This window comes from Dyella sp., from assembly GCF_035508675.1.
Lineage (GTDB): Bacteria > Pseudomonadota > Gammaproteobacteria > Xanthomonadales > Rhodanobacteraceae > Dyella_B.
The window spans coordinates 1-47,603 of sequence record NZ_DATJMN010000019.1 but is presented as its reverse complement, the minus strand read 5'-3'; the positions used below and the strand labels follow the sequence as shown (position 1 = coordinate 47,603).

General features: G+C 61.9%; 37 protein-coding genes. 12 read left to right on the top strand and 25 right to left on the bottom strand.

The features are described 5' to 3' along the window. Nucleotides 1-244: 244 nt before the first annotated feature. The 8 genes from VMA74_RS01250 to VMA74_RS01215 form a co-directional block, all read right to left on the bottom strand. Nucleotides 245-952 (bottom strand): glycosyltransferase family A protein, encoded by a 708-nt coding sequence (locus tag VMA74_RS01250; protein ID WP_325364015.1) that lies wholly within the window; start codon nucleotides 950-952, stop codon nucleotides 245-247. After that, the gene (locus tag VMA74_RS01245) at nucleotides 952-3,384 is read right to left on the bottom strand and encodes a glycosyltransferase family 4 protein (protein WP_325364013.1); all 2,433 of its coding nucleotides are present in this window, start codon (nucleotides 3,382-3,384) and stop codon (nucleotides 952-954) included. Before VMA74_RS01245 ends, VMA74_RS01250 begins: the two co-directional genes overlap by 1 nt. A gap of 128 nt (nucleotides 3,385-3,512) precedes the next feature. Next, nucleotides 3,513-4,463 (bottom strand): electron transfer flavoprotein subunit alpha/FixB family protein, encoded by a 951-nt coding sequence (locus VMA74_RS01240; protein ID WP_325364011.1) that lies wholly within the window; start codon nucleotides 4,461-4,463, stop codon nucleotides 3,513-3,515. A 28-nt stretch (nucleotides 4,464-4,491) separates the two neighbouring features. Continuing rightward, the gene (locus VMA74_RS01235; protein ID WP_325364009.1) at nucleotides 4,492-5,238 is read right to left on the bottom strand and encodes an electron transfer flavoprotein subunit beta/FixA family protein; all 747 of its coding nucleotides are present in this window, start codon (nucleotides 5,236-5,238) and stop codon (nucleotides 4,492-4,494) included. A 123-nt stretch (nucleotides 5,239-5,361) separates the two neighbouring features. Beyond that, nucleotides 5,362-7,440 (bottom strand): glycoside hydrolase family 99-like domain-containing protein, encoded by a 2,079-nt coding sequence (locus tag VMA74_RS01230; protein WP_325364007.1) that lies wholly within the window; start codon nucleotides 7,438-7,440, stop codon nucleotides 5,362-5,364. A 30-nt stretch (nucleotides 7,441-7,470) separates the two neighbouring features. Next, nucleotides 7,471-9,558 (bottom strand): glycosyltransferase, encoded by a 2,088-nt coding sequence (locus VMA74_RS01225; protein ID WP_325364005.1) that lies wholly within the window; start codon nucleotides 9,556-9,558, stop codon nucleotides 7,471-7,473. A gap of 79 nt (nucleotides 9,559-9,637) precedes the next feature. Beyond that, nucleotides 9,638-10,501 (bottom strand): phytanoyl-CoA dioxygenase family protein, encoded by an 864-nt coding sequence (locus VMA74_RS01220; RefSeq protein WP_325364003.1) that lies wholly within the window; start codon nucleotides 10,499-10,501, stop codon nucleotides 9,638-9,640. Nucleotides 10,502-10,525: 24 nt separating this feature from the next. Continuing rightward, on the bottom strand, nucleotides 10,526-12,127 hold the full coding sequence (locus VMA74_RS01215; RefSeq protein WP_325364001.1) for an electron transfer flavoprotein-ubiquinone oxidoreductase: 1,602 nt from the start codon (nucleotides 12,125-12,127) through the stop codon (nucleotides 10,526-10,528). 153 nt (nucleotides 12,128-12,280) lie between these two features. On the opposite strand from VMA74_RS01215, the gene VMA74_RS01210 reads away from it, so the two are divergent. The 6 genes from VMA74_RS01210 to VMA74_RS01185 all read left to right on the top strand — a co-directional run bounded on the left by VMA74_RS01210 (nucleotide 12,281) and on the right by VMA74_RS01185 (nucleotide 18,547). Then, nucleotides 12,281-13,687, top strand: a complete 1,407-nt coding sequence (locus VMA74_RS01210) for an amidase (RefSeq protein WP_325363999.1) — start codon at nucleotides 12,281-12,283, stop codon at nucleotides 13,685-13,687. Next, nucleotides 13,677-14,315, top strand: a complete 639-nt coding sequence (locus VMA74_RS01205) for an alpha-ketoglutarate-dependent dioxygenase AlkB (protein ID WP_325364021.1) — start codon at nucleotides 13,677-13,679, stop codon at nucleotides 14,313-14,315. Before VMA74_RS01210 ends, VMA74_RS01205 begins: the two co-directional genes overlap by 11 nt. A 69-nt stretch (nucleotides 14,316-14,384) precedes the next feature. Beyond that, nucleotides 14,385-15,485 carry a glycine cleavage system aminomethyltransferase GcvT gene (gene gcvT / locus VMA74_RS01200; RefSeq protein WP_325363997.1) on the top strand — a complete coding sequence of 367 codons (1,101 nt, stop codon included), beginning with the start codon at nucleotides 14,385-14,387 and terminating at the stop codon, nucleotides 15,483-15,485. Nucleotides 15,486-15,631: 146 nt separating this feature from the next. Beyond that, entirely contained in the window at nucleotides 15,632-16,033 is a 402-nt protein-coding gene (gene gcvH, locus VMA74_RS01195) for a glycine cleavage system protein GcvH (protein WP_325363995.1), read from the top strand. 573 nt (nucleotides 16,034-16,606) lie between these two features. After that, nucleotides 16,607-17,146, top strand: a complete 540-nt coding sequence (gene metJ, locus VMA74_RS01190; RefSeq protein WP_325363993.1) for a met regulon transcriptional regulator MetJ — start codon at nucleotides 16,607-16,609, stop codon at nucleotides 17,144-17,146. Nucleotides 17,147-17,494: 348 nt separating this feature from the next. Further along, a complete protein-coding gene (locus VMA74_RS01185) occupies nucleotides 17,495-18,547 on the top strand; it encodes an energy transducer TonB (protein WP_325363991.1) in 1,053 nt (350 codons plus the stop codon). Between the two features lie 119 nt (nucleotides 18,548-18,666). Here VMA74_RS01185 and VMA74_RS01180 read toward each other — a convergent pair whose 3' ends face one another. Together VMA74_RS01180 and VMA74_RS01175 are read right to left on the bottom strand one after the other, a co-directional pair. Then, nucleotides 18,667-19,986, bottom strand: a complete 1,320-nt coding sequence (locus VMA74_RS01180; RefSeq protein ID WP_325363989.1) for a serine hydrolase domain-containing protein — start codon at nucleotides 19,984-19,986, stop codon at nucleotides 18,667-18,669. A gap of 192 nt (nucleotides 19,987-20,178) precedes the next feature. Further along, nucleotides 20,179-21,756 (bottom strand): choline dehydrogenase, encoded by a 1,578-nt coding sequence (locus VMA74_RS01175; protein ID WP_325363987.1) that lies wholly within the window; start codon nucleotides 21,754-21,756, stop codon nucleotides 20,179-20,181. A 112-nt stretch (nucleotides 21,757-21,868) separates the two neighbouring features. Between VMA74_RS01175 and VMA74_RS01170 the strand changes: the two genes are divergently transcribed. Continuing rightward, on the top strand, nucleotides 21,869-23,134 hold the full coding sequence (locus VMA74_RS01170; protein WP_325364019.1) for an NTP/NDP exchange transporter: 1,266 nt from the start codon (nucleotides 21,869-21,871) through the stop codon (nucleotides 23,132-23,134). A gap of 24 nt (nucleotides 23,135-23,158) precedes the next feature. Here VMA74_RS01170 and VMA74_RS01165 read toward each other — a convergent pair whose 3' ends face one another. The 3 genes from VMA74_RS01165 to mtgA form a co-directional block, all read right to left on the bottom strand. After that, nucleotides 23,159-23,587, bottom strand: coding sequence for a CBS domain-containing protein (locus VMA74_RS01165; protein WP_325363985.1), 429 nt, complete (start codon nucleotides 23,585-23,587; stop codon nucleotides 23,159-23,161). Nucleotides 23,588-23,630: 43 nt separating this feature from the next. Beyond that, nucleotides 23,631-24,599, bottom strand: coding sequence for a glycosyltransferase family 2 protein (locus VMA74_RS01160; RefSeq protein WP_325363983.1), 969 nt, complete (start codon nucleotides 24,597-24,599; stop codon nucleotides 23,631-23,633). 64 nt (nucleotides 24,600-24,663) lie between these two features. Beyond that, nucleotides 24,664-25,410, bottom strand: coding sequence for a monofunctional biosynthetic peptidoglycan transglycosylase (mtgA, locus tag VMA74_RS01155; RefSeq protein ID WP_325364017.1), 747 nt, complete (start codon nucleotides 25,408-25,410; stop codon nucleotides 24,664-24,666). 113 nt (nucleotides 25,411-25,523) lie between these two features. Between mtgA and VMA74_RS01150 the strand changes: the two genes are divergently transcribed. Continuing rightward, nucleotides 25,524-26,417: an Hsp33 family molecular chaperone HslO gene (locus tag VMA74_RS01150; RefSeq protein WP_325363981.1), complete on the top strand. Its 894-nt coding sequence runs from the start codon at nucleotides 25,524-25,526 to the stop codon at nucleotides 26,415-26,417. 73 nt (nucleotides 26,418-26,490) lie between these two features. Here VMA74_RS01150 and VMA74_RS01145 read toward each other — a convergent pair whose 3' ends face one another. Continuing rightward, nucleotides 26,491-29,361, bottom strand: coding sequence for a bifunctional diguanylate cyclase/phosphodiesterase (locus VMA74_RS01145; RefSeq protein ID WP_325363979.1), 2,871 nt, complete (start codon nucleotides 29,359-29,361; stop codon nucleotides 26,491-26,493). Between the two features lie 283 nt (nucleotides 29,362-29,644). Here VMA74_RS01145 and VMA74_RS01140 point away from each other — a divergent pair, with 283 nt between their 5' ends. Then, nucleotides 29,645-30,538: a hypothetical protein gene (locus VMA74_RS01140; protein ID WP_325363977.1), complete on the top strand. Its 894-nt coding sequence runs from the start codon at nucleotides 29,645-29,647 to the stop codon at nucleotides 30,536-30,538. Between the two features lie 59 nt (nucleotides 30,539-30,597). Here VMA74_RS01140 and VMA74_RS01135 read toward each other — a convergent pair whose 3' ends face one another. From VMA74_RS01135 to VMA74_RS01115, 5 genes are all read right to left on the bottom strand, one after another. Beyond that, on the bottom strand, nucleotides 30,598-31,503 hold the full coding sequence (locus tag VMA74_RS01135; RefSeq protein WP_325363975.1) for a DUF4097 family beta strand repeat-containing protein: 906 nt from the start codon (nucleotides 31,501-31,503) through the stop codon (nucleotides 30,598-30,600). 21 nt (nucleotides 31,504-31,524) lie between these two features. Beyond that, nucleotides 31,525-31,983, bottom strand: coding sequence for an anti-sigma factor (locus VMA74_RS01130; protein WP_325363973.1), 459 nt, complete (start codon nucleotides 31,981-31,983; stop codon nucleotides 31,525-31,527). Continuing rightward, nucleotides 31,980-32,528, bottom strand: coding sequence for an RNA polymerase sigma factor (locus VMA74_RS01125; RefSeq protein ID WP_325363971.1), 549 nt, complete (start codon nucleotides 32,526-32,528; stop codon nucleotides 31,980-31,982). Before VMA74_RS01125 ends, VMA74_RS01130 begins: the two co-directional genes overlap by 4 nt. A gap of 121 nt (nucleotides 32,529-32,649) precedes the next feature. Continuing rightward, nucleotides 32,650-34,419 carry a phosphoenolpyruvate carboxykinase (GTP) gene (locus VMA74_RS01120; RefSeq protein WP_325363969.1) on the bottom strand — a complete coding sequence of 590 codons (1,770 nt, stop codon included), beginning with the start codon at nucleotides 34,417-34,419 and terminating at the stop codon, nucleotides 32,650-32,652. A 179-nt stretch (nucleotides 34,420-34,598) separates the two neighbouring features. Further along, entirely contained in the window at nucleotides 34,599-35,177 is a 579-nt protein-coding gene (locus tag VMA74_RS01115) for a helix-turn-helix domain-containing protein (RefSeq protein ID WP_325363967.1), read from the bottom strand. A gap of 113 nt (nucleotides 35,178-35,290) precedes the next feature. On the opposite strand from VMA74_RS01115, the gene VMA74_RS01110 reads away from it, so the two are divergent. The 3 genes from VMA74_RS01110 (at nucleotide 35,291) to VMA74_RS01100 (ending at nucleotide 39,223) form a co-directional block, all read left to right on the top strand. Next, nucleotides 35,291-36,169, top strand: a complete 879-nt coding sequence (locus tag VMA74_RS01110; RefSeq protein ID WP_325363965.1) for an alpha/beta hydrolase — start codon at nucleotides 35,291-35,293, stop codon at nucleotides 36,167-36,169. Between the two features lie 22 nt (nucleotides 36,170-36,191). Further along, nucleotides 36,192-38,660, top strand: coding sequence for an acyl-CoA dehydrogenase (locus tag VMA74_RS01105; protein ID WP_325363963.1), 2,469 nt, complete (start codon nucleotides 36,192-36,194; stop codon nucleotides 38,658-38,660). A gap of 89 nt (nucleotides 38,661-38,749) precedes the next feature. Continuing rightward, nucleotides 38,750-39,223 carry a hotdog fold domain-containing protein gene (locus VMA74_RS01100; RefSeq protein ID WP_325363961.1) on the top strand — a complete coding sequence of 158 codons (474 nt, stop codon included), beginning with the start codon at nucleotides 38,750-38,752 and terminating at the stop codon, nucleotides 39,221-39,223. Here VMA74_RS01100 and VMA74_RS01095 read toward each other — a convergent pair. From VMA74_RS01095 to VMA74_RS01070, 6 genes are all read right to left on the bottom strand, one after another. Beyond that, nucleotides 39,189-40,127, bottom strand: a complete 939-nt coding sequence (locus VMA74_RS01095; RefSeq protein ID WP_325363959.1) for a type II CAAX endopeptidase family protein — start codon at nucleotides 40,125-40,127, stop codon at nucleotides 39,189-39,191. The genes VMA74_RS01100 and VMA74_RS01095 overlap by 35 nt on opposite strands. A gap of 65 nt (nucleotides 40,128-40,192) precedes the next feature. Further along, nucleotides 40,193-41,191: a two-component system response regulator gene (locus VMA74_RS01090; protein ID WP_325363957.1), complete on the bottom strand. Its 999-nt coding sequence runs from the start codon at nucleotides 41,189-41,191 to the stop codon at nucleotides 40,193-40,195. Next, a complete protein-coding gene (locus tag VMA74_RS01085) occupies nucleotides 41,188-41,754 on the bottom strand; it encodes a chemotaxis protein CheB (RefSeq protein ID WP_325363955.1) in 567 nt (188 codons plus the stop codon). Before VMA74_RS01085 ends, VMA74_RS01090 begins: the two co-directional genes overlap by 4 nt. Next, nucleotides 41,751-42,596: a CheR family methyltransferase gene (locus VMA74_RS01080; RefSeq protein ID WP_325363953.1), complete on the bottom strand. Its 846-nt coding sequence runs from the start codon at nucleotides 42,594-42,596 to the stop codon at nucleotides 41,751-41,753. Before VMA74_RS01080 ends, VMA74_RS01085 begins: the two co-directional genes overlap by 4 nt. A gap of 15 nt (nucleotides 42,597-42,611) precedes the next feature. Next, nucleotides 42,612-46,265 (bottom strand): response regulator, encoded by a 3,654-nt coding sequence (locus VMA74_RS01075; RefSeq protein WP_325363951.1) that lies wholly within the window; start codon nucleotides 46,263-46,265, stop codon nucleotides 42,612-42,614. A 137-nt stretch (nucleotides 46,266-46,402) separates the two neighbouring features. Then, the coding region (locus VMA74_RS01070) for a peptide chain release factor 3 (RefSeq protein ID WP_325363949.1) at nucleotides 46,403-47,603 on the bottom strand (1,201 nt) is incomplete at its 5' end.

The window sequence follows — 47,603 nt, the reverse complement described above, 5'->3', positions numbered from 1 at the left end:
TCCCAAAAACCTTTGTCGTTGTCGCCAGCTACGGGCGGAACAAGCGTATCTCCTAAGTCCACGCCCAGGGCCTTAAGCGAACGGGTAATCGCACTCGTGCCGCTGCGATGCATGCCGAGGACGACGATAAGTTTCTTTTTAGGCACTTCTTGCATACGTTGTTTTTCCGATTGCGAAAAGCTGCACCAGACGACTGGTGGCGGCTGATATACAGACCATGCGCAATCTAGCTGCCGGCGGCAGATCACACTGTGAACAACACCACGTCCGTTGGCCATGGAACGACGTCATTACTATTTGCCCTCGCGCTTTGCGAGCCGAGACGCCTACGCTTCATGTGAACAGTGTCTGTCACGGGCTTATGTGGATAACCCATGGATAACGTTAGACAATTCCAGTGCCAATCCTCATGCCCATAACCAGCCGAGAGTTCGTTCTTATGAAATGGTATCTCTGCAAAGATACGGCGTGGTGCGAAAGAGAGCGCATCCCAATAGTTACCGATTTGCAAATAAGCTGGGTCGAAGCTCGGATGCTCGGAATCGATATGCAGCCAATACAGTCGTTCACGACCAAAGCTCATGTTTAGCTGTGAATGAGCGATGACATCACGATTTTCCCTCATACAAAGCTCATGGGCCGCAGTGAGCCAATTGAAGCTCCACAGATCGTCTGCGTCGAGAAATGTCACAAAGTGACCTGTTGACTGGGACACGCCGTGATTGCGCGCAAGGCCCGGATCACCATAATCGGTAGTGAACAAAGTTGCCCCCCAGGACGCCGCATCTGTAAACATGTCCTTAGTCAACGCACTCGGGCGATCTAGGATGACAATGGGTTCGACGGACAATCCCCTGCCTCGAGCAAAATCAATAGCCTCCCGGAAACTCGCGATAGAGGGGCCGCTAAGCAAGCCTTCCGAGTGGCCAGTCAAGATGGCAGAGATATCCATTAGACATTACCCTCTTTACTTAAGACGTCGGAGATCTGCCGTACATAAGACACCATGGTATGACGAGTACGCGCTCGCTCGCGGAGTTTAGTGGCACGTATCACCCGTTCGCCGGGCGAACGCAATGCTTCTCGGATGGCAGATACGTAGGCGTCGATACTGCGCACGTTATTCACAGGCCAGCCGGTCTGCTCATCGATAAGCTCAGGCACGCCTCCCACGGAGCTCGCTACAACGCAGACGCCCCGGTGAGCTAGTTCGATAAGTATTGTGGGCATTCCCTCCCATTCGGAAGTGAACAGCCACAGTTCAGCATCGCGTAGAGGCAGGTCGTTGTAGGAGGAGAATCCGTCGTGTAATACGAGGTTGGACGGCGTCTTTTTGAGATCTGGGGGCGCATCAAGTATGGCCGATCCCCAACAAACAAAATCGACATCCGGCATGGCTCTGGCAATCTCTTGCACAAGATCGAAACGCTTCTGTCGGTCGAGTCTGCCTGCCCACAGGACTTTCCAGCGTCGCCGACTGCCCGCTCGCTTGATACTCTCTTCTGTCATTGTAGGCCCTGAAATTTCAGTTTTGGCCGGAGAAAAGAGGGGTACAATACGATCTCGCACGTGTGCGGGAGGGTGATAGATCTTCGTAAGCTCGTTCTTGAGGTAGACGGTGTCCGTAAAGACCGCGTGGAGATTGTGTGCTGTCTCCGGAAAAAACTCGCTTGGATAACCAACTCGATAATTACGAGGTGTTTGGTCCCAGCAAAACAAATAGGAATACAGATACGTACTGTTTGCTAAACGCGAGCCGAAGCGCGCGAGCGTATCCCAGCACAGACGGCTGTTAACGTTAATTACACGCTTAGGCGACAGTCCCTTTATCAAGCCGTAGAGCAGTATTTGCGCATCGATGGGTAGAATGCTCTTGAAGATATCGGACGCATCAACGACATCAGCGCCTTCAGGCACCCATTCTGGGCGATCGAAATTGGGTTGGTCCGTTCGCAAAATGAGAATGGACTCATCTTTCCGTGCAAGTTGGATTGCTGTGCTTATCTGGCAGGCGACAAGATCCGCTCCTCCGGTGCGAATCCAAGGGACGCAAACGATTGTGTCGTAGTGATGTCTTGGCAAGCGCGCACGTAAGGAACGGCGAGCGATATTTCGTGCGTCATGAAATGGCGGTACAAGCACCTCGCTGATGTCTGACGGATCGCCGATGGCCGGGTCGATCTGGACAGCTCGTTGCATTGCCTCTGCAAAAATGGAGGCGTGGAAAATGTCGTCAATGATCTTGGTGTAGGAAGCTACGTCACGGTAGATCCCATCAAGCTTCTGTGGGCTCCCGCAGGTGGCTAGAAAATACTTCCAATTGTTGATGCGTGTTTCAAGAGGGCCCACATGCGCCGTAAGCTGGGTTAGGACTAGACGTGGCGCGCGGGACATACGGCGGCCCTCGAATACACCCCACCGAATGAAATGCTCAAAGCCCCAGCAAGTGTCCGGAGTGATGTCGAGGTTTAATTGATAGTAGGCCGCTTCATCGAAGCATTCGGTGGGAATAATCCGTAGATCGACTCCCTCGCGTAAAAAATGCTGGAGCAAGGTTTCATCAGGCTGCGGCTCCATTCCACGACTCCGCAGTATTCGCTCGTAGTATGCCGCCTGAAAAAATGGTCCGGGGTCCACACTCTGCGCCCATGCTTGTTCAAGGAAACCGATGAGCTTCTCCACGGCGTCATCGCACACGCCGTTCATGGCGGTTGAATCTTGATAAGGGCTGAACAACGCTAGCAGGATGGAAGTTTTGCCGCGACCGAATCTTTCCCACCATGGACGCATCGCAGTGATTAGCCGCTTATATTCATCGTAGGCGTTCTCTGATACCTTGCCTCTGAGCCCGAATATGGTCTGCAACTCGGGAAGAGGGGGGTGTCCCTCGGCCAATCCACGCCTGAGATAGATCGTGTATGGTGTCAGTTTTCTCTCGTCAGGTGAACGTTTGATCGTGCTTTCGTACCATTTAGCATCGAAGAATGGATTCGGCACCCGCCCTTCGAATTGACCATAAATAAGGTAGTGTCTAAGCGGATCGATTGATGCCTCAGCTACGTCGTTGTATTGACTTAGATACCATCGCGTATCGAAAAAAGCACTAGGCGATCGGCCTTCTCGCCAACCATGACTGAGGTAGTGGTCAAGCGGATCCACGCCACGAAGCGCAACGTCTTCGTATGTGGCCAAGTACCACCCCCGATCGAATAGGCCGGAATTCTCCAACGATACGCTAGTGAGGATGTTGTCTACCTTTCCCCCAGAGGTGTGTGATTTTATATCCAATGCTTCCATGGCAGCGCCGGAAGGAGTGCCTTCAGACGTGGAGCCCATACTACGCATCATCTGCTTCACCATTTTGCCGAGCTTCGGAAATTGCATGACCCACCTTGTATTACGGCACGTTTGCAATATTGCCGACTGTGATAAAGATAAAAAAACAGGTCAACTTAATATGGTAAGACACTTTCTTAATGTCTTGCTAGACAGGCTTTAAGCATTGTCTCTGTTCAGCCAAAGCCCATGGCTTGTTCCAGCTCTGGAATCAACTTGAACAAATCGCCCACCAAGCCGATATCAGCCACTTCGAAAATCGGTGCCTCGACATCCTTGTTGATCGCCACGATGGTGCCTGCGTCCTTGATGCCAGTAAGATGCTGGATAGCACCGGAAATGCCGATGGCCATGTACAGTTCCGGCGCGATGATCTTGCCGGTCTGACCGACCTGTAGTTCGTTTGGCACGTAACCGGCATCGACGGCTGCGCGGGATGCACCCACGGCGGCGCCGATCTTGTCGGCGAATTTGTAGATGATCTCGAAGTTTTCCTTCGAACCCACGCCGCGACCGCCGGATACGACTTTGCTGGCGCTCTGCAGGTCAGGGCGATCGCTTTTGCCCTGCTTGAGCTCGACGAAGCGCGTGTGCGAAGGCAGCGTCGCGTCCAGGCTGAGCGCTTCGATAGGCGCGGCGTGCGCGCCGGTGGCAGCAGCCGGCCACGAGGCCGTGCGGATGGTGGCAACAACGGCGTGCGCCGCATCGGCTTCCACTGTGATGATGGCGTTGCCGGCGTAGATCGGCCGTTTGAAGGTGTGGCTGCCTTCCACGCTCATTACGTCACTGACTTGGGCCACGCCGAGCAGCGCGGCTACGCGTGGCGCGACGTCCTTGCCGAAGGTGGTGGAGGGAGCGAATACATGACTGTAGCCGGCCGCCGCTTTGGCAATCTGAGGGGCAAGCACGGCAGCCAGTGGGTGGGCATTCTCGGCGTGTGTGACAGTCAGCACGCGGCTTACTCCTTCGATCTTCGCAGCGGCCGCGGCAATGGCTTCAACGTTGTCGCTGAGTACCAATACGTCGATGGTTTCAGGTTTCATCGCGGCGGCGGCGCTCACGGCGCGCGCGGTGGAGGGGTTCAGTTTGCCGTCCAGATGTTCGGCGATAACCAGGATCTTGCTCATGGATGTCTCCTTGATTCCGGCCGGCTGCTCAGAGCAGCCCCTTCTGTTTCAACGTCGCAACCAACTCGGCGGCATCTTTGACCATCACCCCCTTGCTGCGCTTGGCCGGCGCAGCGTAGTGCGTGGTCTTGAGCTGATCGTGGGTATCCACGCCCAGTGAAGCGAAATCGATGGTGTCGATTGGCTTGGATTTGGCTTTCATGATGTCTGGCAATTTGATGAAGCGCGGTTCGTTCAAGCGCAGGTCGGTGGTGATCACGGCGGGCAGCTCGGCTTCGATCACTTCCAGCCCGGCGTCTACTTCGCGTGTCACTGTGGCATTGCCATTGAGAATCTCGACTTTGCTGGCGAACGTTGCCTGGGGGCGATCCCACAGGGCTCCCAGCATCTGACCGGTCTGATTGGCATCGTCGTCAATGGCTTGCTTGCCAAGGATGACCAAGCCGGGCTGTTCCTTTTCCACCAATTTCAGGAATACGCGCGCAGCGGTGAGTGGTTGCACAGGGTCCGGCGTCACCACATGAATGGCACGGTTGGCGCCCATCGCCAGGCCGTTGCGCAAATGCGCGGTCAGATCGGCCGGGCCGATTCCCACTACCACCACTTCCTCGGCTACGCCCTTTTCACGCAAGCGAAGCGCTTCTTCCAGGGCGATGTCGTCAAAGGGATTGGCGGAGAGCTTCACGCCGTCGGTCACCACGCCGGTGCCGTCGGGCTTGACCTGGATGCGGACGTTGTAGTCCACCACACGCTTGTAGCCGACCAGAATCTTCATTTGCGTTTCCTTGTACCGGACGCCTTGTGGGCGCATGGGATGTCATGCAAACGCTTATTCTAACCGGATTGGAGGGACCATGCGCTGGCGAATGGTGGGGCGCGTGCGGGGTCAGGAGTCGGGCTAGCTGCTTCGCCGTGCGTACGGATAGGGCTTAACGGTGCCGGTAGCCGAAAGCAATCCCCCAAGCGTGGCTGTATCGTCGATGGCATACCCAGCAGCCTTGGCTGACAAAGCAACGACGCGCTCTATGGCATGTGCCAATGTGCCATCCAGTTGACCGGCTTCGTCTTCGAATTCCCACAGGCCAAGATGTGCGTCCAGGATGGGGCGCAAAGCGTCCAGCCTTGCCCAGAACATGCTGCCGGCTATGAAGCGGTCAACTTCCAACGATGGTGCCGCGATGCCCAATCGCGAAATCAAATAGCGCACATTTGCTTCGTTTGCGCCCCAATAGTAGTCAAGAGGTTGCAAGTGACCTTCGGCGGCGACCAGGCCCAGACGTGGGTTGGACTGAAATGCTGTGAGGATGCGTTTTGCGCTATGTGGCGAAGCCAGCTTGTCAATGAGTTCTCTTCGCCATTGGTCGCCGTCCCTTCTATGTGTAGATCGCTTTGTGTGTAGCTTAAGTACAACATCCACGCCTTCTTCCAGAAGCTGATCAGCGACTTGCAAAAAGGGCAGCATGTCGCGCCCCCGATTTTCGAACACATAAACTTCTTCCGGCACTCCAAGATGTCGCAAACAGTTGCGTAGCGCCTGCTCGTGTGTAGGGGGAGTCGTAAAGATGATGCGCCAATCAATGCCGCTGTCTCGAAGCGCCAAAACCATTTCTTCGAGGACCTCCAGGTACCATGCGTGGATGATTGCGCAAGGCCGCGTGGGTGGGGTTGGCAATGCTTCTGCAGATTTCCGCAACGCTGTGCGCGTGGCTTCCAGCCATGCAAAGCCTAAGCGGCTGTCTGGTTCAAGAATCGCTCCCTCTGCCCACTCGTTCCATGCATTGATAAATACCAAGGGAAAGTGCGGTGTCCGCCTTCGGGCGGCGGCAATGGCGCGCCAAAGCCAGTTGCCATATGCATGCGGCGAGGCGTGTGCAAAAACGCGACCGTTTCCGCTGCGGCGCGGCTCGTTGTCCCAGCCTGGATTGACGCATGGGAAGAGCGGGTAATCCGGATCGGGCTGTTCGCTTATGGCGCGCACGAGTTCGCGCCAGTCGTAAACGTCTCCACGAAATTCCGGATTCAAGAGCCGCTGGCGGCCCGTGATGGGTTTGAGCGTCGTGTTGTTGGGAGGAAACGCTACGGCGGCATCGAAGCCGATCTCACGAGGATCGACGCGGTCGAAGCTTTGCACGTAGGCGAGATGGATTTCTCCAAGCCCGTGCTGACGACACCAATCACGCCAGCGCTCAGTGGTTGCCTTGGGATCGGGCAGCAAGCCAGGCCGATAGACCAATAGCATGGGTTTGCCGTCGACACGTAGGTAGCGCGGATCGGCCAGGTATCGCGCCACGTGGGCGATGAAGGCGATGTCGTCCTCGGCGCTGTGCTGTTGCCCGATAAGGATTTCGTCTGCGCGGCCGTCCCAGCGCCTGGACCAGTTTTCGTTGGCCCAGCAAAGGCAAATGGGAAGATCCATGGTTGGATCGTTCAGCCATTGCTGTAAGGGCAGTTCGAGCAGGGTTTTGCCGCCAAACCAATAAAAGTAGCTGCAGAAGGCGCCAATGCCATATTCGCGCGCCAGCTGCATCTGCTGGCGCATGACATCCGCAACGCGTAGGTCGTAGAACCCAAGCTCGCCGGGGATACGCGGCTGGGCATGTCCCTCGAATTGCGGCAAGGCGCGTGCCACGTTTTTCCATTCCGTAAAGCCCGCCCCCCACCACGTGTCGTTTTCAGCAATGGGATGGAATTGGGGCAGATAGAAAGCGACCAAAGTCGCAGGCATAGGGTTTGGCAGATCGCCTGGCTGTCTATGGCGATAGCCAATCGCGGGACCGCCGGCGATGACCCTCGGTCGTTGCTCCGGTTGTATTGCGAGGGCTACATGACCTCGGGGGCCGGCCGGAACCAATTCAGAGTGCCGATCCAGAAAGCGCTGGCGCATGCGATCGCGTACCGCCGTAGGTAAGGGCAGCAAGCGAAAGCCTGTGCGCAACAGGTGGAAGAGTGTGGTCTTGGCAAACGCGGGCAAGGGCATGGGCGGAATCGTAACGGGTCCCGGCGGAAATTAGCCAAGAACCTTCCGAAGCGTGTCTCGCGCCGCGGCTGGTGAAAAATGCTGTCGTACGTTCTCCAGGCCAGCGTCGGAAAGACGAATCCAAAGGCTTTCATCTGTTGCCAGCAGGCGGATCGCTTCGACCATATCGGCGGGTTGATTGGCGACGAGGACATCCGTTCCATGGTGTAGCTGCATGCCCTCGATGGCGATGTCGGTAGCAATGACAGGCAAGCCGAAGCTCATGGCCATGTTGATCTTGCCCTTGACGCCGGCCCCGAATCGCAGGGGCGCCAATGAAGCGAGGCAATGGTGCAGCCAAGGTGAGAGGTCCTTGATACGACCGTGAATTTCCATGCCTGGGCGTCGCAATGAGGCGCGGGCGGCATCTGGAATATCACCCAGAATATGTATGTGCATATCAGGGAAGGCAGCATGCAGTGGCGGCATGAGTTCGTCGGCAATCCAATGGATGGCGTCGGCGTTTGGCGGATGCCCATAGCCACCGATGAACACCAGGTCTTGCCGTCCCGCGTAGGGATGCTGGCGGCCATGGACGTGGTGGATGTTGCTCAGCAGCTCCACCTGGGCATGAGGGGCGAGACGTTGGAGTAGCACTTGCTCTTCGGCGCTGACCACAAAGCTGACATCGCATTGTTCAATAAGGGCCAGCTCACTACGGCGTGAGGCCTCCGCCTGGCGCCGCAGTGATGGATTGCCATCCAGCTCGGCGGCGCGTTGCTCCCGCAGGAAATGCAGGTCCACGGTGTCGAGAATCAGCCTGGCTTGGGGTGCAGCGCGCCGCACGATATCTGCGTATTGTCCGGCGACGGTATGCCTGCAAAGCATGACAGCATGCAGTGATGCGCCATGCTGCTTCAGCCACTTGGGCAACTGGGTTACTTCCGGGCGGCAGAGGACTTGTACGCCAAGACGTCCGAGCGCTGCGACGGATGCTTCATCGGCAAAGCCATCGTCCGGCACAAAGCTCAGGCGCCAGCCTTCGTGATGCAGAATGTGCAGGATCTCGAACAGGCGCAGAGAGCCCGAGTCGCGGGATGGATCCGGCGTCGTGACGTCGACTACGAGAATATGGCCACGGGTATAACGCTGCCATAGCTGTGTGATGGGCGTGCCTGGTGAGGGTTGCTCCTGCAAACGGCGTTGCCACTTCTCGACGAACTTCGTGCGATTGGTGACCTGGTATTGCTTCATGCCTGCGGAGAGGTCTGTTCCTGCACTGATGCCTTCGCAATGCACTACCACGCTAGTGGGTTCGTAGAACACTGACAATCCAGTGTCGCGTACGGCAAAAGCAAGATCGGTGTCTTCGTAGTAGGCCGGTGCATAGCGTTCATCGAAGCCGCCTAGTTTCAGGAACAATTCGCGCCGAATCATGATTGTCGCCCCCGAGAGGTAATCGGTGCGACGGCGATAGCCATAGGTTGCGGCAGTGCGTGAGTCGAAACGCCCGACGTTCCATGCGGTGCCGTCACTGAAAATCCAGCCGCCGGCCTCCTGCAGGCGTCCATCGGGATAAACGAGACGGCTTCCTGCCAAGCCGCAATCGGACTCTTCCGCAAAGCAGCTCAGCAGCGCATCCAGCCAGCCTGGAGTGACCTGGGTATCGTTGTTCAAGAAAACGAGATATTCGCCGCGCGCTGCGTTTGCGCCTGCATTGCAGCTTCCGACAAAGCCTAGGTTTTTCGGATTTTCGATAAGCCGGAGTCCTTCAATCGCTTGCAATGCGGTTGCGCTCTGATCAGGAGATGCGTCGTCCACCACGATCACTTCAATGGCGATGTTGTTCGTGTGCTGCGATAGCGAACGCAGGCAAGTGACTGTGTAATCAAGCTTGCCGTAGACGGGGATGACGATCGACACCAGCGGTAATGGTGAGGCGGGAAAGACGAGCCCATCGGTATGACTGTCGAGCGGCAGCAGGCGCAGTGCACTTGATTCCCTCGGCTGGCGCTGAAGCTCCTGCGCAATACGCGCTATCGTGCCCCGCAGGCCACGCAGGGCAAGACTGCCAATGGTACGGTTCCAGAGATAATGCAGGCGCTTGTACCGCCATTGCAGGGACGTGCTCAGTGACATTTTCTCGTCTTCGGAGCGGGGGAATTGTCCGCCATCCACCGCACCCAGGTGTAACGACTTTTGCTAGGTTTTATTGAATTCAGGGCCATCGCAGGCGTCGCACTGGCATCACATATTGATGCCCGAAATCGATTTGGTCGAACTTTGCGATCTTGCGATCCCGATGACGGTAATAACGCCAGCTGGCGCGATCTGGTACCGGCTTGGACGGCTGAAAGAAAACGTCAAGCTGGTAAACCGGAACGCCCATGGGTGTTATATGCATCACCAGGCTGCGACGCGGGCGGTTCTTCGTCAGATGAGGCATCCCCCCATGAAACATGGAGGGGTGCCAGAGGATGACATCCCCGCGTCGTACATGCACCTCTCGCGCGGAGAGTCCATGCGCATCGCTAAGTCGCTGCACTTCCGCCTGATATCCCGCAAAGCCTTTATCAGAAATCTTGGGGATGCTCTCCTGGTTGGGAAACAGTTCGCGAGCAAGTGCTTCAACATCGATAGGGGGCAACTGATGGCTTCCAGGTACGACCCGCAAGGGGCCGTTACCTTCATCAACGTCATCAAGCGCGAGCCACATGCCCAGATAGTGGTCCGATGGCTTGGTGCAGAAGTAGGGTGTATCACGATGAAGCGACTGTTCCGAGCCGCGTTCGTAGTATAGGGTTGTGTAAAGTGCTGCCGACCGACCGAAATAACGATCGGCTACTGCCAGCGCAGCATGGCTCTCGACAAAGGCGTCCGCCAGGCTGTCGAGCGCAAGGTGCAGGTTCACTACTCTGTAGAGATGTCCAAACTCATCAGCATTCGGCGCGACCATGGCTTGGTGCTTACGTTTGAATGCTTCAATCGATGCAAGCGCGCGTTGGCAACAGGCGATGTCCAAAGCGTTGGGGATGACGGCATAACCATGCTCCATCAATTGGTCGTAGGCGTCGACGAACACGGCCTTATCCATACAATTGCCTGATCACAAATTCTGATAATTCGGACCAGACCCACCCTCAGGCGGAACCCAGTTGATGATTTCGTACGGATCTTTGATGTCGCAGGTCTTGCAATGCACGCAGTTGGCGGCGTTGATCTGCAGGCGCTTGCCCGCCTCGTCGTTGACGATTTCGTAAACGTTGGCGGGGCAGAAGCGGGTGCAGGGGTTGCCGTACTCCTCGGCGCATTTCGTCACGCAGACCGATGTATCGGAGACGTGCAGGTGGACGGGCTGGTCTTCGTCGTGTTCGGTCGCGGCGAAGTAGACCCCGGCCAAGCGGTCGCGCGGGGGCAGTTCGCGTTGTACATAGTCGCGCTTGGGTTCTTCGTACTGCCCAAGCTTGTGCAGCGAGTTCCAGTCGGCCTTGTTCTTCAACGTCCACGGCGACTTGCCGCCGATCGCGGTTTCCCAGGCGGCGTTGAACATGCCGAACCACAGGCCTTTCTTGAAGCCGGGCTTGATGTTGCGGACTTGCTTGAGTTCGGCCATCACCTCCGAGCTGCGCAGCTTGGCGTCGAAGCCGGCGGGTTTCAGGTCGGTTGCGGCGAGATGTTCGGCGGCGAGCATGCCGCTCTTGATCGCCTGGTGGGTGCCTTTGATCTTGGGCACGTTGAGCAGGCCGGCGGTGTCGCCGATCAGCAGGGCGCCGGGCATCTCCACGTTTGGCAGTGATTGGTAGCCGCCGGTGACGATGGCGCGTGCGCCGGCCGAAAGAATGCTGCCGCCTTCGAGCAGCGATTTGATCATGGGGTGGTTCTTCCATTGCTGGAAGGCTTCCCATGGCTGGTAGTTGGGGTCTTTGTAATCGAGTCCGCTGACGTAGCCGAGCGCGATGCGGTCTTTGTCCAGGTGATAGAGGAAGGCGCCGCCGTAGATGCGGTTGTCGGCCGGCCAGCCGAAGCTATGGAAGATTTTGCCGGGCGTGACCCGTCCCGCCGGCACCTGCCACAGTTCCTTGATGCCGATGGAATAACCTTGCGGGTCGCTGTGCTGGTCCAGCTTGAAACGTTTGATCAGCTGCTTGGTGAGGCTGCCGCGTGCGCCTTCGGCCAGTACGGTGACTTTGGCCTTGATGTCGATGCCTTGTGTGTAACCGGGTTTGTGCGAGCCGTCCTTCGCCACGCCCATGTCGCCGATGCGCACGCCAGCCACCGAGCCGTCGTCGCTATAGATGGTGTCGGCGGCGGCGAAGCCGGGGAATACGTCCACCCCCAGCGCTTCGGCTTGCGGCGCGAGCCATGCGCACATGGCGCCCAGCGAAACGATGAAGTTGCCGTGATTGTTCATCGTCGCCGGCACCGGCAGCTTGCGGCCGCCGCTCTTGGTGAGCAGCCAGAACTCGTCTTCGGTGGCGGTTACGCAGATCGGCGGCGGGTTGTCGCGCCAACCGGGCAGCAGGGCATCCAGTGGCTGCGGCTCGATCACCGCGCCGGAAAGGATGTGCGCGCCGATGGTGGATGCCTTTTCGATCACGCACACCGTCACGTCCGGCTTGAGCTGCTTGAGGCGGATGGCGAACGACAGCCCCGCCGGCCCCGCGCCGACGACGATCACGTCGTATTCCATCGTCTCGCGTTCGGTCATGAGGCTGGCTCCGTCGGTGGCATGGGCTGCTGAGGATGTCCGCACGTATGGTTACCGTGACGGCTGGGACGCTATTCTCCGGTTTCGTCTGCTGCGCGGCAAACCGGTAGCGGGGCGAGCTTGATGGGATGTCCCCCTGCCACCGGAGTGTGCATGAATGCTTTTCCGCCAATCGGCGATACCGATCTGCGCCGCGCCACGCTATGCCAGACCTTGCACTGGCTGGCTTCGGGCCAGGTGCAGCCAGTCCGGCTGGCCGAGGTTTATCTCGATGCGATCGAGCACGGCAACCCGCGGCTCAACGCCTATGTCGGCCTGAGTCCGGGGTTGATGATGGAGCAGGCGCAGGGTGCCGAGCGCCGCCGGCGCGCCGGGGTCATCGGGCGGTTGGATGGCGTACCCATTGCGCTCAAGGACAATTTCGACATTGCCGGTTGGGTGACGCGTTCCGGCTTGCCGGGGCCAGGGCGGCCGGCGGAGCATGACGCGCACGTGGTGGCGCGGTTGCGCGCATCGGGTGCGGTGCTGATCGGCAAGACCCATATGGATGAAGGCGCGCTGGGCGCCGTCACCAACAACCCGCATTTCGGGCCTACGCATAACCCGCATCGTCACGGCTATACGGCCGGCGGTTCGTCCGGCGGCGCCGCAGCGGCCGTCGCGGCAGGCCTGGCGGTGGCGGCCATCGGTTCGGATAGCCTTGGGTCGATCCGCATCCCCGCCAGTTATTGCGGCGTGTTTGCGCTGAAGCCGACGCAGGGCGAAGTTTCCACGCGCGGCATGACGCCGGCCGCGCGTCGCCTCGATAGCGTGGGTTTGCTTGCACGCGGTGTCGACGATCTCACCGTGCTGTTGCAAGTGCTTGCGGGTTACGACGCGGAAGACCCGCGGTCGCGCCATCGTCGCGTCGCGCTGTCGTTGCCGGACTGGGAGCCTGGCAAGTTACGCTGCGGCGTGCTTCCCAACCTGTCTGCGCTGGGTGTGCAGCAGGAGGTGCTGGATGTCTTCGAGGCGGCGCTTGCCAAGCTCAACGGCGAACTGGGCGAACGCCGCACCGTGGATTTCGAAGACTGGCATTTCCCGCGCTCGCGCCGCGCCGGCTTGCTGCTGATGGAGGCGGAAATGCGCGGCACGTTTGCCAGGCAACTTGCCGACACCGAGCATCCCGTTTCCGCGCCGTTTCGCGAGCTGCTCGACTATGCGGCGCGCAAGACGGCGGCCGACTATGCCGACGCCGATCGCGTGCTCGATGCCGCCGCGCTCAAGATGCGCCGGCTGTTCGCGCAGATCGATGTGCTGGTGACGCCGACCACGCCACAGGGCGCTTTCCCGCTGGACGGGCCGGTGCCGGATACGCAAGCCGATCTCACCAGCTTCGCCAATCTTGCCGGTTGCCCGGCGGTGAGTATTCCCATGGGGATGCTGCCGAACGGTTTGCCGATCGGCATGCAATTGATCGGTGCCCGTGGTTCGGACCTGCGTTTGCTTGAGCTGGCCGCGGTATGGTCGGCCACCTTGGATGCAGCGCCTGAGTATCCTGTCGGGCGTGATGATCGCTGAGCTTGCCTGCGCCGGTTGGGAACGCTTGCCATTGGCGGATGCGGAGGTGCGCTATGCGCCATGCTGGCTCTCCCGCGAAGATGCCGACGAACTGCTCGGGCGTCTATTGGCCGAGATTCCATGGGAGCGCCATCGCCTGCGCATGATGGGGCGCGATGTCGACGCACCGCGGCTGAGTTGCTGGATCGGCGATCCCGGCGCCACCTATGTGTATTCGCGCAGCCGTTTTGAACCGAAGCCATGGACGCCCGCGCTGCGCCTGCTGCGCGAACGCGCCGAGCAGGCTTGCCAGGCGCATTTCAACAGCGTGCTCGCCAATCTGTACCGTGACGGTCAGGATTCCATGGGTTGGCACAGCGACGATGAGCCGGAGCTGGGCGCGCAACCCGTCATCGCGTCGCTGAGCCTGGGGGCGGAGCGACGCTTCCGTTTCCGCCGCCGTGTGCCACGCGGAACGCGTACCGCGCAGGCCAGTGGTATCACGTTGTCGCACGGCAGCCTGCTGTGCATGGCGGGTGATACCCAGCGCCACTATCAGCATGATTTGCCGAAAAGCGTCGGCGTGTCGCAGCCACGCATCAACCTCACGTTCCGCCTGATCGACACTGCGCACCACCGTCACCCATGACGCCCTGCAACTTGGATTGGCACGGAGCGCTGGGGATAATGCGCGGTCTCCCCACCCCGCAGGCTTGTCATGACCAAGAAGACCGTACTCAATGCCCTCCATCGCGAACTCGGCGCGCGCATGGTCGATTTCGGCGGGTGGGACATGCCGATCAGTTACGGCTCGCAGATTGAAGAACACCACGCCGTGCGCCGCGACGCCGGCATGTTCGATGTGTCGCACATGACCGTGGTCGACCTGCATGGCGCCCGCACGCGCGAATTCCTGCGCCACCTGCTGGCCAACAGCGTCGACAAACTCAAGATGCAGGGCAAGGCGCTGTACAGCTGCATGCTCAACGAGCAGGGCGGGGTGATCGACGACCTGATCGTGTACCTGCTGGGCGACGAACATTTTCGCTTGGTCGTCAACGCAGCCACGCGCGACAAGGATCTGCCCTGGATCGAACAACAGGCCAAGGCGTTCGGCGTCACGGTCAAGGAGCGTCCCGATTTCGCCATGATCGCCGTGCAAGGGCCCAACGCGCGCGCCAAGGTGCTTGGCCTGCTGCACGAGGTGGATCGCCCGCGCATCGAAAAGCTCGGCCGCTTCGCCGCCGCCGCGGCGCAAGGTCCGCATGGCATGCCGCTGTTCATCGCGCGCACCGGTTACACCGGCGAGGACGGTTTCGAGATCCTGTTGCCGGAAGAACACGCCGTGGCCTTCTGGAAAGCATTGGCCGCAGCCGGCGTCGCCGCGTGCGGCCTCGGTGCGCGCGATACCCTGCGCCTGGAAGCGGGCATGAATCTCTACGGCCAGGACATGGACGAAAACGTCACGCCATGGGAAGCCAGCCTGGCATGGACGATCTCGCTCGACGAAGGCCGCGACTTCATCGGCCGCAAGGCGCTGGAAGCACAAAAGGCCGTTGGCGTGCCGCGCACGATGGTCGGCCTGGTGCTGGATGAAAAAGGCGTGCTGCGCCACGGCCAGAAAGTGCTCACGCCGCAAGGCGAAGGGGAAATCCTTTCCGGCAGCTTCGCACCCACCTTGAACAAGTCGGTGGCGTTCGCACGCATTCCGGCAGGTGTCGCCGACAACGTGCGGGTCGACATCCGCGGCCGCGAGGTGCCGGTACGCGTGGTGAAGTTTCCGTTCGTGCGCGATGGCAAAGCCTGCGAAGGCATCTGAGCGCCAATGGCCTGTCGGGCTTGAATGATCGGCGCACTTGCAACCCGGCCAACTCAAGTCCGAGAGGCTCCGGGATGTCCCATCCCGCAACGTCAGCAGTTAGAATCCGCACTTTCACCCCTTCATCGAAATCACTGGACCCGACCATGAGCGCGAGCGAAATTCCCGGCGATCTGAAATTCCTCAAGTCCCACGAGTGGGCCCGTGTCGAAGACAACGGGTTGGTTCGCGTGGGCATTTCCGACCATGCACAAGAGCAGCTTGGTGACCTGGTCTACGTCGAACTGCCGGAGGTGGGCGCCACGGTGCAGGCCGGAAGCGGCGCCGCCACGGTGGAGTCGGTCAAGGCCGCTTCCGACATCTATTCCCCCGTTTCCGGCGAGATCGTCGAGGTGAACGAAGCCCTTGCCGACAAGCCCGAAACCATCAATGAAGACGCCTACGGCGAAGGCTGGCTGTTCGTGGTGAAGGCCAGCGATCGCGGCGAACTGGACGAACTGCTCGACGCCGATGCCTACGCCGAACTGGTCGAGAACGAAGATCATTGACGTGCGATCGGCGTGACATGAGAACGGCCGCCTAGGCGGCCGTTCTCATGTCGGCGGTATGTGTAGAAGTTTCCGCAACAACGCAACGCAGCCTCTACAGACGTTGCATGGCGACCGCCGAAGGACGGCGTCGATCACGCATCGCATGCATGCGACGGCCGGTGGTCGCGGCGCGCATCGAGGGCGATCGGGATGTTCCGGACACCCGTCGGCACCGGTTGCGACGTCTCCCGGTCTAAATTCGTTCATGCTTCCGGATCGCCCGTTCGGGCGGTCGGAACGGCACGCCGCCTCGCACCATTGCACGCTTTGCATTGGCGGCATGCATGTATCAACGCGAATGAGAAAAATCACATTTTTAGCTTGTTTTTGGCCTTTTTCTAGAAACGTGCGAAGCAAATCATCAGGATGTCTGGACGGCTGATCGCATTGCATCGAGTCATCGAAATACCATCCTCCGTGCCGTGTCGACGACCGATCGTTCGGGCGAAGGGATTGATTTCATGGCAAAAATCAATTGACAGTTGAAATGTTCAGGAATAGCTTTCGCACCATAAACGGGGAACGTTTCCAATGGTGGCATCGAAATACATCCAACCTTACGTAGAACATGGAGAGAAAGCGGAGGCGGTAAGAAAGATCACTGTCTCCATTCCCATGCATGTATTGCGACTGCTGTCGGATCTGCGTACTTACCGACAGGTGAACAATTTGAGGCACGCCACGAACAGCGATCTGCTGGTTGAGGCGTTCCTCCACGCTTTTACTGGGCAACCACTGCCAACTGATGAGGAGCTAAGACGAACTATGGCCACTGCCAAGAAAACTGCACGTAAGTCGGCGAAGAAAGCCGCCAAGAAAACCACTCGTAAAACTGCCGCCAAGAAGCGGCCGGTCGCCAAGAAGGCCACCGCCAAGAAGCGCACCGCGCGCAAGACCGCCAAGAAGGCAGGTGCCAAGCGCGTAGGTGCGAAGAAAGCCACCGCCAAGCGCGTTGGCGCCAAGAAGGCCGCCAAGAAGGCAACGCGCAAGCGCACTGCCAAGAAGGCAGCCGCTGCCAAAGTCGTAAAGGCCACCAAGGCCGCCAAGGCCCCCCGGGCCAGCAAGAAGTAAGCACAACAACTAGACGTTTCACTCGATTTGTCTCCCTGCGGTGCCCAGCGCAGGGAGGTGGTTCGAAAGCATTTCGTCCCGGCCTCGTGCCGGGACGCTTCATTTCTGGGGAACGTAAATCGGGAATCGTAAATAGTTAAGAACCGTGACGCGCGCTTCGCCGGGATGCGCTCCAACGATTCCCGATGGACGATTTACGATTTCCGGCAGTCCGCCAGCCCCCACATTTGCTGTGTCGACTCAATCGCGATACCTTTGCCCCATCCGCGCCGCGGCAAAGCTGGGGGCCGCACCTGGATAACAGGGGGGAAGCGCGGGTATCTGATGCCACTGCAGTAGTGAAAAATCATGGATACCCGAAACAATCGTCATGCGCACTCGCTTGCGCGCGGGGCCATCAAGCCCGTCATCATCGCGGTTCTTGCCGTCGTTGCCGGTCTTGCCATCGTGTCCTGGTTCCTGATCATCAAGCCTCACGAGGACTTGATGAGCACGGACTCGGGCGGACACCCCTCCACGCCGGTCAATGTCGGCCAGCAGCAGGCGGCGGCGCCGCCGGTGAACGTGGATGCGCTAAGCATCAACGAGCTCTTGTCCGAAGCGCGCAAGGCGATGAACGAGCAGCGCGTGCTGGCGCCGGCGGGCAATAACGCTTTCGAGTTCTACCTTAAGGTGTTGCAGAAGCAGCCCGGCAACCAGGTCGCGGCAGACGCCCTGCGTGAAACGTTCCCGTTTGCCGCCAGCAATGTCGAGCAGGTCATCAACCAGCGCGAGTTCGACGAAGCCGATCGCGAGATCAACCTGCTGGCCAAGGTCGACCCCACCAACTACACGCTGACCATTCTGCGTTCCAAGCTGGATGCCCAGCGCAAGACACTCGACGAGGAGCAGCAGAAGCAGCTCGATCAGCAGCACCAGGCCGAATTGGCGGCGCAGAAAGCGGCGGCCGACAAGGCTGCGGCAGAAAAGGCGCTGGCCGACAAGGCGGCAGCGGACAAGGCAGCGCAGCAGCAGGCGGTGGCTGCGCAGCAAAAGGCCCAGGCACCACAAACCAGGCAGGCATCGCCAGCCGCGGCGACCAACCAGGTGGCGAGTTCGAATGCCTCGGCCGGCGGCGGCGAAACGCGCGACGCCATTCCGATCTCCACCATCAGTCCGCGCTACCCCGCCACGGCGCTGCGCAATAACCAGGAAGGCTGGGTGGATGTGCAATACACGGTCAACGCGGATGGCAGCGTCAGCAACATTTCGGTGACCAGCGCCGAACCACGCCACGTGTTTGACAACGCGGCTATCGATGCGCTGCGCCGCGCCAAGTTCTCGCCAGCGATGCGCAATGGCACGGCGATCGCTTCACAGCAGCAGAAGCGGATCGAGTTCAGGCTCAGCGCATCGCAGTGATGTTTCGCTGCGCGCTTCGCGGCGGGCACGAAAAACATGCTTCGTTTCCCTCGCCCCGGCAAAAGCCGGGGCGACGCGTTTCAGCGCTGCTGGTGCGGAGAACGCGGGTGGGGCGCGTGTTACCCGCGACGATGCGGCGTGCGCCGCGCCTTCGTCGGTGCCGTCCGAGTCTTCGGCGGATCGCTTTCCACCCCGGCCCAGTCCACGTGCGGCAAGCCGAGCATCGCGTCGAACACCATCGGCATCAAGTCGGTACCCACCGAGCCTGGCGAATTCCACATCGACACCATGCCCACGTGGTATTTCGGGAAGAACGCGATCATCGTGCGATAGCCCTCGACCGCGCCGGCGTGGAAGATCATCGTTTCGCCTGCGTAGGTGAACACGCGCCAGCCCAAGGCATAACTGGCTGCGGTGAGGCGGGCTCGGCGCCATGGGGAACCGTGCATCTCGGTCGGCGTCGGCACGCCGGGTGCATGCAGTTCATCCAGCAATGATGGCGGCAGCACGTCGGGGCGGCCGCCCATCTGCGCGATCAGCCATTGCTCCATATCGCGCAGGCTGGCGTTGACGCCGGCGGCCGGCGCCACGCGGTAATAGGCTTCCTTGGGCTCGAACGACTCCCACTCGTGTGCGCCATGCGGGCGGTTTGGGTGCGCCCAGCTCTTGCTGTTTTCCAGTGCCTCGCGGCCATAACTGGCGGTGGTCATGCCCAGCGGAAAGAACAGGCGCTTGTCGACCTGGTGATAGAAGAAGTCGTCGGTTTCGGCGTAGATCAGATCGCCGATCAGGCTGAAGGCGACGTTCTGGTAGCCGTAGCACTCACCCACGTTGCAGGTCAGCGTTACTTCGTCGAGCTTGCGCACCAGTTCTTCGTAGGGAATGTTGTCTTCCAGCAATTGGTCGTAGGTGTTGTGCGGCAGCCCGATGCGCTGTCCCAGGATGTCCCGCACCGTGGCGGCGCTCGACGCCTGCGCATCTTTCAGCTGGAAAAACGGCAGCACATCGGCCAGCTTGGTATTCCAGCTGAATCGGCCATCGTCGATCAGCAAGCCGGCGACTGCCGTGGCAAACGCTTTGGAAAGCGAGGCCAGGCGGAACACGGTGGTGGGCGTGATCGGTTCCTGGGTGGCGACGTCCGCGTAGCCGATGGTGCGCTCGAAGGCCACTTTGTTATCCACCACCACCGCTGTGGCGAGCCCGGCCACTTCGTTGCGCTGCGCCACCACATCCAGCCAATGCGAATACGCGTCCAGCGCTGCCTTGATGCGTTCGGGCGGGATCGCGGCGCCGAGATCGGGGCTGTTGTCTTGATGTACCGGGCGAATGTCGGGGGTGGACGGCGTATCCGTCGATGCGCGCGCAGCAGAAGCGGGGAGCCCGGTGGCGGCGATGCCGAGCAAACCGGCGATCAGCAGGGGAAGCTTACGAAACTGCATGCTACTCACTTCTTGCGGGCGTGCTGCCACGCTTCGGGTCATGGGCTGATGGGGTCATCCATGGGTGAGCACCGGATTGTCCTGTACTTCAGGCACGGTCACAACGCCGTGATGCCGCACGTTCGTTTCTGCTGCACCGCGTCGGAATCGCCTGGACCGGTGGCGCCCGGTAAATCGTCCACCGATCCTGCATCACGCCAGCAGCAGGGCCGCGGCGCGTTCAGCGATCATGATCACCGGCGCATTGGTATTTCCGCTCGGTAGCGCCGGCATCACCGAGGCATCCACCACGCGCAGGCCGCTCACGCCGCGTACGCGCAACTCGCTATCGACCACGGCTTGTTCGTCGTGCCCCATGCGGCAGGTGCCCACCGGGTGGTAGATGGTTTCGGCCTTGCGCCGGATGAAGGTTTCCCAGTCAGCGTCGCTGACCAGCGCGGATTCGGGAAACACATTCGGGCCGCGATAGGGATCAAAAGCCGATTGCGCAAGGATCTCGCGCGAAAGCTTGGCGGCTTCGATCATCCGCGCCAGATCGTGACCTTCTGGATCGCTGAGATAGTCCGCATGAATCGCGATCGGTGCCGATGGATCGGCAGAGCGCAGACGCAGCCGGCCGCGGCTGCGCGGATGCAGATAGCACGCATGCAGGGTGTAGCCATGCCCCGGCAGGCGATGGCGGCCGTGATCGTCCAGCAAGGCCGGCACGAAATGGAACTGGATATCGCAGCGTGCATCCGTCGCCAGCCGACTGAGTACGAAGCCGCCCGATTCGGCAATGTTGGAACTGCCGGGGCCGTCGTGGTGGCGCAGATAGCGCCAGCCCACAGCGAGTTGGTTGAGTTTGTCGTAGGTGATCTTGCGTGTGCAGCGCACCAGCGTGCAGATATCCAAATGGTCTTGCAGCCCTTCGCCGACACCTGGCAGATCGACGATCGGCGCGATGCCGTGTTCGCGCAAATGCGCGGCCGGACCGATTCCCGACAACATCAACAATGGCGGTGAGTTGATGGCACCGGCAGCCAGAATGATCTCGCCGGCACGTACGGTCTGCGTACCGCGGGCGTGTCGTAGCTGCACGCCGGTTGCCCGTCCATGTTCGATCAGGATGCGCTCCACCAGCGCGTGCGTACGCACCTGCAGATTGCGGCGGGTACGCGCTGGGCGCAGATACGCCACCGCGGTGGAGCAACGTGCCCCTGCACGCTGCGTGACCTGGTACAAGCCGAACCCAGCCTGTTCCGGACCGTTGAAATCGTCGTTGCGCTGGAAGCCTGCGCTGACCCCGGCATCGACCAATGCGGCAGAGAGTTCATTGTGGTGGCGCAGATCCGAGACGCACAACGGCCCATCCGCCGCATGCAGTGCGCTGGCGCCGCGCGTGTTGTTTTCGCTATGCAGAAACCACGGCAGCACTTGCGGCCATGACCAGCGCATGTCGCCCGTCGCGTGCGCCCAGGCGTCGTAATCGGCCGGCACGCCGCGCACGTAGCACATCGCGTTGATCGAACTGGAGCCGCCCAGCGTCTTGCCGCGCGGCCACCATAGGCGTCGCCCGAGCAGGCCTGGCTCGGGCTCGGTGGTGTAGTTCCAGTCGAGCCGGTGGTTGTTAGCCAGGTGTGCAATGCCGGCTGGCATGCGGATGAAAGGGTGCCAGTCAGCGCCGCCGGCCTCCAGCAACAGAACGCGTTTGCCCGCGTGCGCGCTCAAACGATGGGCCAACACGCAACCGGCCGAGCCTGCTCCGACGATCACATAGTCGTATTCCATATCGCCCCCTGAACTGGTATCGCATGAGCATGCTAGTCTTGCGCCGCCTCCCGCTGGAAGCCGACCAGTGCGTTTGCCGCTCCCCGATTCCGTACGTCGCGACGCCACGCCGATGGTGTCGGCGCTTGCGTTTTTTTTCCTGCTGACCTCGTACTACATCATCCGCCCGGTGCGCGACCAGCTTGGCGGGGCCGTAGGCTCCACGCAATTGCCGCTGTTCTACCTCGCCACGTTCGTGGCCATGCTGCTGCTGACGCCAGTGTTCGGCATGCTGGTGGCGCGTTTTCCGCGGCGGCGACTGCTGGGCTGGAGTTACAGCTTCTTTATCGTTTGCTTGCTGGGTTTCATTCCGGCGTTCCTCGCGCAGGACCGCATCGGCGCGCGGACATTGGGAGTGGTGTTCTTCATCTGGGTCAGCGTCTTCAACCTGTTCGTGGTATCGCTGTTTTGGAGTTTCATGGCGGATGTCTTCGATAGCCGGCGCGCGCGCGAGGTGTTCTCGCTGATTGCATTGGGGGGCATGGCCGGCGCCATATCCGGTCCGTCGATCACCGGTGTCTTGGTTGGCCTGGTCGGTGTTGCGCCCTTGTTGCTGGTGTCCGCGGCGATGCTTGGCGTGTCGCTGGCATTGCTGTTGCGCATTTCCGTGCAGCGGGCCGAAGGAGACAGCGGGGAGCAACCGGTCGGCGGTTCGCTTTGGGCGGGTATACGAGAGCTGTGGTCGCGTCCGTTCCTGCGTTGGATGGCGATCCTGATGTTGCTCGGCGATGGGGTCGGCACACTGGCCTATGCATTGGTGGCCGACTATGCCAAGGCGCACCTGGTGTCTGCCGCGACGCGCACGGCGTTCTATGCGCACATCGATCTGGCCGTGAATCTGCTTGGTGCTTTGCTGCAGCTCACGCTGTCACCGTGGTTGCTCATGCGCCGTGGCGCCATCTGGGCGCTGGTGCTGCCGCAGCTGGTGAACCTTGGGCTGTTGATCATGGTGATGGCCGGCGGCCATGCGCAGGTAAGCGTGCTGGGTTACGGCGTGCCGCTCTTGGCGCTGATGATGGTCGGCACGCGCGGCTTCATGTACGGCATGACCAAACCCGCCAGCGATGCACTCTACACGCGAGTGCCGCGCGAGACGCGCTACAAAGGCAAGAATTTCGTGGAAACGGCGGTGTGGCGCTTCGGCGACGTGGTGATCACCAGCGGCATCAGTGGCCTGGTGAAGCTCGGTATCGGCGTGGGCAGCATTGCGCTGATCGGCGTAGGGGCCTCGTCACTGGCGGCGTGGATCGCGCGCAAGGCAGCCACTTCACCGGATTTGGCGTCGGAAACGAAAGCCGGGACGGGGCAACAGCAAACGGGGAACGAAAGCCTCGCGTGATGCTTCGCGTTCCCCGCGGCTGGTTCAGCTCGTAATGTACCGCTGCAACTGCTCGATCTGCTCTGCTTGCGCGCTGATCACTTCCTTGACCAGGTCGCCGATCGAGATGACGCCCATCACGCGGCTGCCCTGTACGACCGGCAGATGGCGTATGCGGCTGTCGGTGCACATGCGCATGCAATCGAACACATCGGTATCCGGCGTCACGGTCAGTACCGGGTTGCTCATGATTTCCGACACCGGCGTCTGTGCCGATGACCTACCCTGCAAAATGACTTTGCGCGCGTAGTCGCGTTCGGAAATGATGCCCACCAGCTGCTCGCCACGCATCACCAGCAAGGCGCCGACGCGCCGTTCCGCCATGTGTTTGATCGCTTCCAGCACCGGCGCTTCCGGTGCAATCGCATAGATGTCGCTGCCTTTCCTGTCCAGCAAATGCTTGACCTGACGCATCGGACCTCCCCGGCGGCCGCAGTAATGGCCGCGTGGGGACAGTTTAGCGCTGCGGCGTTGCCTCGGTGTGAACCGGCGTGCGTGCGGTTGGCGGGTGTTCTTCCTCAATGAAATAAAGCGGCCGTTGCTTGGTTTCGTTGTAATTGCGGCCCAGGTATTCGCCGATCACGCCCAGCGCCAGCAACTGGATGCCGCCCAGGAACAGGATTACCACCATCAGGCTCGGATAGCCCGGCACCGGATCGCCATGCAGCAGCGCCTTCAGCATCACCTTCAGGCCGAACAGGAACGCCACCACAGAGGCAGCAAGACCGGTCCAGGTGGCTAGTTTCAGCGGCGCGCTCGAGAAGGACGTGATGCCCTCGATGGCGAGCTGGGTGAGGCGCCAGTAATTCCATTTGGTCTGGCCGGCCACGCGCGGGTCGCGCAGGTACGTCACCGCAGTCTGGCGATAGCCGATCCAGGCGAACAGGCCTTTCATGAAACGCTGCCGTTCGCGCAGTTGCGACAAGGCGTTCAGCGCGCGGCGGGAAAGCAGGCGGAAATCGCCGGTATCGCGTGGCACCGGGACTTCGGAGAGCGATTCCATCGTGCGATAGAACGCGGCGGCGGTGAAACGTTTCAAACCGGTCTCGCCGGCGCGGGCGGAGCGGGTGGCGTACACCACGTCATAGCCGGCCTGCCATTGTTCCACCAGCTGCGGGATGAGCTCGGGCGGATCTTGCAAATCCGCATCGATCACCACCGCGGCGTCCGCGTCGACGTGATCCAGTCCGGCTGTCAGCGCCGCTTCCTTGCCGAAGTTGCGCGACAGTTTCAGCGTACCTACGCGCGGATCGGTAGCCGCCAGCGACTGCATGATCGCCCAGGTATCGTCGCGGCTGCCGTCGTCGACGTACAGCACGTCGGAGGTCAGCGTCAGCTGGCCCAGCACGCCGGCAAGCCGTGCATGGAAGGCGGCGAGCACAGCCGATTCGTTATAGGCGGGAACGACAACCGTGAGTCGCGGCATGCCGGATATCCATGTTCACGTAGGAAGGCATGCAAAGTGTAAACGTTGCCCCGCAGTGGATGTTCTAACGCCGCCGCGCGGGGCGCGCGTCGCGCGGCGGCTGCCGGCTTTCCAGATAGCTGGGGCCGCCCAATTGATGGATCTGCTGCTCGATCCAGCGTGCGCGCTCCAGCACATAGCTGCTTGGGCGATCGACGTGGAAGCGATCCGGATTGGGCAGCACCGCCGCCAGCCGTGCTGCTTGCGCCGGGCCAAGCTGTGCCGGGGACATATGGAAAAACGCCTCGCTGGCCGCGCCTACGCCGTAGATGCCATCCCCAAACTGCGCGATATTCAGATAAACCTCCAGGATGCGCTGCTTCGGCCAGGTCAGTTCCAGCAGCACGGTGAAGTACGCTTCAAGCCCCTTGCGCACGAAGCTGCGCCCGTTCCAAAGGAACAGGTTCTTGGCCGTCTGCTGGCTGATCGTGCTGGCGCCGCGCAGGCGCCTGCCGTCATCGGCGGCATCAATGGCGTTTTCGATGGAATCGAAGTCGAAGCCGTGATGGAACGGAAATTTCTGGTCTTCGCCGGCCACCATCGCGATCGGTGCCCACGGCGATATGCGCGACCACGGCACCCAATGCTGCCGCAACTGGAAATCCTTTTCGCCGTGGATCAGCGCGTCCACGCGGCGCTCCATCATCACCGCCGACGTCCATGGCGGCACAAAGCGCAAGACCAGCACCACCAGCCAGCTCAGGGCAACCCATGACAGGGCCACGATACCGGCGTAACGCAACAGGCGTCGAAAAGGCGGAAAATGCGGCATGGTGTCGATCGGCAAGGAAACGGGTGAAGTATAAAAGCTGTTATCGCCGGCCATTGTTCGTTCCCGCCCGCATCCCCATATTCCCTCCTTTGTGTTGTGTGAGGTAGTCCTGCTTGGAAAACGTGCTTGCCGAGGATGTGCTCCATCGTTTCCTGTTGGAAAGTGCCGGTGTCCGCGGCGTGATCGTGCGGTTGGGTCCCGCATGGCGCGAAGTGGCCGGTCGTGCCGAGTACCCAGTGCCGCTGCTGGATCTGCTGGGCCAGACCCTGGCGGCGAGCGCGCTGCTGACGGGCAACATCAAGTTCGAAGGCGCATTGTCGGTCGAACTGAAGAGCCAGGGCGCCCTGCGCCTGTTGTTTGCCGAATGCACTGACGCCGGCCGCCTGCGTGGATTGGCGCGTTGGAATGCAGAGATTCCCGATGCGCTTGCGTTAAGTGAATTGCCACAGGCCCTTATGGCCATCACCATTGGCCAGGTCGAGCGCGGACAGCGTTATCAAGGACTGGTCGATCTCAAGCATCCCGACTTGGCTGGGGCGCTGGAGAATTATTTCCAGCAGTCCGAGCAGTTGCCGGCCCGGTTCGTGCTGGCGGCCAACGAGCAGCATGCGGTGGGATTGATGCTGCAGAAGTTGCCGGGCGAGGGTGGTCACGATGTGACGCAGGATGAGGACGGCTGGCCGCGCGTCGAACATCTCACGGCCACCTTGGGGCGCGATGAACTACTAAGCGCGCCGCCGGAAGCATTGCTCTATCGCCTGTATCACGAGGAAACCGTGCGTCTGTTCAAGCCGCGTCCGCTGGCGTTCGGCTGCAGCTGCTCGCGCGAGCGGGTGGAAGCCATGTTGCGCTCGCTGGGCCGCGCAGAAATCGAAGCGACGCTGGAATCCCAGCAAGGCACCATCGAAGTCACTTGCGAGTTCTGCGCGCGCACGTATACCTTCGATCGTGTGGATGCCGAGCATCTGTTGAGCGGTGGCACGGCGGCCAGTTCGACGGTGCAGTGAGTCGTGGGGCGTACATCGGGAATCGTAAAAGCGGGATTCACCGCAAGCTGCTTTGCCGAGTCCCGATTCCCGGCTATTCCCCCAGCCATACTTCGGCAGGCCGCGGCTCGGCAAACAGAAAGCCTTGGCCGAAGCGGCAACCGATATGCCGCAGCATTTGCCGTTGCTCGTCATCTTCGATGCCTTCGGCAATCACCTGCATCTGCAGCGAGTCGGCCAGCACCTGGATCGCGCGCACCACCGGCACGCTGTGGCTGTTGGCTTTGGCCAGTTCGATGATGAAGCTGCGGTCGATCTTCAACGTTTCGATCGGATACTGGTGCAGATAACTCAGCGACGAATAACCGGTGCCGAAATCGTCCAGCGCAATGCTCACACCGTGCTGGCGCAGGTTGTCGAGTATGCGCTTCACCTGGGAGGGATTTTCCAGCAGCGTGCGCTCGGTGACTTCGATGCGCAGCGAGCGCGGATTGACGCGATGGGCGCGGAGCAAGTCGAGTAGCCGATCATCCAGGTCGGGCTGGCGGAAGTGCCGGCCCGACACGTTGAGGCTGACGAAGCCTTCGGCGCCGGCCAGCACGCTGGCTTGCGAAGCAATTTGCTCGAAGATCTGCCAGTCGATGCTCTCCGCGCTGCCGTTTTCCTCGGCCACGGCGAGGAAGTCGCCCGGGCAGAGCAGGCCGCGCACAGGGTGACGCCAGCGCAGCAAGGCCTCGTAGCCGACCGTACGGCCGTCTTCCAGCGCCACGATCGGCTGATAGAACGGCACGAACTCGTTGCGGCTCAGCGCGCGGCGCAGGTCGCCTTCCATTTCCAGCAGCGAGACCACTTCGCGACGCAGGCGATCGTCGAACACGGCGGCGCGGTGGCGGCCTTCGTCCTTGGCGCGGTACATGGCGGCATCCGCGTCGCGCAACAGTTCTTCCGGTTGCTGGTAGTGCTGGCCGGGCAGCGCAATGCCGATCGAGGCGGAGGTGAAGATTTCCTTGACGCCCAGGCGGAACGGGATGTGCAACTCGGCGATGATGCGTTCGGCCACCAGCCTGGCCTTGCTGATGTCGCTGATGCCTTCCAGCAGCACGGCGAATTCGTCACCGCCCAGGCGCGCCACCAGGTCGCGCGTTTTCAGGCAGGCGCGGATGCGGCTGCCTGCCTGGAACAGCAGGTCGTCGCCGATCAGGTGGCCGACCGAATCGTTGATCACTTTGAAGCGGTCCAGATCGATGAACAGCACGGCGAACAGCTTGGTCGGATCGGTGTGATACGCCTGCAACGCCTGGCCCAGTCGCTGCAGCAGCAGCGTGCGGTTGGGCAGCCCGGTGAGCGAGTCGTGCAAGGTTTCGTACATCAGCCGGCGCTCGACGCGTTCGCGCTCGGCGATCTGTTCGCGCAGGTCGCGGTTGGCCAGCGCCAGTGCGCGCGTGCGTTCGGTCACGCGGCGCTCCAGGTTGATGTAGGCCTGCTTCAGCGATTCGCTGGTCTGCTTGCGCTGCAACGCGTTGGCGATGTGGTAGCTGACGAAGGTGAGCAGTTCCTGGTCGCGCGCGTCATAAATGTGCTTGGGTGAGTAGCTCTGCACCGCCAGCACCCCTTTCACGCGATCGTCCCAGACCAGCGGCACGCCCAGCCAGCAGACGGACCTCACGCCTATTTCCTGGCACTCGCCCGCCTCGGCCAGCCGGTCGAAAGCCTGGCGATCGGCCAACAGGGGTTTGCCGTGCTTGAGCACGTATTCGGTGGCGCCATGGCTGACGGGACGCGGTACGCGCGTAGGCGCTACCTCGTCGATCGAGTAGGGAAACGTGATCGTTTGCCCGCTTTCGTCCAACAGTGCGATGTAGAAGTTGCGCGCGTACAGCAAACCGCCGACCACGCGATGCACGGCTGCATAGAAGTTCTGCTGGCTTTCCGGCGCGCTGGCCAGCTCCGCGATGCGGAACAGCGCCGATTGCAGGCGTTCGCCGCGCTGGCGCTGCAGTACCTGCTGGCGTAGCACGCGATTGGTGGCGCGCAGTGCCGCTGTGCGATCGGCCACGCGCCGTTCCAGTTCCGCGTGCGCTTCGCGCCGCTCCAGCGCCGTCTGCATGTGTTGCGCGACGTAATTGAGCAGGTCGCGGTCATGATGGGTGTAATGCGTGTCCGGTCGGTAGCTTTGCACCACGATGCCGCCGACGGCCTGGGTGCCGCGCAACAGCGGCACGCCCAGCCAGTATTCGCATGCCGGGCCGACCAGGGTGAAGCGGCCTTCCAGCTGGCGGGCCAGTTCTTCCACCGAGCCCATGATCGGTTGACCGTTTTGCAGCAGGTTCCAGGTCAGGCTGTAGCGGATGTCTTGCAACGGATGGCTTTCATCCGCCGCGGGGGGCTTCTGGTCGACCGTGTCCACATAATAAGGAAAGCGCACGCTGTCGCTGGCCGGGTCGTACAGGAAAATGTAGAAGTTCTCCGCGTACATCAGCATGCCGACGATGGCATGCAGCGATTGCATCATCTCGGTCATGTTGTGCGCGGTGCCTGCCAGCTCGGCGATGGCGTACAGCGCGCGTTGCAGGCGTTCGGCCATGGCCAGGCGCGAGATGGATTCGTAGAGCCGGCCGGTTTCGCTCAGTTGCCGCAGGCGGATGGCTGCAAGGCGGCCAAGCCAGGCCAGTTCGGCGCTTGCTTCCGGGCTGGGGACGAGTTCCGCTTCCCAGATCAGCATTTGCAGGCTTTGCGGGTCCACGGCCAGATTGAGCCGGCCCGGCTCCTGGCTGCTGTTGGCCTCGGGAGGCAGCCAGCGCAAGGTTCCATGCAGACCCAGATGGCTCAGTGCCGTCTCGCAAATCTCCAGGACGCTGGCCGCGTCGGCGGCCCGGAACAGCCGTTCCAGCGTTTCACGCAGCGCTGCCGGCAGGGTTCCACCGGGAGCTGGCGTGAAATTGCGGCTGTCTGGCATTGAACTCATGACCTATGAGCGTGTCCATGCGCGATATGTCGGGTGACTATATAGTGAAGATACCGTCATGTGGCGGTGCTCACAGGTTTCACAAACCTGTACGGCCGCTACCGCTTCCATGCATTCGCCGTGCCAGCCAAAACGTGTTCACGAAGCCGTTTTTGTCGGCTCTGCCGCAGAAAAACCTTCCTCCTCCAGGTGTTAGTAAAAGGTAAAGTAAGGTATACTTAACCCTGGGTGTCCGGGTGCGATCGCAAGAACGGACGGGGTTGTTGGACGGTTTCGAATTTTCATGCGCCGATTGCTGCTCACATTGCCGCTGCTCTGCATGCCGCTCATCGCGGCAGGGCAGACGTTGCCGGGCGATCAGGCAAGCGTTCCGGCGTGGATGCAGTCGCCGCAGGCCCTGCTGAAAACCGGTCAACAGCCGCCGCTGCAGGGATCGCTGCTGGTGCAGTCTCAGAATGGCACCACCGCAGACGTACAAGCCAGCAGCAATACGTCGCTGTCGCTCAATCCCCTTTCCGGCGGTACGGTCAATCGCAGCACGGTGCAATATGGCGTGACGCCCAACGTTTCCGCGCAAGCGGGTGTTACGCAGCGCTCGTGGGCCACGCAGCCGCGCATCATCAGCAGCGAAGTAGGGGCCACCTACAACGATGGCCGCTACAGTCTCGGTCTCAGTGTGGCGCAGGATCAGGTTCCCAATCCCACGCCGCTGCCGCGCGTACTGCCCGGTGCCGTGCCCGGCGTCAACGGGCTACCGGATTTCGATAGCGCCACCCAGTTGAATGCGCAGGGGCGCTTCGCCTTGAACGCCAACAGCGGCGTGCTGCTTGGTGCAAGCATGGGGCGCATCCGCTTGCTGCCCGGCAATCAATTGGGCCTGACCACGCTGGACCAACGCGCGTTGAGCTTCGGCATCCAGCACGGCCCGGTCAGTACCAGCATCGTCGGCCGCTCCATGCAACCCGAACCAGGCACCGGCGTGCCGGGCTTGCTCAATGCCGATCGCCGCTGGAACAGTATCGACCTGGGCGTCACCTGGCATTTGCCGTGGCAGGGTTCGCTGAGCTTCGGTGCACAGAATCTGTGGTCGTCCGGCAATGCGGCAAATACGCCGGCCGGTCCGCCCGAGCCGGATCAGTCACGTACGCCGTACGTGCAGTATCACCAGGATCTTTGATACGAAAACGCCCCGGCACTGGGGCGTTGGCGTTTTGTGGCAGGCCTGCGCGCAACATCTCAATCGTTTTTCCTGATCCTCACGTCGCCGCTGAAGGTTTCGACGTGGATCTTGCCCTGGCCATTGCCGGTCACCGTATCGAGCGTGCTGCCTGGACCATGTTCGGGATGCGTGGGTGTGCCGAAATCACTGCGCAGATCGCCGCTGAAAGTGTTGACGTGAAGGCTGCTGTTGAGCGCAGCGGGAAACTGTAGCTGCACGTCGCCGCTCATGCTGTCGACGCTCATGGTACCGTCCGCTGCCAGGCCACCGTTGAGCTGCACGTCGCCGGACACCGTGCTGAGATTGAGCTGCTGCCAGGGACCGCCGCCGGCCTGGATGCGACCGGAAACCGTCTGCAGATCGACCTTGCTGCCCAGCGACGGTGCGAGGATGTCGCCGCTCACGGTCTGCAATTTCGCCTGTTTTGCGTAGCCGGAGAAGGCGATGCTGCCGCTGACGGAAACGGCGTTGAGCATGGGTGTTTGCGCATGGATGCGCAGGCGGCCACTCACCGAGTTGAGGTCGATGTCGCCGCCGTCGATGCCGTCCACGCTCGCCTGTGCGCTCACCACGTTTACCTTCAATGATGAGCCGCGCGGCACCGTCACCTCCAGATTCGTGGGCTCCATCGCGTTCTCGCCGCTCCAGTTGAACCAGCTGCTATGTCCCTTGGCCTGCACGTTGATGGTGAGGTTGTTCTCGCTGCCCTCGATGGCCAATGGCTCCGCGCCATCGCCGAGCTTGCCACCCACGTGCACTTCGTTGCGGTTCCAGGTGGTGACGGTGACTTCGCCTTTGACGTTGCTGATGGTGATGTGGGCGGTAGGGGCGGCGGGATGGCTGACGTCCAATGGCGTGTCGGCAAAGGCCTGCCCTCCTGGCAGCAGGCAGAGCAGCAACGGCAGATAGCGAGTGGTTTTCATCGTTGTTATGTCCAGAGGGCTTCAGCCGGCTTGTTTCTCGAGTTCGCGCAGATAGTTCTGCTGGGCGTGGGTCTGCTGCAGCAGGCGCTGCAGCGCAGGTGAATCGGGAGCTTGCTGCATGGCCTGTTGCAATTCCATGCGCGCCGCTTCCAGCTCGAGCGCGGCGCCGGCCAGGCGCGGGTCGCTCGGCTTCCAGCGCGGTGCTTCCGCCTGCGTGGCGTGGCTGGCGACCTGCGGCATGCTCTGCGGAATCGCGTGCATGTGCCACACGACACCGCAGGCGAGCACCACGATCGCGGCCAGGCTGGCTGCCATCGTCCATATGCGCCCATGCCGTGCACGCGGCGGCGCAGCTGGCGCGGTGTCAGGGTGCGATGCGGTGTCGTCCAGCGCGGCATCGATGCGCGACCACAAATCGCTCCGTGGCGCGACCGGCTGGTTCAATCCGCGCATCTGGCGCAGCCATTCGAATTCGTTCATCGCGTTTCTCCGAGTACCTTGCGCAACAAACCTCGTGCACGATGCAGTTGCGCCTTGGACGAGCCTACCGCCATCTCCAGTTCGCTGGCGATTTCCTCATGGCGCCAGCCTTCCACGTCGTGCAATACCAACACTGCGCGCGCCCGCGGCGGCAGCTTGCCGATCGCCCGTTCCAGTTCCTCGCGCTCGGCGGCGCAGAACGGCGTTTCGCCATGTTCGGGCACGCTGTCCTCGTCGATATAGCCGACCGGATCGGCGCCACGCGCGCGGATGTCCATCAGTGCCACATTCACCGCCAACCGGTAAAGCCAGGTGCCGAACGCGCTTTGCTCGCGAAAGCTGTCCAGCTTTTGCCAGGCGCGCACGAACGCATCCTGCGTAAGATCCTCGGCGCGTGCGTGATCGTAGCCGGACAGGCGCAACATGGCGCCATGGATGCGGCCCACGTGCTGGCGATACAGGCGCTGGAACGCATGGCGGTCGCCTGCAGCGGCGGCACGCACGTCGTCCTTATCGTTGTTTCCCGCAGCGAGCGCAGGTGGCATGGCGCTTCCGGTGGCGATACAAGCGGCAGTCATCTTGCCAGCTTGGATGCAGATGGGGGCGCGAAGGTTTAGAACGTTGTCCTGAAGCCCCTCTCCCTGATAAAGGAGAGGGGACAGAAGATCAGGCATTCGCCGCCTTGCGCGGTATCTGCAGGGTCTGATGAACGCGTTGCTGCTCCTGCCGCAGGCGTGCGGGCAGGCGGTCGCCGAAGCTGTCCAGATATTCGCCAATGGCGTGCAGTTCCGTTTGCCAACCGGCATGGTCGATATCGATCAGCTCGGCCAAGGTTTCGCGCGGCAGGTCCAGGCCATCCAGTTTGAGCTCGCCCGTGGCCGGCACCGTGCCGATCGGGGTTCCCACACCGCGCGCCTTGCCTTCCACGCGGGCGATCATCCACTCCAGTACACGCAGGTTTTCACTGAAACCGGGCCACAGGAATTTGCCGTCGCGCCCTTTGCGGAACCAGTTCACGTGAAAAATCTTCGGCAGCTTGGCACCGGGTTTGTCGAACGACAGCCAGTGGCTGAAGTAGTCGCCGTAGTGGTAACCGCAGAACGGTTTCATCGCCATCGAATCGCGGCGCAACACGCCAACGGCACCAGTGGCGGCAGCCGTGGTTTCGGAACCCATCGCCGCACCCATCAGCACGCCGTGCGTCCAATCCCGCGCTTCCATCACCAATGGCAGCAGCGACGGACGGCGGCCGCCGAACACGATCGCGCTGATCGGCACGCCTTGCGCATCTTCGGCCTTGGGTGACCAGGTGGGGCATTGCTTGGCGCTGACGGTGAAGCGCGAGTTCGGATGTGCAGCCGGACCGTTGGCCGGATCGTAGGGGCGGCCCTGCCAGTCGACCACCGGCGTGCCCGGCAGGCCTTCCCACCACGGTTGCCGGTCGGCGGTGAGTGCGACGTTGGTAAAGATGGTGTCGTGCGAGATCGAGGTCAGCGCATTGGGGTTGCTGTTTAAGCTGGTGCCCGGCGCCACGCCGAAGAAGCCGGCCTCGGGGTTGATGGCATATAGACGGCCGTCGTCGCCGGGGCGCATCCAGCAGATGTCATCGCCGATGGTCCACACGCGCCAGCCGTTCTTGCGATAGCCCTCCGGCGGAATCAGCATCGCCAGGTTGGTCTTGCCGCAGGCGGAAGGGAAGGCGGCGGCGATGTAGTGGGTCTGTCCCTGCGGGTTCTCGATGCCGACGATCAGCATGTGCTCGGCCAGCCAGCCTTCGCGCCGTGCCTGGAAACTGGCGATGCGCAAGGCATGGCATTTCTTGCCCAGCAGTGCATTGCCGCCGTAGCCGGAACCGTACGACTTGATCGACAGCTCTTCCGGGAAATGCATGATGAAACGACGCTCGGGATCGAGTTCGCCGGTGGAATGCAGGCCCTTGACGAAATGCCCTTCGCGCTCGATGCGCGCCAAGGCCGCCGCGCCCATGCGCGTCATCGTGCGCATGTTGGCTACCACGTAGGGACTGTCGGTGATCTCCACGCCGCAGCGCGACAGCGGCGAATCGATCGGCCCCATGCAATATGGAATCACGTACATGGTGCGGCCTTCCATGCAGCCGTCGAACAGCGCATCGATCTTCGCGTGCGCGTCCGCCGGGGCCATCCAGTGGTTGTTCGGGCCGGCATCTTCTTCGCGTTCGGTGCACACAAAGGTGAGGTGCTCCACGCGCGCCACGTCGGAGGGATGCGAGCGATGCAGGTAGCAGCCCGGATGGGTCTGCTGGTTCAGCTCGATGAGATCTCCCGTCTGCACCATCTGTTGCACCAACGCCTGGTATTCGGCGTCGGAGCCATCGCACCAGTGGATCTTCGCGGGGCGGGTCGTGGCCGCCACGTCATCGACCCACCGGGCGAGCGCCGCGAGCTGGCTCGTCATGTTTTCCTCACTTTTGGTATGCCCATAAAAGATAGGCGCGACGCTAAGTTACGAGTACTGGCATTGCAAGTTGTGGTGCAGCATAAGTACGATTAAAGCGAAAACCAGGCGCGGAAAATCGCAGGTGCGGCAAGGGCCGCTCCAGCGATGGGGAAACCTGTTTGGCTTGACGTGCGCGCTTAGGAGGGAATCAGCGTGGCGATCATGTGTTCGACATAGGTGTCGAACTCATCGTGCGTCAGCCGCGGCAGGCCCAGCGTGAAATTCAGCTGCAGAAAGCCGACATAGGCGGCGTAGGTGAGGCGGGCCCGATTGAGTGCTTCATCGGTCGGCATGCCAGCTTCGGTGTAGGCGGTGTGAAGAAATTCGGTGCGGCGCTGGGAGACGCGCGCCATCACCGGCACCACCAAGGGATGATCCAGCGCCTTGAGCAAGGCGGCGTACACGCGATGTGCGTGCAGTTCGTGGGCGACGCGGCGGAACAATTCCGGCAGCCGTTCGCGCGGGTCGGGGATCGCTTCGATCTGACCGATGATTTCGCGCTCGCCATACTGCTCCCAGCGTTCCAATGCGGCTTGCAGCAAGGCTTCCCGGGTACGGAAATGCCAGTAGAAGCTGCCCTTGGTCACACCCAGCTGACGGGCCAGCGCTTCGACGGCCAGCGCTCCCACGCCTTGTTCGGCGATCAGGTTGAGGGCGGCATCTTCCCAGTCTTCGGCAGAAAGACGCGTACGTTCGGGTTTTTGACGGACATTCATACCCGTATGGTAGCCCATGCCGGCAAGAAACTCTGCGTGCCAGGCGCGTGGTGGCGCGGGATTTGGCCGATTTCTGGGCGGGTTGACGTCGCCCCGTGGCGCCACCCATACTCATGCGTATGGAATCCGCGAAAGCCCACCGAACCGCGTTCAGCACGGCTGATGGCCTGTCCCTCGCCGTGGAAGTGCAGCATGCGCCGGGCCGGCCGACCTTGTTGTTCGCGCATGGCTTCGGCCAGACCCGTGGTGCGTGGAACGCGGCGGCGGCGACGATGGCGGCGCGCGGTTGCCGCTGCGTCACCTTCGATAGTCGCGGACATGGCGAAAGCGGGCGCGTGGCGGGCGGTGACTACCACATGCAGCCGTTCGTCGACGATTTGCTCGCACTCGCCCATGCGCAGCCTGAACCGCCGATCCTGGTCGGTGCCTCGATGGGCGGTTTGCTGGGCTTGGTCGCGGCCGGCGAGGTGCGGCCGTCGCCGTTCCGTGCGCTGATCCTGGTGGACATCACGCCACGCTGGGAAACCGCTGGCGTCGAACGTATTCTCGCTTTCATGCAAGCGCATCCGGACGGTTTCGCCAGCTACGCCGAGGCGGCGGAGCAGATTGCCGCCTACTTGCCGCAGCGTCGCGAACGCAAGAGCGAGCAGCAATTGCGTCCCTTGCTGCGCGAAGGCGCCGACGGCCGCCTGCGCTGGCACTGGGACCCGGCCTTGCTGGCCGGCGACCTGATCAGCGAAAGCGAACGCTACCAGCCGCGCCTGTTCACGGCTGCCGCGCAGGTCGAGGTGCCGGTACTGCTGCTGTCGGGCGAGCGCAGCGACGTCGTCTCGCAGCACACCGTGGAAGAATTTCTCGCGCTGGTACCGCATGCGCGGCACGTACAGGTACCGGGTGCGACGCATATGTTGGCCGGCGATGCCAATGACGCATTCACCGCCGCCATTGCCGGTTTTATCGAAGACCTGGAATCCGCCGTGGATACGGCGTAGCCATCTGCCATGAGGTGTTGAAATGTCCGTCCTACTGACCGTGTTGGCCGCGCTGGTTGCGTCCGGCGCCTGCGCTTACCATCGCAGCAGTCTGCGTACTTGGGCGATCGCCACGATCGTCACCACGCTTGTGGTGGGATTGCTGGTGCACGCGCCGCTCACGATGGTGGTGTTGCTGGTCATCGAGCTGGCAATCGCGGTTCCGCTGCTCAATCTGGGTTTTCGTCGCAAGCAGATCAGTGCGCCGCTGCTGAAGGTCTTCGCGAAGGTCACGCCGAAGCTGTCGGATACCGAGCAGACGGCGCTGGAAGCGGGCACGGTCGGTTTCGAGGGCGAACTGTTCTCCGGCAAGCCTGACTGGCACGAGTTGCTCAAGCAACCCAAGCCCGAACTGAGCGTGGAAGAAAAAGCCTTTCTCGACGGCCCGGTCGAGCAGCTGTGCGGCATGCTCGACGATTGGCAGATCACGCACGAATTAGGCGACCTGCCGCCGGACGTGTGGGACTTCATCAAGAAGCACAAATTCTTCGGCATGATCATTCCCAAGCAGTACGGCGGCCTGGGTTTCTCTGCGCTGGCGCATTCGGCGGTGTTGCAGAAGCTCGCCACCATGTCGGCCACCGCGGCTTCCACCGTCGCGGTGCCCAATTCGTTGGGTCCGGCCGAATTGCTGCTGCATTACGGTAGCGACGAGCAGAAAAACTATTACCTGCCGCGCCTGGCCGTTGGCGAGGAAATTCCATGCTTCGCGCTCACCGGCCCGTACGCCGGCTCGGATGCGACCTCGATTCCCGATTACGGCATCGTCTGCAAGCAGATCGTCGATGGCGTCGAAACGCTTGGCATGCGGCTCAATTTCGACAAGCGCTACATCACGCTGGCGCCGATCGCCACCGTGGTGGGTTTGGCCTTCCGTTTGTACGACCCCGATCATCTGCTTGGCGACAAGGACGATCTCGGCATTACGCTGGCACTGCTGCCGCGTAGCACGCCGGGCCTGGAAATCGGCCGTCGCCATTTCCCGCTCAATATTCCGTTCCAGAACGGACCGGTGCGCGGCAAGGACGTGTTTGCACCCATGTCCACCTTGATCGGTGGCCCGCACATGGCCGGCCATGGCTGGCGCATGCTGGTGGAATGTTTGTCGGTAGGTCGTGCGATCTCGTTACCTTCCAATGCGACCGGCGGCGTACGCATGGCTGTCGCCGGCACCGGTGCGTATGCACGCATGCGCAAGCAGTTCGGCTTGGCGGTAGCGCGTTTCGAAGGCGTGGAAGAAGCATTGGCGCGCATTGGTGGTCTCACCTATGCCACGGCGGCGTTGTCGCGCGCCACAGCGGCAGCGGTCGATCGCGGCGAGAAGCCGGCGGTGCCGTCGGCGATCGCCAAGTACCACGCCACGGAATGGGGCCGCGCGATTGCCGGCGACGCCATGGACGTGCACGGCGGCAAGGCGGTGCAGTTGGGTCCGAAAAACTACGCCGGCCGCGCATGGCAAGGCGTGCCGATTGCGATCACGGTGGAAGGCGCGAACATCATGACGCGCAGTCTGATGATCTTCGGACAAGGCGCGATCCGTTGCCATCCCTATGTGCTGAAGGAGATGCACGCGCTGTCGATCGAGGATTACAGCGAACGGCTGAAGGCGTTCGACCGCGCGTTGTTTGGCCATCTGGGTTTCGGTCTTTCCAATGCCGTGCGCAGCTTCGTGCTCGGTCTCACTGGTGCGCGCATCGGTGATGCGGCCGGCGATGCTTATGTGCGCCGCTACTACCGCAAGCTCAACCGCTACTCCGCCGCCTTGGCGTTGTGCGCCGACACCTTCATGGGCGTGCTTGGCGGCAAGCTGAAGTTCAAGGAAAAGCTTTCCGCACGCCTGGGCGACGTGCTGAGCTATTTGTACATCACCAGCGCCATGTTGAAGCGTTACGAAGATACCGGCCGCCCGGAAGCGGATCGCCCGCTGCTGGCCTGGGCGTTCCACGAATGCATGTGGCGTACGCAGATGGCGCTGGATGGCGCGATCCGCAACTTCCCGGTGCGTCCCGTGTCCTGGTTGCTGCGCGTGCTGGTGTTCCCGTTCGGCCGCCGCGAAGTACCGCCGTCGGATCGCCTGGGCCGCCGCGTGGCCGCCATCATCACAGCGCCGGGCGAAGCGCGCGATCGTTTGCTGGAATGGACCTATCTCACGCCCACGCCGAACAACACGGTGGGCCGCATGAACGAGTTGCTGCCCGACGTGATCGCCGCCGAGCCGGTGGAGCGCAAGTTTCTCAAGGCACAGAAGGCCGGCCAGTTCACGTCGCATGACTACCTCGGGCAACTGGATGAAGCGCTGAAGGCGGGTGTGATCGATGCCTCCGAAGCGGCTTTGCTCAAGCGCGTGCGCGAAGGCGTGTTCGAATTCATTTCAGTGGATGATTTCGATCCCGCAGAGCTGCGCTCGGCCATCGCGCGCAAGGATCCGAAGAAGTTGGCGGATGCAGCTTGATGCAGCACAGATAGGCTGGGACGAACTCCCAGCTCCATGAAAGGATGGAAGGCTGGGGTTGTGTCCCAGCCTACGGGGACGTGTAAGGCATGAGCGCATCGCTATTGTCCTTGTACCAACGCGTCACCCGCTGGCCCTGCGGCCACTGGCTGTTCTCGCGCGCGGTTTGCCTGCGCGCCCCTTATTTCGCCACCATCGCGCCCCTGTTCATCGCCTTGGAGCCAGGCCGCTGCGAAGTACGCATGCGCGACCGCTGGCGCGTACACAACCATATCGGCAGCGTGCATGCCATCGCGCTGTGCAATCTGGCGGAACTGAGCGCCGGCGTGATGGCCGAAGCGACCCTGCCCGCGGGTGCGCGCTGGATTCCCAAGGGCATGAGCGTGGAATACCTGAGCCTGGCGAAAGGCAGCATGCATGCGGTCGCCACGCCGGAAGCACCGCTCGGCACGATCGACGGCGGCAGGGAATGGCCGGTGTGCGTAGCGGTGACGGATCCGTCGGGAGCGCCGGTGTTCCGTGCGCGCGTTACGCTGTGGGTGTCGCCTCGTAAGTCGCGCTGACACGGCGTGACCAGGACGGCCGTACGATGCTTCCGCGCCGCAAGGCGATCAACAGCAATACCACCGACACCGACGTGCATACGGCCAGCGCAACCACCGATGCCTCCGCGCCGAACGCGCCGCCGCTCAACCAGTCCGGCCCGGTGCGGGACGACACCAGCAAGCCGCTGCCGCCGGTGCCCGAGACCGGAATGCCATAGATCGTGCCCTGCGCGATGTTCCAGGCGGCATGCAGGCCGATGCAGGCCCACAGCGTCCGCGTCACGTGGAAAACCAGGGCGAGCAGGATGCCGGCCTCGATCGCGATGGCCGCGGAACTCCACAACGTGGCACTAGGGTTGAAGATGTGCGCGCCGCCAAAGAATACGGCCGAGATCAGCAGCGCCCACCAGGTGCCAAGCCCTTCTTCGACGATGCGGAACAATACCCCGCGCGTGATGATTTCTTCGCCAATGCCGGCCCCGACGCCCGCCACCAGCACGGCAGGCAACCAATTCACCTGGGGATTGGTGCCCAGCACGTGATAACTGCCGCACAGCCACAGCACACCCACCACCGTGCTGAAGAGCAGGAGCCCCGCGACGAACCAAGCCACGCCGTAGGTGGGAAGTGTGCGCAAGGACAGTTCGCGCGGTGATCGCCGTTCAACCATGCAGACCAGCACCAGGTAGGCGATCACCGAGAAGAAAAGCTCGATCGTCAAGCCAGCCAGCGCGTGCTGTAACGGCGTCGCCGTTTTGGCGAGCCAGCCCAGGCTGGCGAAAGTGCCGTGCAGCACATAGCCGACACCGAACGCTATGGCAGCAAAGATGACAATGCGCGCCGGCGGTGAATAAAGCAGCCAGCGCTGCCAGGCAGGGACCCCTGGTGGTGTGCGAAAGGCGATGTTGACGTTGCTGGACACGGCGATTCCCCATGGATGATGCGCTCAGGCTAAGTCGTCGTTTTTGCCCGGCGCAGTGCCACAGGTCACGTCGACGCCAGCACGCAGCCGTTCTTGCCGTTTTCCTTGACCTGATAGAGCGCGCGATCCGCCGCCTGGATCAATGCCTCGTCAGAATCGATCGTCGCGTTCCACAAGGCGATACCGATGCTGGCGCTTACGTGCGCCAGGAAAGCGCCGTGTTCGCGCTGCAAGGGGTAGGGTTGCGCCAGCACTTTGCAAATTTCCTGGCAACGCTGCAGCAAAGGCTCGATCTGCTCGGCGCCCTGAAAGACCAAGGCGAATTCATCGCCGCCCAGGCGCGCAGCCGTATCGTCGGCCCGCACCTGGCCGGTCAACCGTGAGGCAATCGCCTGCAGCAGCGCATCGCCGGCCGGGTGGCCGTAGGTGTCGTTCACCGCCTTGAAGCCGTCGATGTCCACCAGCGCCAGCGCGAACGGGATGCCGTGCAGCACGCTGTATTGCACCGCCGAGCGCAGCCGCTCATGGAACAGCACGCGATTGGGCAGTCCCGTCAGCATGTCGTGCGTGGCTTGATGCCGCACTTGCGCTTCGGCGCGCTGGCGCTCGGCAATTTCATCGCGCAATTGCTGATTGCGGGCCGATAGCTGCTCCAGCGTCTCCTGTAATTGCATGCGCGCGTTATGCAGTTCCAGGAATACGCGCACTTTCGATTTGAGAATGACATCGTTGATCGGTTTGGCAATGTAATCGACCGCGCCGGAGCGATAGCCTTTGAGGCGATTGATGTCATCGGAATAGGCGGCAGTCACGAAGATGACTGGCGTATCGCGCAGCTGCTCGGTTTCGCCGAGCAGGCTTGCCACTTCGAAGCCGTCCATGTCTGGCATGTTCACGTCCAGCAGGATCAGTGCGAAGTGTTGATCCAGGCAGCGCGACAGTGCTTCGTTTCCGCCGCTTGCCTCGACCAGTTCGGCACCACAGTCGGCGAGCAGGTGGCGCATGGCGACGAGATTGGCATGCGTGTCGTCGACAACCAGAATCTTGGGGATATGGGCATTCATACCAGGCAGAGTTGGTTGAGCAGAGGGGCGATATCCGAAAGGGGTAAAGCATAATCCGCACCGGCCTTGTCCAGCGCAGCCTGCGGCATGGCGGCAGCTTGGGCATCCGCGGGGGATTGCACTACCGCGATGCCGCCTAGCTCGCGGATGCGTCGTAATCCGGCGGCACCATCGGCGTTGGCGCCGGTAAGGATCACGCCGATCAACGCCTGGCGCCATACCTCGGCGGCGGAACAGAACAGCACGTCGATCGATGGCCGCGCGTAGTTCACGCGCGGGTCGGCGGACAGGGCGAACTGCCGGTTGCGTTCCACCAGCAAGTGATAACCCGCTGGGGCAAGCTGCACGACGCCCGGTTGCGCCAGCTCGCGTTCGACCGCATCGTGCACCGGCAGCGTCGAGCTTCGTCGCAATACGTCGCTCAGGATGTCCATCGTGTCGGAACGGTGACAGCACACCAGCACGGCTTGCGGCAGCCGGGCATCCAGCGCACCAAGCAGGGTCATCAGCGCATCCACGCCGCCTGCCGAACAGCCGATGACGATGGCGGCGGGCGCGTTCATTCGACGATGTCATCCAGGTGGCTGGCAAGCCGATAGATGCGTTGCGACTCGATGAAGGGCACGAAGGCTTGTGCGACTGGGGAGCGCTCCATGTTTTCGCGCGCGCCCAGGCACAGGAAGCCGGCGCGCACCAGGCTATCGCGAAACAGCGCTAGCGCCCGATTTTGCAAGGAATTGGAAAAATAGATCAGCACGTTGCGGCAGAGAATCAGGTGAGCCTCGCAAAAGACGGCGTCGGTCGCCAGATTGTGCACGGCAAAGGTCACGTTGCGGCGAAGACGCTGATTGAGCTTCAGCAGCTTGTAGCCGGCGCTGCAGTAATCGGCCAGTGAGCGCTTGCCGCCGGCGGCCTGATAGTTGCGCGACCATTGTTGTGCTTCCCGCGCCGGATAGATGCCCTCGCTGGCGCGCTGCAAAGCACGGTCGCTGAGATCGGTGGCGAAGATCTGTGTGCGCTCGTACAGCCCTGCTTCCTCCAAGAGAATCGCCAGCGAGTACACCTCTTGCCCATGCGCGCAGCCGGCCTGCCAGATGTTGATGTGCGGATAGGATGCGAGCAGCGGAAATACCTGGTCGCGCAACGCGCGGAACATGGCCGGATCGCGAAACATGTCCGACATGGGCACGGTGAGCCCTTCCAGCACGCGCGGCAGCAGTTCCGGTTCGTGCAGCATGCGTTCGGTCAAGCCGGTGATGGTTCGGCAGTCGAGCTGGTTGGCCAGCAGATGCGTGCGGCGCTTGAACGAAGCGGGCGCATACTGGCTGAAATCGTAGCCGTGGCGTTTCTGCAGCGCCTGTACGAACAGGTCCATTTCGATCCGCTCCAGCTCCGAGGCGTCCATGGTCGCGATGCCGCCTCAGTTGCGCAGCCACATGCGCATCAGCGACGCGAGCTTGTCCACGTCGATGGGTTTGGACAAGTAATCGTTCGCGCCCGCTTCCAGGCAGCGCTCGCGATCGCCGCGCATGGCCTTGGCAGTCAAGGCGATGATCGGCAGGTTGGCGAGTCCCGCTTGCGCGCGGATCGCGCGGGTGGCTTCGTAGCCGTCCATGCCGGGCATCATGATGTCCATCAGCACCAGTTCGATCTGCGGATTCTCGGCCAGCGCCTGCAAGGCCTTTTTTCCGTCCTGCGCCATGTTCACGCGCATGCCCCAGTCGCGCAGTACCTTCGACATTGCAAACAGGTTGCGCATGTCATCGTCGACCAGTAGCACGTGGTGGTCACGCAAGCCGTCGTGACTGGGTTCGGGGCCGGGGCTGTCGTGTGCATGCGGGGTGTTGCGGATGCTGTGCAGGAACAGGCTCACCTCATCCAGCAGGCGTTCCGGCGAGCGGGCGCCCTTGATCACAATGCTGTCGGTGTACTGCCGGATGCGCAGGTTTTCCTCGCGGCTCAGCTCGCGGCCCGAATACACCACCACGGGTGGAATGGTGCCGCCGGTGGCGAGCTTTTCGAGCAGATCGAGGCCGGACATACCGGGCAGCGTAAGGTCGAGCACGATGCAGTCGTAGCCGGTGCCGGCGATTTTTTCCAGCGCTTCCTCGCCGCTGCCGGCTTCATCGACGACCACGTCGTCATCCAGGCCCAGCAGGTCGCGTACGGCGCTGCGTGCCGAGGCGTCGTCGTCGATCACCAGCACATGCCGCGTACGGCCCTTGGCAAAATGCAGCAGCCGCTCGAATGCCTCATTGATCGCTTCACGCGTGACCGGTTTGGTGAGGAAGCCGACCGCGCCCAGCTCGCGTCCGCGGCTGGCGTCGTCGGTGGCGGTGAGAAAGTGCACGGGAATGTGGCGGGTGGCCGGGTCGGCTTTCAACCGCTCGATCACCATCCAGCCGTCCATGCCCGGCAACATCACATCGAGCAGGATGCCGACCGGATGATAGCGGCGCGCCAGCTCCAATCCGGCTTCGCCGTGCGGGGCGTGCAGCATGCGATGGCCTTTCTGCCGCACCATGTCGGCGAGGATGCGCGCGAAGGCGGGGTCGTCCTCCACGATCAGGATCACGCTGTCGCCCGCAGTAATGCGTTCGCGGTCGTCTTGCAGACCTTCGGCCGGTACCACCGTGCGCGTCACGGGCGGCGGCGCGGGCGCGTGGCTGATGGCTGCCGCGGGCGGCTTGCTGGCGTCTGGCGTGCTGACGCTGTGTTCCGGCAGCAGCAGCACGAACTCGCTGCCTTGGCCGACTTCGCTGCGCAGCACGATGTCGCCGCCCAGCAGCGCCGCCATGCGGCGTGAAATGCTCAAACCCAGGCCGGTGCCGCCGAACTGGCGGGTGGTGCTGGTGTCGGCCTGCTCGAACGCGTTGAAGATACGTTCCAGCTTGTCGGCAGCGACACCGATGCCGGTGTCCTTCACGCTGATCGCCAGTAGCGGCTGGCCCTGCAAGGCTTCGGGTACGGGCAGGTTGGCCGCCGGCCGGCCGATGTGTACACGCACGCTGCCTTGTTGAGTGAACTTGAAGGCGTTGCCCAGCAGGTTGTTGGCGATCTGTTCCAGTCGAGTAGGGTCGGTGTGGATGACCGGCGGCAGGCCATCGTCGAGCGTCACCTGGTAGTCGAGCTTCTTCTCGCGCGCCACGTGGTCGAAATGCCGGCGCAGGCTGCGGACAAGACTCTGCAGCGGATAATCGATCAGCGACAGTTCCATCTTGCCGGCTTCGATCTTGGACAGGTCGAGAATGTCGTTGATCAGGCGCAACAGCCCCGATCCCGCGTCGTGAATGATGCGGGCCGATTCCACTTCCTCGGCGTCCAGGTGGCCTTCGTGGTTGTCGGCCAGGCTGCGCGACAGGATCAGCAGGCTATTTAGCGGCGTGCGCAGTTCGTGCGACATGTTGGCCAGGAATTCGCTCTTGTACTGACTGGCGCGCGCCAGTTCTTCGGCCTTCTGTTCGGTCTCGCGTTGCAATTCCTCCACCTGATGCTTCTGATGGCGCAGTGAATCGGTCATCAGGCGCAGCTCTTCGTTGGATGCCTGCAGCTCGTCGGCTTGCACGCGCAGCTCTTCCTCCGATGCCAATAGGCGCTGGGATTGCTCTTCCAGCTCGATGGTCTTCGCCTGCAGCGTGTCGTTGGCGGCGCGCAGCGCTTCCTGCTGCTGGCGCATGGTGACGGAGGAAATCCGCAACTCATCCGCTTGCTCGCGCGTCTGCTCCAGCAATTGCTCGGTATTCACGGCGCGGTTGAGGTTTTCCAGCGTCAACGCGGCGAGCGGAAGCAGTTCTTCCAGCAGTTGTTCGTGATGGGCCGTCGGTGCGCTGAAGCCGCCACATTCAAGCACGCCCACCAGTTGGTTGCGCACCAGCAGTGGCAGGATCGTGAGATGGCGCGGCAACCCCGAGCCGCCGCCCGAATCGATGCGAAAGTAGTTGGCCGGAACCTCATCCATCACGATGGGTTGGCGGGAGGCTGCGCATTGCCCCACCAGACCCTCGCCGGGCATGTAGGCATCCGGGCTGTTCTGCAGGCGCAAACCGTAGCTGCCCAGCAGGTCGAGCCGCTGGCGCGATGTGTCGAAGCCGTAGAAAAGCGCGACGCCGGCATTGATCAAGGGCGCCAGCTGGGTGACCAGCCGCTCAGCGAAGTCGCGGTGATTCGTGGCCGACTGCAGGCTGGTGGAAATCGCCCCGGCATGGCTCTTCAGCTGCGCCTGCTGGTGGGATTCAACCATCATCTGCTTGAACACCTGCAACGCACGCGAGATTTCGCCGACCTCATCGCGCCGTTCGACGCCGCGGATCCGGATGCTGTGATCGTGGTTGGCGAGCCGCGTCATCGATTCGCCCAGCCGGCGGATCGGACGCGCGACCATGCGCGTGGTCAGCGAGATCACGATCAGGCCGAGCGTCAGTTCGATCAGCGCGCTGGCGATGTTGAAGTAGAGCGAGTTGTTGACTTGGCTGTCCGCATTGTGGGTGCGCAGATCGAGCAATTGCCGTTCCGTGGCAATCATGTCATCCAGCGTCGCCATGTAGTTTTCGACCTGGACGGTGCGGTGTGCCAGATAATCGTCGCGGATCGGCGCCATTTTTGCGGCGAGCTGCGGGTCGCCGGGCTTGACGGCCGACAAGGGTCCAAAAACCAGGTCTTGCAGTTCACGATTCCATTGCATCGACAGCTGCTTGACCCGGTCAATCCGCGTTTGCTGCAACGCGTTGTCCAAGGTCAGCCGTTGCACTTCCGCCAGTTGGGTCTGGAACGTGGTGTTGCTGTCTTTGACGCGTGGGAGTTCTTTGAGGTCCGGAATGAGCAGCAGTCCGCGCAAGGCTATCTGCCCGGACAAGGCCGTGCGTTGCATCTGCTCGATCTGTTGGATCGTCTGATAACTGTGCGTCACCCATTCCCGCGTTTCCGATTGCCGGTTCTCCGCGATGATGTCGGTCAGGTTATCGATGACGAACAGGCTGAGCAGCAGCCCTATCGCAAGGATGATCTTGTAGCGGATGGACAGGTGAGCCAGCCAGCCATACTTCCTTGGAGTCGGCGTCACATCGGAGCTGACCATGTGAAATCCCGCTGAGATGACAGTTGGATATGCCGCGCCCGGGTGGCGGACGCGGTCCCCTGACCATCAGATTAGCGAGATGTTTTGCCGGGTGGTACTGGTCGGTGAATGTGACGGTTGCGTGAAGAAGCCGGCGCTCAGACCTCGACGGACGCGGCGTGCTCGCGGGTGGCGGAGAAACGCACGGCCGGAGAGCGTTCCTGGGTCAGCTGCAGGTTCACGCGGGAGGGTGCGAGATAGACCAGTTCGCCGGCCCCGTCGATGGCCAGATTCATGCTGTTCTTTTCGCGGAATTCCTCCAGCTTCTTCGCGTCGTCGCAGTGCACCCAGCGGGCCGTCACCACGCCCACCGGCTCGAAGCTGGCGTCCACGCCATATTCGTCCTTCAGGCGATAGGCCACCACGTCGAACTGCAGTACGCCGACCGCACCCAGGATCAGGTCGTTGCTCATCAGCGGGCGGAAGAACTGCGTGGCGCCTTCTTCCGAGAGCTGCGCCAGGCCCTTCTGCAGCGCCTTCATCTTCAGCGGGTCGCGCAGGCGGGCGCGGCGGAACAGTTCCGGCGCGAAATTCGGAATGCCGGTGAAGTTGATCGCTTCGCCCTCGGTGAAGGTGTCGCCGATGCTGATGGTGCCGTGGTTGTGCAGGCCGATCACGTCGCCCGGGTAGGCGCTTTCCACGATCTCGCGGTCGCTGGCCATGAAGGTGAGCGCGTTGGCGATGCGCACTTCCTTGTTGGTGCGCGTCTGCAGCATTTTCATGCCGGCGGTATAGGTGCCGGAGCAGATGCGCATGAAGGCGACGCGGTCGCGATGCGCAGGGTCCATGTTCGCCTGGATCTTGAACACGAAGCCGGTGAGTTTTTCTTCTTCCGGCTTCACTGCGCGCGTGAGCGTGGCGCGCTCACGTGGCGCAGGCGCATGTTCCACGAAGAAGTCCAACAGCAGCTGCACGCCGAAGTTGTTCACCGCGGAGCCGAAGAACACCGGCGTCAGCTTGCCGGCAAGATACTGATCCAGATCGAACGGGTGCGATGCGCCCTGGATCAGTTCCAGTTCTTCACGCAGTTCGTTCCATGCTTCCGCACCGATGGCCTCTTCTACGCCAGGTGCGTCGAGGCCCTTGAAGATGGTGGAATCCTGGCGCGTGAAATTCTTGCCCGGCTCGAAGACGTGCACTTCATCCAGCAGCAGGTGATACACGCCTTTCAGGCGCTTGCCCATGCCGATCGGCCAGGTCAGCGGCGCGCAGGCGATGCCGAGCACCGATTCCACCTCGTCCAGCAGCTCGACCGGCGAACGGCCTTCGCGGTCGAGCTTGTTGATGAAGGTCATGATC

What these genes read in the sequence shown, in the direction of transcription:
- VMA74_RS01250 (WP_325364015.1), bottom strand. Translation starts at nt 952, where the DNA reads ATGGATATCTCTGCCATCTTGACTGGCCACTCGGAAGGCTTGCTTAGC.
- VMA74_RS01245 (WP_325364013.1), bottom strand. Translation starts at nt 3,384, where the DNA reads ATGCAATTTCCGAAGCTCGGCAAAATGGTGAAGCAGATGATGCGTAGT.
- VMA74_RS01240 (WP_325364011.1), bottom strand. Translation starts at nt 4,463, where the DNA reads ATGAGCAAGATCCTGGTTATCGCCGAACATCTGGACGGCAAACTGAAC.
- VMA74_RS01235 (WP_325364009.1), bottom strand. Translation starts at nt 5,238, where the DNA reads ATGAAGATTCTGGTCGGCTACAAGCGTGTGGTGGACTACAACGTCCGC.
- VMA74_RS01230 (WP_325364007.1), bottom strand. Translation starts at nt 7,440, where the DNA reads ATGCCCTTGCCCGCGTTTGCCAAGACCACACTCTTCCACCTGTTGCGC.
- VMA74_RS01225 (WP_325364005.1), bottom strand. Translation starts at nt 9,558, where the DNA reads ATGTCACTGAGCACGTCCCTGCAATGGCGGTACAAGCGCCTGCATTAT.
- VMA74_RS01215 (WP_325364001.1), bottom strand. Translation starts at nt 12,127, where the DNA reads ATGACCGAACGCGAGACGATGGAATACGACGTGATCGTCGTCGGCGCG.
- VMA74_RS01210 (WP_325363999.1), top strand. Translation starts at nt 12,281, where the DNA reads ATGAATGCTTTTCCGCCAATCGGCGATACCGATCTGCGCCGCGCCACG.
- VMA74_RS01205 (WP_325364021.1), top strand. Translation starts at nt 13,677, where the DNA reads ATGATCGCTGAGCTTGCCTGCGCCGGTTGGGAACGCTTGCCATTGGCG.
- gcvT (WP_325363997.1), top strand. Translation starts at nt 14,385, where the DNA reads ATGACCAAGAAGACCGTACTCAATGCCCTCCATCGCGAACTCGGCGCG.
- gcvH (WP_325363995.1), top strand. Translation starts at nt 15,632, where the DNA reads ATGAGCGCGAGCGAAATTCCCGGCGATCTGAAATTCCTCAAGTCCCAC.
- metJ (WP_325363993.1), top strand. Translation starts at nt 16,607, where the DNA reads ATGGTGGCATCGAAATACATCCAACCTTACGTAGAACATGGAGAGAAA.
- VMA74_RS01185 (WP_325363991.1), top strand. Translation starts at nt 17,495, where the DNA reads ATGGATACCCGAAACAATCGTCATGCGCACTCGCTTGCGCGCGGGGCC.
- VMA74_RS01180 (WP_325363989.1), bottom strand. Translation starts at nt 19,986, where the DNA reads ATGCAGTTTCGTAAGCTTCCCCTGCTGATCGCCGGTTTGCTCGGCATC.
- VMA74_RS01175 (WP_325363987.1), bottom strand. Translation starts at nt 21,756, where the DNA reads ATGGAATACGACTATGTGATCGTCGGAGCAGGCTCGGCCGGTTGCGTG.
- VMA74_RS01170 (WP_325364019.1), top strand. Translation starts at nt 21,869, where the DNA reads ATGGTGTCGGCGCTTGCGTTTTTTTTCCTGCTGACCTCGTACTACATC.
- VMA74_RS01165 (WP_325363985.1), bottom strand. Translation starts at nt 23,587, where the DNA reads ATGCGTCAGGTCAAGCATTTGCTGGACAGGAAAGGCAGCGACATCTAT.
- VMA74_RS01160 (WP_325363983.1), bottom strand. Translation starts at nt 24,599, where the DNA reads ATGCCGCGACTCACGGTTGTCGTTCCCGCCTATAACGAATCGGCTGTG.
- mtgA (WP_325364017.1), bottom strand. Translation starts at nt 25,410, where the DNA reads ATGCCGCATTTTCCGCCTTTTCGACGCCTGTTGCGTTACGCCGGTATC.
- VMA74_RS01145 (WP_325363979.1), bottom strand. Translation starts at nt 29,361, where the DNA reads ATGAGTTCAATGCCAGACAGCCGCAATTTCACGCCAGCTCCCGGTGGA.
- VMA74_RS01140 (WP_325363977.1), top strand. Translation starts at nt 29,645, where the DNA reads ATGCGCCGATTGCTGCTCACATTGCCGCTGCTCTGCATGCCGCTCATC.
- VMA74_RS01135 (WP_325363975.1), bottom strand. Translation starts at nt 31,503, where the DNA reads ATGAAAACCACTCGCTATCTGCCGTTGCTGCTCTGCCTGCTGCCAGGA.
- VMA74_RS01130 (WP_325363973.1), bottom strand. Translation starts at nt 31,983, where the DNA reads ATGAACGAATTCGAATGGCTGCGCCAGATGCGCGGATTGAACCAGCCG.
- VMA74_RS01125 (WP_325363971.1), bottom strand. Translation starts at nt 32,528, where the DNA reads ATGCCACCTGCGCTCGCTGCGGGAAACAACGATAAGGACGACGTGCGT.
- VMA74_RS01120 (WP_325363969.1), bottom strand. Translation starts at nt 34,419, where the DNA reads ATGACGAGCCAGCTCGCGGCGCTCGCCCGGTGGGTCGATGACGTGGCG.
- VMA74_RS01115 (WP_325363967.1), bottom strand. Translation starts at nt 35,177, where the DNA reads ATGAATGTCCGTCAAAAACCCGAACGTACGCGTCTTTCTGCCGAAGAC.
- VMA74_RS01110 (WP_325363965.1), top strand. Translation starts at nt 35,291, where the DNA reads ATGCGTATGGAATCCGCGAAAGCCCACCGAACCGCGTTCAGCACGGCT.
- VMA74_RS01105 (WP_325363963.1), top strand. Translation starts at nt 36,192, where the DNA reads ATGTCCGTCCTACTGACCGTGTTGGCCGCGCTGGTTGCGTCCGGCGCC.
- VMA74_RS01100 (WP_325363961.1), top strand. Translation starts at nt 38,750, where the DNA reads ATGAGCGCATCGCTATTGTCCTTGTACCAACGCGTCACCCGCTGGCCC.
- VMA74_RS01090 (WP_325363957.1), bottom strand. Translation starts at nt 41,191, where the DNA reads ATGAATGCCCATATCCCCAAGATTCTGGTTGTCGACGACACGCATGCC.
- VMA74_RS01085 (WP_325363955.1), bottom strand. Translation starts at nt 41,754, where the DNA reads ATGAACGCGCCCGCCGCCATCGTCATCGGCTGTTCGGCAGGCGGCGTG.
- VMA74_RS01080 (WP_325363953.1), bottom strand. Translation starts at nt 42,596, where the DNA reads ATGGACGCCTCGGAGCTGGAGCGGATCGAAATGGACCTGTTCGTACAG.
- VMA74_RS01075 (WP_325363951.1), bottom strand. Translation starts at nt 46,265, where the DNA reads ATGGTCAGCTCCGATGTGACGCCGACTCCAAGGAAGTATGGCTGGCTG.